Consider the following 54,493-nt stretch of genomic DNA (forward strand, 5'->3'; position numbering starts at 1 on the left):
CCACTCGCCCCGCGCACTGATGCACTACGACTCATAACAAGAACGTCTGAGAATCCATAACGAGAAGTTATTGCTGCAAAGACCAGCCATCTCTGCAATCTGCGCTGCATCTCGACATCAGAACCCGCCCGAGTCCTTCGCCAGGTTCGAGAACCGCGCGTAGTGCCCCTGGAAGCCGAGCACGATGTCGGCGGTGGGGCCGTTGCGGTGCTTGGCGACGATGACGTCGGCCTCCCCTTCGCGCTCCGAGCCTGGGTCTCGGTCGCGGTGGAGCAGGATCACGATGTCGGCATCCTGCTCGATGGAGCCTGACTCACGAAGGTCGCTCATGGCCGGACGCTTGTCGGTGCGCTGCTCAGGACCACGGTTCAGCTGGCTGATCGCGATGACCGGAACCTGCAACTCCTTGGCCAGCAGCTTCAGCGCACGGGAGAACTCCGAGACCTCCTGCTGGCGGGACTCCACCTTTTTGCCTGAGCTCATCAGCTGCAGGTAGTCGATGACGATGAGCTTGAGGTTGTGCTGCTGCTTCAGCCGCCGTGCCTTGGCGCGGATCTCCATGAGCGACAGGTTGGGCGAGTCGTCGATGTAGAGCGGGCTGTCGCTGATCCGGCCGACGACGCGGGAGAGCTTGCGCCAGTCCGGGTCGCTCATCTTGCCGCGTCGCAGGTGCTGCAGCTGGATGCTCGCCTCCGCCGCGAGGACACGCATGGTGATCTCGCTGCGGCTCATCTCGAGGGAGAAGATCGCGCTCGGCATCTGGTGGTGGATCGCCGCCGCACGGGCGATGTCGACTCCCAGCGTACTTTTTCCCACGGCCGGCCTCGCCGCGATCACGACCATCTGCCCCGGGTGCAAACCGTGCGTCAGCTCATCGAGATCGGTGAAGCCGGTGGGCACACCCGTCATCTCGTCGGTGCGCCCGGCCGCGACCTCGATCTCGGTCATCGTCTCGTTGAGCGTGTCCCACAGGGGCGCGTAGTCCTCGCCGCCGCGCTTCTCCGCGACGCCGTAGACCTCGGCCTGCGCGGAGTTGACGATCTCCTCGACGTCGCCGCCGCCCTGGGCGTAGCCCATCTGGACGATCTTGGTCCCGGCCTCGACGAGCCGGCGCAGCACGGCACGCTCGGCGACGATCTGCGCGTAGTAGCCGGCGTTTGCCGCGGTCGGCACCGACTGGATGAGGTCGTGCAGGTAGGCCTGCCCACCGGCGCGCTGCAGGTTGCCGCGCTTGCTCAGCTCATCCGCGATCGTGATCGCGTCGGCCGGCTCGCCCCGGCTGTAGAGGTCGATGATCGCGTCGAAGATGACCTCGTGCGACGGGCGGTAGAAGTCATGCCCCCGGACCGTCTCGCCGACATCGGCGATCGCGTCCTTGCTCAGGAGCATGCCGCCGAGGACCGACTGCTCGGCGTTGAGGTCCTGGGGCGGGAGGCGATCGGACGGCGGCCCGGACGAGTACGAGCCCGAGCCCCCGTAGCCCGTGTCCATCTCGGTCGTCGTCACGCGTGCCCTCCAGAGTCCTCTGCGACCCCGGCGAAGGGGGGTCCGCACGCCCCCCGCGAAGGAGACGTCTGAGCAGAGTCGCACCCTCCACCGACAACGCCAAACGGGCCTGTGGATAACGGTGTGGACAGCCTGTGGACGACGCGCCATAGCACTGTGCACAGCCAGTGGACAACCCTGTGGATCTCTTGGTCACCTGAGTCGCAGCACCCCCTCTGACCTGCTCAAACGCGCAGTGCCCGATGTGGACGCCAAAAAGCTTTTCCGCAATTCATCCACAGGCCCGACACGCCGCAAATCCTTCGGTGACACGCCCGGAGGACATATTTGCCCCCTTCGCGCAAGTCCCTCAGCCAGTTTTTCCGTAACGGATCCGGGCCCGCTCCTTCGCCTTCTCGGCCTCGACCTCGCGGTCCTTCGGCGGCGCGTTGGTGACGAGGTGCGAGAGCAGGTGCTGGGTCACCTGGGCGATCTCCTCCACCGCCTCGTCGAAGGCCGCCTGGTTGGCCTGGCTCGGCTTGGTCGACCCGCTCACCTTGCGCACGTACTGCAGCGCGGCGGCGCGGACCTCGTCGCTCGTGGCCGGGGGCTCGAAGTTGTGCAGCTGTCGGATGTTTCGGCACATGCGGCCAGTCTCCTCCCGACCACCGACGGGCGGCACCCCCTTCGCCCGTCAAAAAGCCATTTGGTCACTGTCGGCGCTCTGACGGACCATGGAGCACATGCCCTCCCCCGCGGCCGTGCCGCACCCCGTGACCACGCCTGCCCAGACGACCCTGGTCCTGCGCGTGCTCACCGTCGCCACCTTCGTCGTGATCCTCAACGAGACGATCATGAACAACGCGATCCCGCGCCTCATGGACGAGTTCCACGTCCCCGAGACCACGGCCCAGTGGCTGACCACCGCCTTCATGCTCACGATGGCCGTCGTCATCCCGATGACCGGGTGGATCATGCGGCGGCTGGCCACGCGGCGCACCTTTGCCCTCGCGATGGGCCTGTTCACCGTGGGCACGACGATCGCCGCCGCGGCGCCCACCTTCGAGGTCCTCGTGGCCGCCCGGGTGGTCCAAGCCGCCGGTACCGCCATCATGATCCCGCTGCTCATGACCACGCTCATGGACCTCGTCCCCGTCGCGGACCGCGGTCGCACGATGGGCAATGTCTCCCTCGTCATCGCCGTCGCCCCCGCCATGGGGCCCGCCGTCTCCGGGATCCTGCTCGAGCTCGGGACCTGGCGGCTGATCTTCATCGCGGTCCTGCCCATCGCAGCCATCGCTCTCTGGCTCGGTCTGCGTCACCTCCCCGACGTCGGTGAGCGCGGGGACAGCCGCCTCGACATCCTCAGCGTCGCGCTGGCCACCGTCGGCTTCGGCGGTCTCGTCTACGGACTCTCCGGCCTCGGCGGTGGCCACGGAGGCACCGGTGAGCCCGCTCCCGAGCCCGTCGTCGACCCGGCCCTGGCCGCGGGCGTCGCCGCCATCGCACTCATCGCCTTCGTCCTGCGACAGCTCGCGCTCGCCCGCCACGGCGACCCGCTGATGGACCTGCGCGCCTTCACCCACCGCAGCTTCACCGGCGCCTTCGTCACCATGTGCCTCGGGTTCGCCGCGCTCATCAGCTCGGTCATCCTGCTGCCGATCCACCTGCAGCGCGGGCTGGGGCTGACCACCCTCGAGACCGGTCTGCTCCTCATCCCCGGCGGCCTGGCGATGGGACTGCTCGGGCCGACCATCGGACGCCTCTACGACCGGATCGGCGCCCGCCCCCTCGTGGTCCCCGGCGCGGTCGGCATGACCCTCACGCTCGGGCTCTTCACGGTCCTCGTGCCGCACGTCGGCCAGTGGACGATCCTGGTCCTGCACGTCCTGCTCAGCCTGTCGCTGGCACTGCTCTTCACCCCGCTCTTCACGGCCGGACTCGGGTCGCTGCCGAGCTCCCTCTACGCCCACGGGTCGGCGCTGCTGGGCTCCTCCCAGCAGGTCTTCGGCGCCGCCGGCACCGCCACGAGCATCGCCGTCATGTCCCTCGTCGCCGGCTCGGACCCCACCGTCGCCGAGCGTGCCTCCGGCGTGCAGGTCGCCTTCGGCATGCTCACCGTCCTCGCCGCGATCGCCGTCGTCACCTGCCTGATGGTCACGACGCCGAGGGATGACCCGACGGCCGAGGGCGTGGCAGCCGACGACCGGCCGCTCGACGACGTACCCGCGTCGTAGTCACCACTGGCCGGGCACGAGCGAGGGGGTCCGCCGCAGGATGCTGGTCAGGCCTGCCGTGGCCGCGAGCAGCACCAGCGACAGCGCCACGACCCCCGGCCAGTGCCCGTGCGTCCACGCCAGGCCCGCGATCGTGCCGAAGACCGCGGAGCCCAGGTAGTACGTGAAGAGGTAGAGCGACGCCGCCTGGCTCGCGCTCGCGCCGCCGGCGTGCGCCCGCACCGGCACCCAGCCGCTCGCGATGCCGTGCACGGCGAAGAACCCGATGACGACGAGCGCCAGCCCGATGACGAGGGTGACGAGGTGGTCGGGGATCGTGACGAGCACCCCGACGGCTGCGATCCCCGCCCCCACCGGAGCGACCGTCCGGCGACCGTGCCGGTCGGCGAGCCGGCCGAACCATGCCGAGCTGATCGTCCCCAGCGGGTAGACGAGGAAGACCAGGCTCGCCAGCCCGAGCCCGAGGTGGAAGGGCGCCTCGGTGAGGCGAAACCCGACCATGTTGAAGGGGGCCTGCATCGCCCCGAGGACGCAGCCGCCGATGGCGTAGAGCGCCAGCAGCCCCCGGTCGGTGAGCGCCTTCCTCGTCGTGGCCAGCAGCGCCCGCGGGTTGCCGGGGACCGCGACGAAGCCCCGCGACGGCGGCAGCCACACCCGTACGACCCCCGCACACACGAGGCCGAGTGCGACCGTCGCCCCGATCCCCCACCGCCAGCCGCCGACCTCCGCGCCCGCACCGGCGAGCAGCCGGCTGAACATCGCCCCGAAGGCGGTGCCACCGACATAGAGCCCGGACGCACTGGCCTGGCTGGAGCGGTGCAGCTCCTCGCGCAGGTAGGCCGTGGCGACGGCGGGCAGACCGGCGAGGACGAAGCCGGAAGCGAAGCGCAGCACAAGGAGCGAGGTCCAGGTCGGGGCGAGCGCGGACGCCAGTCCGACGAGCACTGACGCCAGGAGTGACAGGTGGATCAGCCGGGTGCGTCCGACGACGTCCGACAGCGGGCCTGCGATGAGCAGCCCGCAGCCCAGCCCGAGGGTGGTCAGCGAGATCGTCAGCGTCGCGCTCTCGCTCGAGACGCCGAAGTGCCGGGTGAAGTCCGGCAGCAGCGCCTGCGTCGAGTAGAGGAGGACAAAGGTGGCCGTCCCCGCGGCGAAGAGCGACCAGACGACCCGGCGGTACTCCGGCGTCCCCGGCAGGTACCCCTCGTGCACCGCGTCCGCCGCCGTCACGGTGTGGACCGGGGTCGCAGCCGGGCCGGGATGTTGTGCCGGGTGACGAGCTGCACCCCGGAGGGCGTGGAGGTCGCTGCGCCGGGGAGGAGCCCGTGGTGCTGGAGGACCGCGCGGACCGCCGAGCCGGCGTCCTCCCGCAGGTCGTGGTCGAGCACGACGTCGAGCGCCCCGGTGCGCAGCAGCTCGAGGTTGTCCGCGTCGAGGTCGTGACCGACGTGGACGAAGGGGGTGACCCCCTTCGCCCGCAGCGCAGCGATGATCGCCCGGTTGGCTCCACCGACGGAGTAGACGCCGACCGGTCCGGTGAGGCCCTCCAACGCGGCCCCGACCACGGCCCGGGTCGAGGCGTCGAGCCCGTCGGCGTCGGTGACCCGGCGCACCGTCAGGCCCGGTGCGTCGCAGGCCAGCTGCTCGACGAAGGACTCCACGCGGGTGCGTTCCCCGACGAAGCTGGACCGGCTGAGCGTCACCAGCACCGTGCCGTGATCCGTTGCGCCCCACCGGTGCACGACGTCTGCAGCCGTGCGGCCGGCGGACCGGTGGTCGGGCCCGGCGTAGGCGATGCGTCGCGAGCCGGTGACGTCCGTGACGATCGTGACCGACGGGATCCCGCGCTCGGCGAGGTCGTCGATCGCGGCGACCACGCGGGGATCGTCGGGGACCTTCAGCAGCGCACCGTGGCTGGTCCGCCCCCTTCGCCCGATGCCGTCGAGGACGGTGACGACGTCATCGACGGTGCCCGACTCCCGCAGGTGGTAACGGGCGCGCACGGCCGCGGGCCGCAGCCCGGTGAGCTGCGACTCGAGCGCCTCGCGGACCGCACCGGAAAATCTGTCGGGCGCCTGCATGACCACGTCGAGCACGAGCGAGCGGGCGCCCAGGCGCAGGGCGCTCGTCTGGCGGTCCAGCTCGGCGACCGCCTGCTCGACGGCCCGCACCGCCCGTGGGCTGGCCCCGGCACGTCCGTGGAGGACACGGTCGACGGTCGCCGCGGACAGGCCGGCCTGCTCGGCGACGTCGCTGATCCGGTGGCTGCGCACTCAGGGCCGCCGCAGCCGGTCCACCCGGTCGCGGTGGGCGATCGCGGCGACGAGCAGGGTCTGGCCGATGACGTACGTGAGCATCACCCACACCCCGTGCAGCGGCAGCTCGAGGTCGGCGAAGGCGCGGACCGCGATGAGCGCATCGGAGATGACGAAGACGATCGCTCCGAGCGTGGCGACCCGGTCCAGTCCGGTCGCCAGGACCGCCATCGTCATGATCGCGATCCCGTAGAGCGCGACCTGCCACATGAACCCGCTGCCCAGGGTCACGACGACGAGCAAGGCCGCCAGCGCGATGGCGTACGGCGCGATGAGGACGGGCCGGGTGCGCGCGATGCTGCTCTCGACGAAGGGGTACAGCGCCGCCACGTAGGCGAGCTGCGCCAGCAGGAAGGCCCCGAGCATGAGCATGAAGCCGAGCTCGCTGCCGTCCTCCACGAAGCGCGGGACCGTGTCGCCGAGCCAGGACAGGACGAGGGCCACCACCGTCAGGCGCACGAGGAGCGAGTGGGGTCGCGGCGTCGTGGTGACGAGGAACCACCCGAGGAGCGGCATGAGCAGCACCTGGGTGACATCGGCGAGGACCCCGCCCGGCGCCGTGGCCTGGGCGCCGAGGTGGATCAGGGTGACCACGGCGAGGGCGGCGAGGGCGGGCATGGCTCGAGAGTAGTCAGAGGCGCCCACTAGGGTCGGTGGATGACACTCCTCGACACCCCCCTCGCCCGACTCGACGGCACCCCCGGCACCCTGCGCGACCTCACCGGCGGCAAGCCCGCCCTGCTGGTCAACGTCGCGAGCAAGTGCGGCCTGACCCCGCAGTACACCGCGCTGGAGGCGCTGCACGAGCAGCACCCGGACCTCGCGGTCGTCGGCCTGCCGTGCAACCAGTTCGGCGGGCAGGAGCCGGGGACCTCCGAGGAGATCGCCGAGTTCTGCTCCGCGACCTACGGCGTCGCCTTCCCGATGAGCGAAAAGATCGAGGTCAACGGCCCCGGTCGCCACGCGCTCTACGAGGGCCTCGTCGACACCCAGGACGAGGGCGGCGAGAGCGGCGACATCCGGTGGAACTTCGAGAAGTTCGTCATCGACGCCGACGGCAAGCCGGTCGCCCGGTTCAGCCCGCAGGTGGCTCCGGACGACGACCGCGTGGTCGCCGCCCTTCGCTCCGTCCTTGCCTGATCGGGTGAGCGTGACCGACGAGCCCGTCGAGCGGATCGACGGGGGTGACCGCTCGTGCGCGCGGCTGCTCATCCTGCTGCGCGCCCGCGTCGCGGAGCTCGCCGAGGGATCGGTCGTGCACCTGAGCACGACCGACCCGGTCGCCCCGATCGACCTGCCGGCCTGGTGCCGGATCACCGGCCACACCTATCTCGGGGTCGCCGAGCCGGGACCGCCACCGGTCTACGGGGTGCGGGTGACCGCGACCCCCGTGGCGACGCGCCCGGACCGGCCGTGGCACCCGGTGACCTGACGTCACGTCCTGGTTTCGGCGATCGCGCAGCCGCGCGAACCCTCCGTGAGGGCTGACGAGTCGGTCAGATCCTTTGACGTGCTGCTTGGACATAGGAAGGTCGGCGCAGCAGCGCCACCGTCCGGTACTGAGTCAGCCCCCGGGGCGGCCCATCCACAGGGTTGTACGGGCCCACGCGTGTCGCGTCACCATCGATGGTCAGGCCGCCGAAGGTGCGCCACTGTCCTCCGGGCCTCGACCACGACAGTGCCCATGTCGCGGAGCCCGCATCGGATGGCCGCAGGCGCAGCATCACTGGACCGGTGCTCGTGGCCATCGGAACCAAGGTCGAACATGTGCCGACGGACACGCGCGGCAGCAGCAGGTGGCGACTGATGCGCCCGCTGCCGGTGGCGGCGAACAGGAGGTCCCCTCCGGATGGTCCTTCGATGCGTACCGCGACACCCTCGATGTCAGGCATCCCATCCGACAGGCCGATGGCGCGACTGTGCCGCACCACACACGTCCACGTGCCCTGCTGATCACACACGGGGACACCAACCGGCTCAGCCGCATCCTCGGCCACCGACCACGTGGCCCGGAGCACCTCCCCCTTGGGATGCAACGGTCTGGCTCCGCCCCGTCCGTAAATCCTGTTGATCACCACCGACAGCAGACGGCCGCCCAGCTCGGCGCCGCCGTCGCGGATCTCAACCAGGTTCGTCATTCGTCCAGATTAGAGCCATGTGTTGCCGTCCGACAGTCCAGACGGGACCGCCCGCCAACGGCTCCCTGGTGCGCCAACAGCAGTGGTTCGTCAGGCCAGCAGCGCTGGTACGGACTGCACGGCGGTGAAGGCGGCGATGGCGAGCACGAGGACCGCGGCATCGGTGAGGGGCATGGCGATCTCCTGGACCAGGTGGTGTGCGTGTCGGCTGGGTTGTCGTTGGCCAGCAGGGCATCGATGCCTGCGACCCGTCCGCGCCAGACGTCCTCGAGCTCGGTGAGCATCGCGCCGACCGCTCGCACGGCCTCGACGTCTCCGCTCGCCAGGGACTCGCGTCCACTGCGGCGCTTGGTGATCAGCCCTGCCCGCTCGAGCGCCGCCACGTGCTTCTGCACGGCGGCGAAGCTCATCGGGTGGTGCGCGGCCAGGGCAGACACCGAGTGCTCGCCCGCCAGGACCCGGCGCAGGATGTCGCGTCTGGTGCTGTCGGCGAGCGCGTGGAAGAAGGCGTCTGCTCGGTCCTCGTCACTCGATGTCATGAGACCACCTGCAACCAACTGGTTGTAGGTGGTCCATGGTTCGGGGCAACGGGATTCTCGGGTCACCCGAGAATCCATGGGTGAGCAAGAGTTTCAAACCCTTGCTCAGGCGAGGTCTATCGGGTCACCCGAGAATCCTGGGAACCAGCGGCCCGCCAGTTGAGGTATCGCTGCTCGGGGATGCTCTGGGTCCGGCTCGCCGCGAGCAGGTAGGCCTCGGCGGCCTCTTCCCGGCGCCCCGCCCGCTCCAGCAGGTGCGCCCGGACGGCATGGACACGGTGGCCCCGCGCGAGGACCGGGTCGTCGAGGAGCGGCTCCAGGGCCGCCAGACCGGCAGGAGCACCCTGCGCCATCCCCACGGCCGCAGCGAGATTGAGCTCGACCATCGGCGACGGGGCGATGCGCGCAAGCATCCGGTACAGCACCTCGATCTGCGGCCAGTCGGTCTCGCGGGCGGTGGCGGCCTCCCCGTGGACGGCAGCAATGGCGGCCTGCAGCTGGAAGGGACCGACCGCTCCTCGCGGAAGCGACTCCTCCACCAACCGGACCCCGCGGGCGATCGCGCCGTGGTCCCAGCGCGTCCGGTCCTGCTCGTCGAGGGGGATGAGGTCGCCGGCGGCGTCCTGCCGAGCGGCGGTCCGGGCGTGGTCGATGAGCAGCAGGGCGAGCAGGCCCGCGGTCTCCGGGTCGCGGGGCAGCGCCCGGTGCAGCCGCTCGGCCAGGCGCAGTGCCTCGCGCTGCAGGTCGGTGTCGACGAGCCGGTCGCCGGCCGCGGTCGTGTGACCGGCGGTGAAGACGAGATAGACGACGTGCCGGACCGCGTGCAGCCGCGCCACCGCGTCCTCCTGCGTCGGCGGGGCGAAGGGAGCGCCGCTGCCCCTGATCGTCGCCTTGGCCCGACTGATCCGCTGCGCCATCGTCGCCTCGGGCACGAGGAAGCAGGCCGCGACCTGCGCGGTCGTCAGGCCGGCGACGGCGCGCAGGGTGAGCGCCACGCGGGAGGCATCACTCAGGTCCGGGTGGGCGCAGAGCATGCACATGCGCAGCGTGTCGTCGTCTGCCGGCACTCCCGACGCTCCCAGCACTGCCGGTCCATCGAGCAAAGCTGCGGCAGAGCGGGACTCGTCCTCCTCCCTTCGCTCCCGGGAGATGGTGGTGCGGTGGCTGTCGATGAGCCGGCGGGAGGCGACGCGGACCAGCCACGCCCTGGGGTCGTCCGGTGTCCCGTCGACGGGCCACTGCTGAGAGGCGGCGAGCAGCGCCTCCTGGACCGCGTCCTCGCAGGCCCCGAAGTCGCCGCTGCGCCGCACGAGCGCGGCGAGGACGTCGGCGGTGTGCTCCCGCCAGACGTCCTCACCGGGCGTCACTGCTCGTCGCCACCCGGCCACATCGTCGGACGCAGCTCGATCGTCTCGCCGGGGCCGGCGAAGTGGAAGGCGATCTCCTCGGCCCGTTCGCGGCTGGCGACGTCGATGAGGAAGAACCCGGCGAACTGCTCCTTGGTCTCCGCGTAGGGGCCGTCGGAGGCGATCGGGTCGCCGTCGGCCCAGCGGAAGAGCGTGGAGCTGCGCGGGTCGCCGAGGGCCTCACCACCGACGAGCTCGCCGTTCTCCTGCAGCTGCGTGAGCACCTGGTCGAAGTGCGCGTTCATGTCGTCGCGCTGCTCCTGCGGCAGGGCCTGGTGCTCGGCGACGAAGTCACCGGTGGGGTGGCCCCAGGGCTGGGGGGTGGAGTGGATGAGGATGACGAACTTCACGAGGTGCCTCCTGCCGCCGGCGGCGGTGTCGGTGATCGGCCATGACACCCCCGAGGTCGGAGCCGATGAGGCGTCCTCGACATCCTGCCTGCTCAGCCCTCCACGAGCTCGGCGAAGACGACGACATTGTCGAGGTGCCGCCGCGCGGTGCCGTCGTAGGTCCCGCCGCAGGTGATGATCCGCAGCTCAGGGCCCACGGTCGCGCCGTAGACGTCGACGCGGGGGAAGTCCGCCTTCGGGTACTTGCGCACGTCCGTGACCTCGAAGGTCGCCGTGCTCCCGTCCGCGCGGTCCACCTCGACCAGATCCTCCGTCTTCGTCGCCCCCAGCTCGAAGAAGACGGAGGGATCGTGGCCGGATCCGGTCACGTGGCCCTCGAGGACCGCCGGTCCGACCTCACCCGGCGTGGGTGAGCCGTCGTACCAAGCGACCTCGTCGTACCGCTCGCCCGACGGGACCATGAGCTGTCCCTGACCGTCCAGACCGAGTCCGTGGACGGGCGAGTCCACGTCGATCCCGGGCAGGCGCACCGCGGTCGGCCTCGACCTCGCGAGCGGCTCCGCCGTGGTGGACGAAGGGGGCGCTGCCGGCGTTGTCGTGGGGGCGCTCGTGGTCGTGGCGCCGCTCGAGCCGGAGCTGCTGCTCGAGCTCGAGCTGGCCACGGGTGTGGGTGGAGCCGGGACCTGGTGGGTGGCTGCCCACCCGACGGTCCCGGCTCCGGCCAGGAGCAGGCCGGCAGACGCCACCACGACTGCTGTGCGGCGGCGGCGTCCGCCGGCCTGCTCGGTCGTCATCTCGATCAGCGGTTGGTCTTGATGCGACGGGTGGCGGCGAAGCCGACACCACCCAGGCCCAGCGCGAGAGCGCCGAGGGCGAAGCCGCCCGCGTACTCCGTGCCGGCCGTGTCAGAGCCACCGGTCTCGACGCCGCCGTGCGGCATGTTCATCTGGGCGACGTTGAGCTCACCGCAGGCGGCCGGGTTGGTGGCCTCGGCGGGCAGCTTCGGGTCCAGGTCCGACTTGGCGGCTCCGTCGTACTTGCCGGAGCCGTCGTGGTCGACGCCGTGGACGACGACGACGCCGTCACCCGCGGCGATCTGCTTGGCGACCGCTGCATCGACGGTGACCGTGCGGGAGTAGTTGTAGGACCCCTCGCTCGGGAAGTTCGCGACGTCCAGGGCGTGGTCCATCCCGGTCATCCCGCCCGTCTTGGTCAGGGAGACCGCGACGGCGCCGTACTGGGCCGCTCCGTCGGTGGTCGTCAGGGCCCCGTCGGCGCCGGTGCCCTTCTGGCCGTTCGCCGGGCAGGTGTTGGTCCCGCCGATGTGGATGTGCTGCGCGTGCGGGGCGCCGGCGAGCAGGCCCTTCATGTCGAGCTTGATCTCGACCTGATTGCCCGTGACCTTGGCCCACGCGGTGCCCGAGGCGCCGGAGTCGTTGAGCTGGGACAGGCTGGCCGTCAGCTCGCCGCCCTCGTGCCCGTGGGCACTGGCGGGGCTCGCGAGCAGGGGCAGACCGACCAGGGCGGCGGTCGCGGCGATGGTGGCGAGTCGTGAGGTGCGCATTGGAAGTCCTCCTGTTGCCCGGCGACCAGGTGCCGCCTCGGTGGGGCATGAGGGAGTTCGGACCCGCTGCCGATCCGGATTGGACCGTGGGGAAGAAAGTTTTGCGCCTCCTCGTTTCACCGACGATGACCGCCGACGCCACCACCCAGACCGCTCGCCTGATCGACCTCGGGGTCCCGGCCCTGGCCGGGCTCACCGATGCCGCCTTTGCCGAGCTCGTCCCCGACGCCCCGGAGGGGAACGGCGTGCTGGTCGTCCACCCTTCGCTCGTGGCGGCAGCGGACCTGGCCCCGCTGCTCGCGCTGGGTGACACGGCCGGCTTCGTCGTCGAGGACCTGACGGATCTGGCCGACTTCGTGCCGATCGACGGCGAGGTCCTCCCCGACGCTCCGCTCTACTGGGTCACCGACCTCCAGCGCGGCGACGAGATGGCCAACTGGTCTCCCGACGAGGCACTGCCCGCGATCCGCGAGCGCGACCGCCACCCGCTCACCGTGAGCGAAGGGATCAGCTGGCTGCTCCAGGAGCCGGAGCGGCTCGAGCGCAACCGGTGCTTCATGACGATCGCCTCCCGCAAGCCCAAGGCGAAGGGGGCGGGGCTCGACTCGCGCACCCCTGCCCTGTGGATCAGCAACGGCACCGGTCGCGACGGGGCTGCGCGCAAGGGGGCGCCCAAGGTCGGCTGGTGCTGGGCAGGCAACCGGCACACCTGGCTGGGCTTCGCCTCGGCGGCCACTCGCGACGCTGGCTGAGGCGCGCAGGCCGTCCACGGCCGAAGCCTCGAAGCCGCCGTGGCTTCGAGGCTCCTCGATGGCGCTCGTCGCACCTCAGCCAGCGTTGGCGCAGTTCCCCGCGACGCAGCTCAGCCAGCGACCCGGGCCGCGTTGGCCACGATCGCGTCGTGCAGCCACTGCGCGGCGCCGGGCTCGATGTCCTCGTAGTGCGCGGTGAAGCGCGGGTCCGACAGGTACATCTGCGCCAGGCACACCTGGAACTCGTGGTCGCAGTCGTAGAACCGCGCGATGCTCGCCCGGTGCCGCTCGGCAAGGACAGCCGCGGCCTCGCCGTCGACCGGCTCCCCGGCACGCACCGCCGCCCCGAGGTCCGACTCGAAGCCCTCGGTCTCGGCCTTGACCTGCGCCCACTGCGCCGGGGTCATGTCCTTGGTGCGCTGCTGGGACTGCGCCCACTTGTCGGTGTCGCCCCAGCGCTCCTGCGCCTCGGCCTGGTACTCCTCGTTGTAGCCGTCGCCGAAGAGCTCCTTGAGGTCTTCCGCTGTCGCGGGCTGGTTGTCCATCTCTGCCTCCAGTCGTCGATCGATCGCTGCCACGAGGTCAGACATCTCCGCCAACCTCGTCGTGACCAGATCGCGCTGCCGCCGCAGGTGCTCGACGACGTCGGCGCCGTCGAGCAGCTCACCGATCTCCTCGAGGGAGAAGCCCAACCGTCGGTAGACGACGATCGTGCTCAGCCGCTCCAGGTCACCACCGGTGTAGAGCCGGTAGCCCGCACGGGTGCGCTCGCTCGGGTGCAGCAGCCCGACCTCGTCGTAGTGGTGCAGCGTCCGCACCGTCACGCCGAAGGTCTCGGCCGCCTGTCCCACCGTGAGTGCCTCCATGAGGCCAGTCTGCGACAGCTGCGCGATCTCGGTCATGGCACGAGCGTGCTGCCTCACGTCGCGTGAGGGTCAAGCCGCGCGGGCGAGGCGAGCGTGGTGGCGTCGCAACCTCGAGTGACGGCCAGACGTCCGCGGATACCTCCCAGGGCGAGCTGACCAGCAAGATCGCCACTGATGCACCGCCGGAGGACGTGGTCTGGGCTGCGCCCGGACGCGCCGGCCGGCTGGAAGGCCTTGGAGGCCGAGGTGGGCCTGAGGTCTTTTTGAGGTGATCTCGACCTCGACTCGACCCCACGGACAGTGGAGGCTGGGGGCATGACACCGACGTCCACCCCCTTCGCCCGGCTGCGGCAGGCTGACTGCCACGTGGAGGACCTGCGCGATCTCCTCGCGACCCAGGACGACCCGGAGCTCGCCTTCGCCGACCGCGTCGAGCAGCGGGTCCCGATCTACGACGCGGCGCGTCTGCGCGAGGCGATCGCGACCGACGAGGGTTGTGCCGCCGTCGAGTCCGAGCTGGCCCGCGTGCTCGCCGACGGGCCGGGGATCTTCGTCATGACCGGCGCCCTCCCCCACCGGGTGATCGACCGCGTGACCGCGGCCTTCGAGGAGATCATCACGACCGAGCGGGCGCAGGGGGGCGAGGTCGGCGACCACTTCGCCGCCGGTGGCGTCAACGACCGCATCTGGAATGCGCTGGAGAAGCTCGCGGTCGCGCACCCCGAGGACTTCGTCGACTACTACGCCGACGACCTCGTCGCCCTCGCCGCGCGCGCCTGGCTCGGCCCCGGCTACCAGGTGACGAGTCAGGTCAACGTCGTCAACCCCGGCGGCGTCGGGCAGACCGTGCACCGCGACTACCACCTCGGCTTCACCTCGCCCGAGGTCACCGAGCGCTACCCGCGGCACGTGCACGCGCTGTCGCCCGTGCTCACCCTCCAGGGCGCGATCGCCCACTGCGACATGCCGATCGAGACCGGCCCGACCCTCTACCTGCCCCACTCGCAGAAGTACTCGCACGGCTACCTCGCCTACTGGCTCCCGGAGTTCCAGGACTACTTCACCGAGCACCACGTGCAGCTGCCGCTGGCGAAGGGGGATGCCGTCTTCTTCAACCCCGCCCTCTTCCACGCGGCCGGGTCCAACACCACGAGCGATGTGCGCCGGATGGCCAACCTCCTGCAGATCAGCTCCGCCTTCGGCCGGGCCATGGAGTCGGTCGACCGGGAGCGGATCGTCACCGCGATCTACCCGGCGCTCCTGTCCCGCAAGGCTGCCGGCGTCGATGTCGACCACGCGGTGGCGGCGAGCGCGGAGGGCTACGCCTTCCCGACCAACCTCGACCTGGACCAGCCGGTCGACGGGATGTCACCCCCTTCGCAGGCCGACATCGTCCGCGAGGCCCTCGCCGAGGGCGCCGCGCCGGCGGACCTCGCCACCCGCCTGGCCGCCCACTCCACCCGCCGCACCACCCAGGAGATCTGATGCAGGAGCTGCTCACCGACAAGGTCGTCGTCATCGTCGGCGGCACCTCCGGACTGGGCGCCGGCATCGCCGCCGCTGCCGTCCGCGAAGGAGCCACCGTCGTCGTCACGGGCCGCCGCCCCGGGCCCGGGGAGACCCTCGTCGACGAGCTCGGCGAGTCCGTCAGCGCCGTCACGGGGGATGTGTCCGACCCCGAGCAGGCGAAGGGGGTCGTGGCGGCGGCCATCGAGCGGCACGGCCGCATCGACTGCCTCGTCAACTGCGCCGGCCTCACCGACCGCGGGTCGATCCTCGACACGACGCCCGAGCTCTTCGACCGGCAGGTCGCGACCAACCTGCGCGGTCCCTTCTTCACCATGCAGGCCGCGATCGCGGACATGACCTCCCGCGGCGAGCCCGGCACGATCGTCAACATCTCGAGCATCAGCGCGCGGGGCGGGCAGCCCTTCCTGGCGCCCTATGTCGCCGCCAAGGCCGGCCTGATGGGTCTGACCAAGAACGTCGCCCACGCCCACAAGCACGACCGGATCCGGGTCAACGCCCTCAACATCGGGTGGACCGAGACCTCTGGCGAGGACGCGACCCAGCGACGCTGGCACGGCGCTGGCGACGACTGGGTGGAGCAGGCCAACGCGCGCCTGCCCATGGGCAAGCTCGGGCAGGTCGACGAGATCGCGGACGCGGTCGTCTTCCTGCTCTCGGACCGCAGCGGCGTCGTCACCGGCTCCGTCATCGACTGGGACCAGCAGGTCATCGGAGGGCAGGACTGAGATGCGCATCGGACTCATCGGACTCGGGCGCATCGGCGCCTTCCACGCCACGACCCTCGCCGGCCTCGAGCATGTCGAGGAGCTCGTCGTCACCGACCCCGTGGCGGCGGCCGTCGAGGGCGTGACCGGACGCATCGGCAAGGCCCGCGCCGTCGCCGACCCGCCCGCCCTGCTCGCCGACGGACTCGACGGCGTCGTCATCGCCGCGGCCACCAACGCGCACGCCGACCTGATCCGCGCTGCCGTGGCGGCGGGGATCCCCACCCTCTGCGAGAAGCCCGTCGCCGGGACCCTCGCCGAGGCCCTGGCGATCGAGTCGACCGTCGCCGGCAGCGATGTCCCGGTGCAGATCGGCTACCCGCGGCGCTTTGACCCCGCCTTCGTCGCCGCACGCGACGCCGTGCGCTCGGGCTCGCTCGGGCGGATCACCACGGTGCGCTCGACGACCCTCGACCCGGCTCCCCCGCCGGCCGCCTACCTCGCCGTGAGCGGCGGGGTCTTCCGCGACTGCTCCGTCCACGACTTCGACGCCGTGCGCTGGGTGACCGGCCAGGAGGTGGTCGAGGTCTACGCCACCGGCGCGGTCGACCCGGACGCCCCGCACGACATGTACGCCGCGCACGGCGACCACTCCACTGTCTCGGCGCTGCTCACCCTCTCCGACGGGACGATCGGCGTCGTGTCCAACACCCGCACCAACGGTCGCGGCTACGACGTGCGGCTCGAGGTGCACGGGGTCAACGACGCGGTGGCCGCGGGCCTGGACGAGGGGCTCCCCCTGCGATCCACGCAGCCGGGCATCTCCTGGCCGAGCGGGCCAGCCCACAAGTTCTTCATGGACCGTCTCGCCGAGGCCTTCCGGATCGAGCTGGGCGTCTTCACCCAGGTCGCCGCCGGCGAGGTCGACAACCCGTGCACCGTCGCCGACGCGATGGGCACGGCCTGGACCGCAGAGGCCGCGACCCTCTCGGCCGCGGAGCACCGGCCGGTGACGCTCGAGGAGGTCAGGGCCGGGAGGGCCCTGACCTCCTAGAGCGTCTCGCAGCGGACGTGGTGGAGCGAACGGATGAGGTCCTCGTCCCTGATGTGGATGGTGAGGTCCTCGGTCTCCGGGTAGGCGCACACGTACTCCACGGCCGCGTCAAAGGTGGCATCCTCCGTGTCGGGAGTCTGGATGTTGACCTCCAACGGGATGGTCTCACCGTCGTACCCGAGACCCTGTGACACGTCGCGGGCGCCCAGCTCCGCCCCCGCCGGGTTCTCCCCTGCCCACGCGAGCCACTGCTCGAGCTCCGTCCGGTCGGCACCACACTCGTGCTCGGCCACGCGGTCGTATCCGAAGTCCTCGTTGGACTCGTACGACACGGCCGCAAGGGACACCTCGGCTCCTGGCGGGGACGCAGCACACTGGAGATCGAGCAGATCGAGCACCTCGGACGCAGGCAGTTCAGCGTCGGTGCCACGCAGTCGGATCGAGGAGCGCAGGTCCACCTCGGAGGCCTGCTCGGCATGAGCCGACACCGAGAGCAGCTCGACGGGCCGGTCGTCGATCCCCTCGTCCACGTGGGGGAACCGCGTGGTCGTCAGCTCGGGTTCGACGGATGTCACGAACTCCTGCTGAGCCGTCTCCTCGGCGTTGGTCAGCCGGGCCTCCTGCCACGTGAACACCGCCCACCACACGAGAAACCCCACGATCATGATCATGACGACGCCCCCTGTCATGGCGAAGATGTGCTTGATCCACCCAGGGGTGAGCCGTTCCTCCTCCTCGCGGTCCTTGACCGTGCGGATGCGCACGTCGAGCGCGTCGGCCAGCTCCTCGAGGGCACTTTTGTGCCACTGGAGGGTCGGCAGCCCGACGAAGCGCTCACCCTCGGTGGTGACGATGAAGGTCATGGTGGCGCTGTCAGCACCGAGTCCGTTGCCCCGGTCGACGGTGCCACGGACAATCTCGGCCACTTGGTCGCGCGGGAGGCGCTGCCGGAACCCGGCTCGACTGACGACCAGCTCGTCGCGCGTCAGCGTGATCGACGAGAGCCCGTAGATGACGTAGTAGGCGATGCTGACGGCGAACGCGGCCACGAGCACCACTCCGGTCCTCACCAGCGTGGATGACGTGTCACCGTCGCCGTTCCGGAGTCCGTACGCGGTCGAGGTGCCGACGAGGACCAGCATGAGTGGCCAGTTCTGGGCAATGGTGCGAACACCCAGTCGCAGGCCACCCTGACCCGCTGTGACGGTGAGGGTGGCGGGCTGGGTCCGGGCGTGCTGGTCCATCGTCTCCCTGAAGTGAGTGACGGACCTCCGCCGGGACCGCCCCGGACACGATATCCGCGCCGGCGATTGGTCGCCCTCGACGGCACGCATCCGCTTGGGCCCCGGCCACCTGGTGCAACCCCTCTACGAGTTCGCGGACCCAGGGGCCAGGACGGAGGCGGAGGACGTGCGGAGGGCCAAGCGGGGGGCCACGAGGTGCTCGCGCGCCGGACGATCGGGATCGGCGATCCGCTCGACCAGGAGGTCCGCGGTGAGCTCGCCGACGGCACGCGGCTGGATGTCGACGCTCGTCAGCCCCACCCACCGCATCCGGGCGATGCTGCTGTCGTCGAAGCCGACGAAGGACACGTCGCCCGGCACCGCCAGGCCTGCGTCGGTCGCCGCGGCCATCGCACCCACACAGACCAGGTCGTTGACGGTGAAGACTGCGGTCGGCGGGTCGGACGCGAAGAGCGCTGCACCGCAGGCGATCCCGTCCTCCTGCGTGATGTCCGCCGAGACGACCTGGATGTGCTCGGCCAGCCCCGCGGCCCGCATCGCCTCCTCGTAGCCCGCCCGCCGCTGGCGGAAGACCTCGGCGTCCGGCCCCGCGATGTGGGCGATGCGCTCGTGGCCGAGGCCGACGAGGTGCTCGACGGCCAGACGCGCCCCCTCGGCATCGTCCTCGGCGACGACGTCGACCGTGGGCAGGGTGAGGTCGCGCATGCCGGCGATGACCGTGGGCAGACGCTGCGCCGCGTCGCGGATCGAGTCGGTCACCGGCATCGTCCCCGCGAGCACGAGCCCGTCGACCCGCATGTCGACGAAGGCGTGGAGCAGCCGGTCGTCGAGCTCCCGGTCGAGCCGTCCGTCCGCGACGAAGGCATGCAGGTCGTGCTCGGCCAGCCGCTCACCCAGGCCCTCGAGGAAGTCGACGAACCACGGCTGACGCAGGTCGTTGACGAGCACCCCGATGGTCCGGGTCCGGCGCGCGCCGAGGCTCTGCGCGGCGGCGTTGGGCCGGTAGCCGAGCTCGGCGATGGCCGCCTCGACGGCCGCCCGGGCCTCGGGTGAGACGCGCGAGGAGCCTTGCAGCACACGGGAGACGGACGACTTGGAGACCCCGGCGCGCTCGGCGACGGTGCGCAGGGTGACCGGGTAGTCGCTCCCGCCCGGACTCACGTGATGGCTGCCTTGAGGATCGAGCGAAGGGGGACGCCCGGGTCCGTCAGCTGCGCCGGGTCGAGCGGCACGGCGGCGGCGATGAGCTTCTCCGCGACGCGGATGTCCTTGGCGACGCTCGCGCCCGGGCCGACGGCGGCCGCGTGGACGAGCCGGTCCTGTGCGTCGAGGCCCAGGTGCAGGAGGACTCCGTCGTCGCGGTGGCGCAGCACCGAGCGCTGCCCAGTGCCGGGCAGCCCTGCGACAGAAAGCATCTGGTCGTACTGATCGGACCAGAACCACGGGACGGCAGCGTGCGGCTCCCCCTGACCGAGCATCGACGCAGCGGCCGTCACCGCCTGGTCGTGGGCATTGCGCCACGACTCCAGACGCACCCGGCCGCCGGAGCGGGCGTCGGGGAAGGAGGCGCAGTCCCCCGCAGCGAAGACCCTCGGGTCGGAGGTGCGCAGCGCGGCGTCGACGACGATCCCGTCGTCGACGACCAGACCTGCTGCTTCGGCGAGCAGGGTCGTCGGCGTCGCCCCGACCCCGGCGACGACCGCGTCGACGACGAGCTCCTCCCCGTCGGAGAGGGTCGCGTACAGCCTGCCGCCGTCGCGCCGCAGACCCGTCACCGTCGTCGCCACCCGGAGGGAGACACCGTGCGCGTCGTGCAGGGCGCTCACCTGCGCCGCCACCTCCTCGGGCACGATCCGCCCGAGCACCCTCGGGCCTGCCTCGACGACCGTGACGTCCATGCCCCGCTCACGCGCGCCCGCGGCGATCTCCAGGCCGATGAACCCGGCACCGACGACGAGCAGGTGCCCCTCGGGGCGCAGCAGCGCACGCAGTGCCTCGGCATCCTCGTGGGTGCGCAGGTACGTGACCTCGTCGAGCTCGAGCCGCCGCGGGTCGGAGCCGAGGGCGAGGAGGAGGCGGTCCCACGGGACGACCTCCCCGGCGTCCTGCGGACCGGCGCTCGTCGTGACGGTGCCGGCAGCCAGGTCGATGTGTGTGACCTCCACGCCCAGCCGCAGGTCGATGTCGGCCTCGGCGAGCTGCTCGGGTGTCCACGGGTGGACGAGAGCCATCTCGTCGACGGCCAATGCCCCTTTCGACAGCGGTGGTCGCTCGTAGGCGTGCACGGACTCCCGCCCGATGAGGGTGATCTCACCGCCGAATCCCTTGTCGCGCAGCGCCATCGCAGCGTGGGTGCCGCACTCGCCCGCTCCGACGACGACGATCCGTCGCACGTCTGGCGGGAGGTCAGCCGAGGTCGACATGGACCTGCCCGTCCTCGACCTTGACCGGGTAGGTGCGCAGGTCGACGGTCGCCGGGGCGCCCACCGCCTTGCCGTCGGTGATGCGGAAGCGCCCGTTGTGCTTCGGGCACTCGATGATGCCGTCCATGACGAGACCATCGCACAGCAGCATCCGCTCGTGCGTGCAGTGCCCGTCGCTGGCGTGGAAGCCTCCGTCCTCGTCCCGGTAGACGGCGATGTCCCGGCCGTCGACGCTCACGCCGATGACGTCCTCCTCCTCGACGTCGTCGATCTCGCAGACCCTGGTCCAGCTCATGGGTGCCCCTCTCAGGCCGCGGTCGCGGCGGTCGTCGTGGTCGTCGTCGTCGGTGGCAGCAGGCCGTCGACCGGGCCGTGGAAGGGAGCGGCCGTCGCGGGCAGCTCCCTGCGCACGAAGTAGGAGGGGTCGCGCAGCTGCCGCAGCACCGCCGGGACGATCTCGCGGTAGGCGGCGACCAGGCCCGGGTAGGGCTCCGGGAGGTCGTGCCTCATCTCCTCGTGCAGCTCGGGCAGCCGGTGGTACGGGACCATCGGAAACATGTGGTGCTCGATGTGGAAGTTCATGTTCCAGTAGAGGAATCGGTTGACCGGGCCCATGAGGACCGTGCGGGTGTTGAGCCGGTGGTCGATGACATTTTCGCCCATGCCCGCGTGCTGCGTCAGTCCGTAGACGACGTGCATGAAGCACCCGTAGACGCGCGGTCCCCCGATGAGCACGAGCGGCAGCCACGAGGTCGTGACCACAGCGAGCGCGATGACCGCGCCGTAGACGGCCAGCCAGATCCGCGCGGTGCGCACTGCCGATGCGTGCTCCTGCGCGGGGACGTACTCGCGCTCGTCCCGGGAGAAGCGCCCCACGGACAGCCGCAGCGTCGTGACCACGGCCTGCGGGACGTCGACGAGTCCAACGAGGTTGAGCAGGATCCGCCCCAGCCGCGCCGGGCGCATGGCGACGATCTCGGGGTCACGTCCGACGACGAGGGTGTCGCTGTGGTGGCGGGCGTGCGAGTAGCGCCAGGTGACGGGGTTGCGCATCATGAAGAAGCACGCGATCTGGTAGACCGCGTGGTCCATCCAGCGCGTCCTGAAGGCGGTGCCGTGGCCGGCCTCGTGCCACCGCGAGTCACTGGCGGACCCGTAGAGCACGCCGTAGACGAGGGCGAAGGGGACGACCCACCACGATCCCCATGTCACGACGATCCCGGCGCCGCTCAGCAGGATCAGACCCAGCCAGATGATGGTGTCGCGGATCGCGGGCCCGTCGGAGCGGCGCATCAGCTCCTTCATCCGCTTGCGCGGGATGTCGGTGCGGTACCAGTCGGCGGCGCTCAGACCGTTGGCCACGGCGAAGTCAGTCGCCTCGCCCTCGAGCGCGTACCAGGAGAGTCGATCGCGGGTCGTCATGTCGGCTCCTTTGCCGTGAACATCCGGTGTGGGACCGGTCCCAAAAGTGTGGCGCGAGGACGGTGATGGCGTCAATCCCCCTTCGCTCGCCGCTCCCTGCCCCCTCCCCTGATCGCCGGTGGAGGTATACGCGCGGACGAAAGCTCCGCGAGCCCCCTTCCACCGCGAAGGGGGGTCCCCCGGGTGGAAGCCGGCGCGCCGAAGAAACCTCTGCGCGTATACCTCCACCCGCGGGACGGGGCAGGGAGCAGGACGGGACAGGGATCAGGTCGCGGGGAGGACCTCGATCCGGCCCAGCTCCTGGGTGCAGCGGGTCAGGGCGACGTAGAGCCCATTGAGCCCGCGCGGCTCCGCGGCGACACCGTCCGGGTCGACGAGCAGGGTGGCGTCCCACTCCAGCCCCTTGGCCTGGGTCGCGGTCATGACGGTGGCCCGTGAGCCCAGCGCGGCCGCCAGTGACTCGACCCGGGCCACGGGCGCGATGACGCCCACGGAGCCGCCCGCCCAGCGATCGACGAGTGCCGCGTGCTCACGCCGCGCGATGTCAACCAGCTCGTCCTGGTCCACGCTCAGGAGCCACGGGTCGATGCCGCTGCTGCGGACCGCCCTCGGTGGCTGGTTGGTGCTTCCAGCAGCCTCGAGGACCGGTCCCGTGAGCTCCATGACCTCACGCGGGGTGCGGTAGCAGATCGTCAGGTCCGCCTGCCGCCACCGGTCGGTGAGGACCTCTCCGACCGCGCCCTCCCACGTGCTGTGGTCGTGCGGCGCCTCGGTCTGGTCGATGTCGCCCACGGCCGTGATCGAGTATGCGGGGCAGCGTCGAGCGACCATCTGCCACTCCATCGCCGACAGCTCCTGCGCCTCGTCGACGACGACATGGCCGTAGATCCAGTCGCGTTGTGCCGCAGCCCGGTCCGCGAGGAACTCCCCCTGCTGACGGCGGCTCCCCTCCTCCCCGAGGAGGTCGGTCATCGCGTCGAGCAGGGCGATGTCGCTGGGGGCCAGCCCGGCTGGCTCGGCGGCCACGAGGTCGCGCTCGGCGTCCGTCAGGTCGGGTGCCAGCTCGGCGAGCGCAGCGGGGTCCGACAGCAGTCCCCGCAGCTCCGTGGCCGGGTCCCGGTCCGGCCACCACTGACGCACCCGGTCCGCGAGCCCGGGGTCGGCCTCGATCCGGGCGCGCAGCTCCTCGACCTCGGCGTCACTCAGCTCACCGTCGACGGCGCCGCCCGACGCCTGGGTGCGCACGCCGCGGTCGTCCCTCCTGGCCAAGCCGGCGTCGACCGTGGCGAGGATGTCCTCCAGCCCCTCCTCGGTCGCCTCCAGCAGCTCGACGACCCGATCGGCGACGAGATCGGTGAGGACGTCGACGAGGTGCTCGACGAAGAACCGCCGTGCAGGGTGGTACCCGCGGCCCGACAGCGCATTGCGCTGCAGGCGCTCGATGGTCGCCCGCGGCACGGTGTAGTCCTCGCCGTCCCACCGCACGGTCAGGTCCGAAGGGGGCGGCACCAGCCCCGCGGCCCGTCGCCCCAGTGCCCCCTGCCAGAGGGCCCGTCCCTTGATCTCGGCGAGGCGACGCTCCTCGCTGCGCCCCGGCCGGACTCCCGGGACGAGGGTCTCGCAGGTCGCCGAGACCACCGCGGTCTCGCCGAGAGCCGGCAGGACCTGGCCGATGTAGTCGAGGAACCTCTCCGACGGGCCCAGGACGAGCACGCCGGCTCGGGCCAGCTGGGGGTGGGCGAAGAGCAGGTAGGCCACCCGGTGCAGCGCGACGACGGTCTTGCCGGTGCCCGGACCGCCCTGCACGACGAGGGCACCGCGGGCATCGGCGCGCACGATGTCGTCCTGCTCCCGCTGCAGGGTGGCGACCGCGGTCCCCATGTGGCCGGTGCGGCGCTCGTCGAGAGCGGCCAGTAGTGCGCCCTCACCCACGAGCTCGCCGTGGGCCGACCCGTCGAGGGCTTCGTCATCCACCCCGACGACCAACGGGCCCTCCGTGCGGATGTGTCGGCGACGCGACATCCCTTGCGGCGCAACGGCGGTGGCGGTGTAAAAGGGACGGGAGGCATTGGCCCGCCAGTCGACGACGAGCGGGTCCGCGTCGTCGTCCTGGGCAGGCACACCGACCCGGCCGATGCGCAGGACGCTGCCGTCCTGCCCGTCGAGCCGCCCGAAGACCAGCCCCTGCTCCGCCTGCTCGAGCTCGGCCCGACGGGCGCGTGCCGCACGCAGGGCGGTCGCGGCGACCGAGTCCTGCGTGGCGCTGCGCTCCAGCCGCCGCGTCAGCTCGCTCATCAGGGTCGTGCGGCGCTCGTGCGCCGCGTCGAGGGCTTCCTGCTCCTCGCGGAGCGCGTCATGAGCGGTCGTCTGCTCGGTCTCGCGTGCGGCCACGTCTCTCCCGGTGCTCTGGTGCGGCTTCGTCCAACGCACCGTCGGGCCGCTTCTGTTCCCACGGGTCGGGACGGGCCCTCCCTTCGCCCCTCCGTGGCTGCGAGACTGGAGGCAGACACCGACGTCACCCAGGAGGACCCCGTGAGCAGCATCCCGCCCGAGGACATCGAGACCCAGGGCCACGCCGGCCTGCTCATCGGATCGCTGTGGAGCCCGCCGAGCGACCCGACATGGGTGGCGGTCATCGCCCACGGCTACGGCGAGCACATCGGGCGCTACCAGTGGGTGGCCGACCGGCTCACCTCCGACGGCGCCGTCGTCTACGCGCACGACCACATCGGGCACGGACGCAGCGAGGGTGAGCGGGTGTTCATCGAGGACTTCGAGCCGGTGGTCGACGACCTGCACCTGCTCGTGCAGCGCGCGCACGACGAGAACCCCGGACTGCCCGTCGTGCTGATCGGCCACTCGATGGGCGGGATGATCGCGGCGCGCTACACCCAGCGCCATCCCGAGCTCCTCACCGCGACCGTGCTCTCGGGCCCGGTCCTGGGCACCTGGGAGCCGACGGCCCTCGCGGAGCTCGACGAGATCCCGCCGACCCCGATCGACGTGACGACGCTCAGCCGGGACCCGGATGTGGGGGCGGCCTACGAGCAGGACGAGCTCGTCTGGCACGGCGACTTCGCGCGCCCGACCCTGCGCGCCCTGAAGGCCGAGCTCGAGACCATCACCCTCGGCGGGCACCTGACCGTCCCGACCATCTGGCTGCACGGCGAGGACGACCAGCTCGTCCCCATCAGCCCCAGCTCGGAGGGCTGGGCCCACATCGCCCCCGTCGATGCCCTCTCGAAGCGCTATCCCGGCGCCCGCCATGAGATCTTCAACGAGACCAACCGCGAAGAGGTCCTCGACGACGTGCTTGCCTTCGTGCACCAGCACATCTAGGCGAAGGGGTCCCCCTTCGTCCCGGACGCAGGGGGACCAGCCGTCAGTCGTTCTCCGGGAACCCCAGGTTGAGCCCGCCGTGGCTCGGGTCGAGCCAGCGTTGGGTGACCGCCTTGGTCCGGGTGAAGAAGTGCACGCCCTCGATGCCGTGGGCGTGGGTGTCACCGAAGAGCGAGTTCTTCCACCCGCCGAAGGAGTAGTAGGCCATCGGCGTGGGGATCGGCACGTTGATGCCGACCATGCCGACCTCGACCTCGTGCTGGAAGCGCCGTGCGGCACCGCCGTCGTTGGTGAAGATCGTCGTGCCGTTGCCGTACGGGTTGTCGTTGATCAGCTGCAGACCCTCGTCGTAGGAGTCGATCCGCACGACGCACAGGACGGGTCCGAAGATCTCGTCGGTGTAGATCGACATGTCGGGCGTGACCTTGTCGAAAAGCGTGGGCTGGAGGAAGAACCCCGCGCCCAGGTCCGCGGCGCCATCGCGCCCGTCGATGACGAGCTCGGCGCCGGAGGCAACCCCCTGCTCGACATAGCCGGTCACCTTGTCCAGGTGCACCCTGGTGACGAGCGGGCCCATGTCGGACTCGCCCATCCCGTCCCCGGTGCGCAGGGTCTTGGTCCGCTCGACGATCTTGGCGACGAGGTCGTCAGCGATCGACTCGGTCGCGAGCACGACGGAGATCGCCATGCACCGCTCCCCCGCGGCCCCGTATCCGGCCGAGACCGCCGCGTCGGCAGCCAGGTCGAGATCGGCGTCGGGCAGGACGAGCATGTGGTTCTTGGCACCTCCGAGGGCCTGGACGCGCTTGCCGCCCGCGACACCGCGCTCGTAGACGTACCGGGCGATCGGGGTCGAGCCGACGAAGGAGATCGCCTTGACGTCCGGGTGGTCCAGCAGCGCGTCGACGGCCTCCTTGTCGCCGTGCACGACATTCATCACGCCGTCGGGCAGGCCAGCCTCGCGCCACAGGTCGGCGATGAGGTTGACCGCGGTCGGGTCCTTCTCGCTCGGCTTGATGACGACGGCGTTGCCGGTGGCGACGGCCATCGGGACGAACCACAGCGGCACCATCGCCGGGAAGTTGAAGGGAGAGATGACGCCGACGACGCCCAGCGGCTGGAGGATCGAGTAGGCGTCGATGCTGGTCGACACATTCTCGGAGAAGCCGCCCTTGAGCAGGTGCGGGATCCCGCAGGCGAACTCGACGACCTCCTGACCGCGGGAGATCTCGGCCTTGGCGTCGTCATAGGTCTTGCCGTGCTCCGCGGTGATCGCGAGCGCGATCTCGTCCTTGCGCTCCTCGAGGAGCTGGCGGAAGGCGAAGAGGATGCGCACCCGGCGTGCCAGGGAGACATTGCCCCAGTCCGCGGCGGCCGTCTTGGCCAGGGCGACGACCTCGCCGACGGTCGCGCTGCTCGCCAGGTCGAGGACGCCGGTGACCTCGCCCGTGGCGGGGTTGAAGACCTCGGAGGTGCGCTCGCTCTCCCCCTCCCACGGCGAGTGGCCGACCAGGTGGGTGATGCGGGTGGGGGTGCTCATGCGTGCCTCCTCAGGCTCATTTGTAAGGACATACTAACAACTACGCGAAGGGGGCGGAACCCCCTTCGTCCCGGCCCCGGCGCATCTGCCGAGGCAGATGCGGTCAGGGGGACTCTGCGAGGACGACGTCGACGGGCTGGCCGCTGGCCAGCGACTCCATCCCGGAGGTGCACACGACGGTCGAGGCATAGCCGTCCCAGCTCGTGGGCCCGGTGACCTCACCGCGCCGGGTCGCGTCGATCCAGGCCTGCACCTCGATGTCGTAGGCCCGCTCGAAGCGCACGCGGTAGTCGGGCACGATCGGCCCGCCCCACGCCCCGTCGCCGCCTGCCGGGTCGGCGACCGTCGTGTAGACCTCGCCCCACGGGCGACCGATGATCGCGCTGCCGGACTCCCCGACCGCCTCGCAGCGCACCTCGTACCCGGTGCGGCTGTTGACGAAGACCTCGTTGGTGACGACCGCGCCCGAGGCCATCCGGAAGATCGTCACCTGCGGGTCGACGACGCCCTCGAGCGCGTGCGACGTCGGGGCCGGGCTGATCACCTGGATCGAGACGATCTCCTCGCCGAGCAGCCACCGCGCACAGTCGACCTCGTGGACGAGGCTGTCGCGCACGATCATCTCGGAGCGGAAGTCGGGGTTGGGCACGCTCTTGTTGCGGTGGGTCTGGTGGAGGAGGAGCGTGCGCCCCATCCGACCGGAGTCGATGAGGTCGTGCAGCCGCATGTACTCCGGGTCGAAGCGCCGCATGAAGCCCACCTGGACCAGTGGCCGACCCGCCGCCCGCTCGGCCTCGATGACCCGCAGCGAGGACTCGCTGTCCATCGTCAGCGGCTTCTCGCAGAGCACGTGCTTGCCCCGCTCGATGCACGTGAGCAGCTGTTCCTCGTGGACCGAGCCGGGCGAGGCGAGCAGGACCGCGTCGACGTCGTCGGCAGCGATGAGGTCGAGCGGGTCGTCGTGGACCGTGACCCCACCGAGCTCGTCGGCGAGCGCGCGCGCCCGCTCACCGTCCGGGTCGGCGATCGCGGTGAGGGTGGCGCCCGCGGTGCGAGCCGCGAGACGCCGGGCGTGGTCGGCCCCCATGAGACCGACACCGACGACACCGACCCGCAGCGGAGGGGACGTCACACCTCTCCCTTCGTCGTCGCGTCATCGTCGGTGCCATGGCTCTGGACTCGCGGCTTGCCCGGGCCGGCCAGCTCGATCTCGGGGTTGTCCGGATCGACGGTCTTGCCGGGATCCACGCCGCCCAGCTCGTGCTGGAGGTCGGCGAGCTCCTGGCCGCCGGCCATCTCCGCGGTCAGCTCGTCGAGCGTCAGCTCGTGACGGTCCGCATCGAGGGTGAGTCGCCCGAGCTTGAGGATGACGAAGTGGTTGCCGACGAGGTAGGCGTGGTGCGGGTTGTGGGTGATGAACACGACCCCGAGCCCGGCGTCGCGGGCCTTGGCGATGTACTTCAGCACCACGCCCGACTGCTTGACGCCCAAGGCGGCCGTCGGTTCGTCGAGGATGATGACCTTGGCGCCGAAGTAGATGGCGCGGGCGATCGCGATGCACTGCTTCTGCCCACCGGACAGGCCACCGACCGGGCGGTCGAGGTCGCCGATCTGGATGCCCATCTTCTGCAGCTCCTCGTCCGCGATGGTCTTCATCCGCTTCGCGTCGAGGAAGAGACCCGAGCGGATCTCGTTGCCCATGAAGAAGTTGCGCCACACCGACATCAGCGGTGCCAGCGCCAGATCCTGGTAGACGGTCGCGATCCCCAGTGCCTGCGCGGCGCGCGGCGAGGCGAGGTTGCGCTTGACGCCGTTGACCTCGAAGGTCCCCGAGGTGTGCTCGTGCAGGCCGGCCATGATCTTGATGAGCGTCGACTTGCCGGCGCCGTTGTCGCCGAGCACGCACGTGACCTCGCCGGGATAGACCTCGAGGTTGACCCCGCGCAGCGCGTGGACATTGCCGTAGGACTTGCCGACGTCCTGCATGACGACGAGCGGCTTGACGCCCGCCGGCCTCCCCTGGAGGGTCTGGGTGCTCATCGCGCGTCCGCCTTCTTCTTCACGTAGAGGTTGACCAAGGTGGCGAGCAGGAGCATCACGCCGAGGAAGGTGTAGAACCAGTCGACGTTCCAGCCCGCGTAGTTGATGCCCATGCGGGTCATCCCGAAGATCAGTGCACCGAGCGCGCCACCGACGACCGAGCCGTAGCCACCGGTCAGCAGACAGCCACCGACGACCGCGGCGATGATGTAGATGAACTCGTTGCCGACGCCCTCACCGGACTGCATGACGGAGTACGAGAAGAGCAGGTGCATGCCGAGCATCCACGCGCAGAAGCCCACGGTGACGAAGAGTCCGATCTTGACCGCCTTGACGGGGACACCCACGGCGCGCGCCGCGTCGGCGTCGCCCCCCACGGCGAAGATCCAGTTGCCGACCCGGGTGCGGGTGAGCACCAGCGCCGCGATGACGACGAGCACGATCCAGTAGACGACGAGCGCCTTGATCGTCACGGAGCCGATCGAGGCCTCCCATGCGAAGACCTTCTGCGCCGACGCGAAGCCGTCCATGTCCGTGATGGTCGGGGTGGACACCGTCCCACCGACCAGGCGCGTCACCGCGAGGTTGGCCCCCTGCAGGACGAAGAAGGTGCCCAGGGTGACGAGGAAGCTCGGCAGTCCGGTGCGCATCAGCAACCAGCCGTTGAAGGCACCGATGCCCAGCGAGATGATCAGCGCCACGAGGACGCCGATCCAGACGTTGACGCCGAAGTTCCACGCGGTGAGCGCGGCGACGATGCCCGAGCTCGTGGCGGCGACACCGGTCGACAGGTCGAACTCGCCGCCCACCATGAGGAGGGAGACCCCGACCGCCATGATCCCGATCGACGCTGCCGCGTAGAGGATCGTGCCGGTGTTGCCGAGACTGCGGAAGGAGGGTGCGACGGCCAGGAAGAGTGCAGCCACGGCGAGGGCGCCGATGAGCGCCCCGATCTCGGGGCGGGCGAAGAGCACGCCCACCTTTCCCTTGACGACCACGCGGTCGTCGGTCTCTCCGGCCGGTGGGGCCGTGGCGGTCGGGGTACTCATCACTTGCTCTGCTCGATCAGGATGTCGACGTTCTTGTCGTCGATGAAGGCCGGGCCGGTGTAGACGGGCTGTCCGCCGCCGGTCGAGGCGCCCTTGTTGACGCGCAGCCAGAGGGCGTCGACGGCCTGGTAGCCCTGGACATAGGGCTGCTGGTCAACGGCCCACTCGATCTTGCCGTCCTTGATCGCCTTGAGCGCGTCGTCGTTGAGGTCGAAGGTCGCGAGCTTGGCCTTGCTGCTGGCCTCACCGATGGACTTGGTCGCGACCATCGCCAGCGGAGCACCGAGGGTGACGACATTGGTGATGTCCTTGTCCTCCTGCAGCTTCGCGGTCAGTGTCGACTGGACGTTGGCGCTGTCGGTGCCCTTGACGTAGACCTTCTCGGTGTTCTTGAACGTGTTGGCCACACCCTTGCAGCGGGCCTCGAGACCGACGTGGCCCTGCTCGTGGATGACGCAGAGGACCTTGCCGGCCTTCTCCTCGGTGAGGCGCTCACCCGCGGCCTCGCCGGCGAGGGTCTCGTCCTGGCCGAAGTAGGACAGGATGCCCATCTCCTTCCAGTCATCCATGCCGGCGTTGAGGGCGACGACGGGGATGTCGGCGCCGACGGCCTTCTCCACATTGCCCTTCATCGCGTCCGGCTTGGCGAGGGTCACCGCGATGCCGTCGACCTTCTTGTCGACGGCCTGCTGCACGAGTGTCGACTGCCGCGCACCATCCGGGTCAGCCGTGTACTCGAGCTTGATGTTGTCCTTCTTGGCGGCGTCCTCGGCTCCCGCACGCACCTGGTCCCAGAAGGTGTCACCGGGCGCAGCGTGGGTGATGAGGGCGACCGTCATCTCGGGGGTGTCGGCCTTGCCGCCGGCGGCGTCTCCACCGGTGTCCTCCTGCTTGCCCCCGGAGGAGGAGCAGGCGGCCAGGGCGAGCGCGGCCACGGCCGAGGTGGCGACGACGCCGACGCGTGAAATACGGGACATGGTTTTGCCTTTCTCATATCCACCGCTCCGTTGCGGGGGAAGGGGGTCGAGGCCCGGGTGGGCACCGGATTCAGTTGTGAGTCTGCTCGTTCGTGCCGTCGCTCCGCGGGAGATCCGCCGGGTCGAGATGCGAACGTTGTCCGGCCTTGTGGCGCTCGTACTCCACGCGCGCCTCTCGGGTGCTGTCGAGATCGCTGACCTCGCTGACCGGCACGTCCCACCAGCTGGCGGAGTCCGGGCCGTGCACCAGCGGGTCCGTCTCGACGTGGATGACGACCGGCCCGCCATCGGCGGGGGCAGCCTTGGCCTGCGCGATCGCCTCCTCCAGCCCGGCCCGGTCGTGCACCTCGAGGACATGGCAGCCGAGCGAGCGGGCGTTGGCGGCCAGGTCGACCGGGAGGACCTCGCCGTCCAGTCGCCCCGTCGCGTCGCTGCGACCGCGATAGGCGGTGCCGAAGCGCTGGCTGCCGAGGGACTGCGAGAGCGAGCCGATGGAGTGGAAGCCGTGGTTCTGCACGAGCACGACGATGACCTTGGTCCGCTCCTGCACCGCGGTGACCAGCTCGGTCGGCATCATCAGGTAGCCACCGTCACCGACCATCGCGAAGACCTCACGGGTCGGGTCGGCCCAGCGGACCCCGATCGACGCCGGGACCTCGTAGCCCATGCAGGAGTAGCCGTACTCGACGTGGTACCCGCGCCGGTCACGCACCCGCCAGGTCTTGTGCAGGTCGCCGGGCATCGAGCCGGCGGCGCAGAGCACGACATCGCGCGGGTCGCTGAGCTCGTTGACGAGCCCAAGGACGGCGCCCTGGGTGAGCAGCCCGTCGGCGAGTGCGTCGGTGACCTGCGGCGAGGGGTGGTGGGCCGCCTCGACCTGCGCGTCCCAGTCCGCCCACAGTCGGGCCTGCTCCTCGCGATAGCCGTCGTCGACCGACCAGCCGGCGAGCGCACCGGTCAGGGCCGTGATCGCCTCACGCGCGTCGCCGGCGACGGTCAGACCGGAGTGCTTGACCGCGTCGAAGGAGGCGATGTTGAGGTTGACGAAGCGCACCCCCGCGGCAGCGAAGGCCGTCCGGGAGGCAGTCGTGAAGTCCTGGTAGCGCGTGCCGATGCCGATGACGACATCGGCCTGCGCCGCAACGGCGTTGGCGGCAGTGGTCCCGGTCGAGCCGACCGCACCGAGGAGCTGGGGGTGGCCGTGCAGGAGCGAGCCCTTGCCTGCTTGGGTCTCACCGACAGGGATGCCGGTCGCGGCGCTCAGGGCAGCGAGGGCGTCCTCGGCCTGCGAGTAGTGCACGCCGCCACCGGCAATGATCATCGGCCGCCGGGACGAGCGGATGATCTGCGCGGCCTGCTCGATCCGCGACGGCTCGGCCGGGGGCCGGGCCACGTGGTGGGTGCGCTCGGCGAAGAGCTCGAGCGGCCAGTCGTACGACTCGGCCTGGACATCCTGCGGGAGCGAGATCGTCACCGCGCCGGTCTCGGCGGGGTCGGTGAGCACGCGCATCGCCGACAGCAGGATGCTCGGCAGCTGCTCGGGTCGACGCACCTCGTCGTAGAAGCGCGACAGCGGACGGAAGGCATCGTTGACCGTGAGGTCACCGCCGTGCGGTTGCTCCAGCTCCTGCAGCAGCGGGCCGGCCGAGCGGGTGGCGAAGATCGAGCTCGGCAGGAGCAGCACCGGGATCCGGTTGATCGTCGCGAGCGCGGCTCCGGTGAGCATGTTGGTGCTGCCGGGGCCGACCGACGCGGTGCACGCCCAGGTCTGCAGCCGGTCCTTCTGCTTCGCGTAGGCGACGGCGGTGTGCACCATCGCCTGCTCGTTGCGGGCCAGGACATAGGGCAGCTCGGTGCCGGCGAGCTCGGCCTGCAGCAGCGCCTGCCCGACGCCGGCGACATTGCCGTGGCCGAAGATGCCGAGCACCCCGGCGAAGAGCCGCTGCCGCTCGCCGTCGCGCTCGCTCCACTGGGCACCCAGGAAGCGCACGAGCGCCTGGGCGACGGTGAGTCGGACGGTGGTCATGAGATGCTCCCGGTTCCTGAGGTGCGAGCGCCAGCGAGCCTCGAAGGGCCGATCGGTAGTCGCGGATCCACGGCCTGGCCGGTCCAGCTCGCCCGGACCTGCCCGTGCGCGGGGTCGTCGCAGATGAGCCAGGCCCGCTCGGGTCCCGGGCCGGCCATGACGTTGAGGTAGTAGAGGTCGGCGTCGGGTGCGGCCATCGCCGGGCCGTGCCAGCCGTGCGGGACGAGGACGGTGTCGCCCGTGGCGACCTCGACGAGCACGTCGATGTCACGGCCCTCGGCGCCGTAGACCTGCTGGTAGCCGACCGGCTGACGGCCGTCCTCGCGGTCGGTGCCGCGGGTGAGCGGTGCCCGTCCGGCAGCAGCATCGCCGACGGACTGGGTCTCGAAGTAGTAGATCTCCTCGAGCTCGCTCTCCTCTCCGGGCCGGTCGGTGTCGTGCTTGTGCGGCGGGTAGGAGGACCAGCCCCCGGCGGGGGTGATGACCTCGCAGGCGAGGATCTGCTCGGCGGCGGTCAGGGTGTCGGGCATGCCGAAGCCGCGCACCTCACGGCTGCACGTGCCGGCCCCCCGCAGCTCGACGGGCACCCGGGCGGCGGGCACGACGACGACCTCACGACCGCCACCGGTTGCATCCTCGACCCGAGCGCCGCACAGGGCGATGCGGGCGGTCGACTCCCCGTGGTTGACGAGCTCGAGGTCGCTCCCGGCGGGGGCGTAGAGCGTGTCGCTCGGCCCGGCGAAGACGCTGGCCCGGCCGGCGAGCCGGTGCCCGGCGCCGTCCACGATCACCGTCGTGCCGCCCGTGAGCGGCACGACGATGCCCTCCTCCCCGGAGAGTGTGTGCGCCAGCCGGGCTCCCGGCTCGAGCACCGCGATGCGCAGCGAGGTGTGCTGCCACCCGTCGATGGCGTCGGTGATCTCGACGGCCCAGGAACCCCCCTTCGGCGCGAAGGGGTGGAACCAGCGCTCGTTGTCCGCTCCGGTGCGGGGGGTGTGGTTCACGCCCCACCTCCGTGGACCAGGTCGGCCGCGATGTCCACGGCCGCGGCGACATCGCCGTCCGGCGGGTAGAGCAGCGCCCGACCGACGACGAGACCGCGCACCTGCGGGATCGACAGCGAGCGTCCCCACGCGGCGTAGGTGTCGCGCGGGTCGCCCTTGGGGTCACCGCCGAGCAGGAGCGAAGGGAGGGTCGTCGCGTCCATGACCCGCTCCAGCTCGTCGACGACGGGCAGCTTGAGCCAGGTGTGCGCACTCGTCGCGCCCAGACCGGAGGAAACGGTGATCGAGCGGATCGTCGACTCGGGATCGAGCAGGTTGACCACCTTGCCGTCGCGTCGGGTGGACCAGAAGGGCTCGATCATCGCCATCGTCTGGTGCGCGGCCAGCTCGGTGACCGCCCGGGCGCTCGCCTCGAGGGTCGCGACGCTCGCTGGGTCCTGCAGGTCGATGCGGGTGAGCATCTTGCCGCCGTCGATGCCGCGGGCGACGATCTCGGCTGCCGTGTGGCCGGTGAAGCGGTCGTCGAGCTCGAAGGAGGCCCCCTGCAGCCCACCTCGGTTCATCGACCCGATCGCCACCTTGCCCTCGAGCGCACCCATGAGCAGCAGGTCGTCGAGGACATCGGGGGTCCCGAGCACACCGTCGACGCCGGGGCGGGAGAGCGCGGTCGCCAGACGCCGTAGCAGGTCCGGGCGCGAGGCCATCGCCGTGGCGTCGCCGCGCACCCCGAGCGCCCCGCGGGCCGGGTGGTCGGCGGCCACGAGCAGCATCCGCCCGTCGTCTGCCAGGAGAGGTCGGCGCGAGCGCGCGGCCCAGCCGCGGACGATGGCACCGGGGTCGCTCGCGCGGACCATGGTCAGGCCCGCGATGTCGACGGCGATCCCGTCGCTCGCAGCCACCTGGTGGGTCGTGCTCATGCGCTGGCTCCCTTCGCTGTCCACTGCGCCAGGCCGTCATCGACCTCGGCGACCGTGGGCATGGCGGTGCTGCACTCCAGTCGGGAGGCCACGATGGCGCCGGCGACATTGGCGAACTCGAGGATCCGGCGCAGGTCCCAGCCCTCGAGCAGCCCGTGGACCAGGGCGCCGCCGAAGGCGTCACCGGCACCCAGGCCGTTGACGACCTCGACGAGGTACGGCGGGACCTCGACACGCTCGTCCGCGGTGGCGGCGAGCACCCCCTTGGGTCCCTGCTTGACGATCGCGAGCTCCAGACCGCGCTCGAGGAGGGCGTCGGCCGCGCGGTGCGGGTCGCTCTCCCCGACGGCGACCTCGCACTCCTCCTTGTTGCCGACCGCGATGGTGACGTGCTCCAGGGCCCGCCCGACCTCGGCGCTCGCCTCGCTCGGGTCGCTCGGGTCGCTCCAGAACATCGGCCGGTAGTCCAGGTCCAGCACGGTGTGCTCGGCCCGGGCACGTGTGGCGAAGGCGGTGTGGTGCGCGGCGCGGGAGGGCTCGGCGCTCAGGCCGGTCACCGTGGTCCAGAAGACCCGCGCGGTGCGGATCTCCTCCAGCGGCAGGTCGGCGTCGGTGAGCATCAGGTCCGGCGCGGTGGGCCAGCGGTAGAAGTACAGCGGGAAGTCGTCGGGCGGGTGCACCTCGCAGAAGGTCACCGGCGTCGGGGGACCGTCGCCCTCGATTGCGGTGATGAAATCGCCTGCGACACCGAGGCGCTCGGCCTCGGCCCGGACATATCGGCCGAAGGCGTCGGCACCCGTCTTGGTGATCAACGCTGCGTGCCGGCCGTACCGGGCAGCGGCCACGGCGACATTGGTGGCCGACCCCCCGAGGAACTTCTCGAAGGTGCGCACCTCCTCCAGCGGCACACCGTGGTCCAGGGGGTAGATGTCCACCCCGGTCCGGCCCATCGTGATCAGGTCGTACATCACGCGCTCAGCCCCTCGGCGATCCCGACGAGGTGCGCCACGGAGGAGCGGACGTCGGCGACGGGGTCACCGGCCCCCTTCGCCGTGGTCGGGTCCGCCGGGTCGCCCGCGAGGACGGTGTCCTGCTCGAGGACGTACCACCCCTCGTAGCCGGACTGCTCGAGGGAGCGGACGATGGCGGTGATGTCGACATCGCCCTGGCCGAGCGCGACGTACATGCCCGCCGCCACCGCGTCGGTGTAGCTCGCCGAGCCCTCCTGGACCTTGCGCGCCCAGGCCAGGTCCACGTCCTTGAGGTGCATGTGGGCGATCCGCTCCGGGCGCTCCTGCGCGACCCGCACCGGGTCACCGCCGCCGATGAGCAGGTGGCCGGTGTCGAGGCAGAGCCCGATGCGCGAGCCGGCGAGCACCCGATCGGTCTCCTCACCGGACTCGATCATCGTGCCGACGTGCGGGTGAAGGGTGGCCGTGAGGCCTTGTGCTGCAGCGGCGTCCGCGATCCGGTCGAGGTTGCCGAGCAGGGTCGACCAGCCGGCCGCGTCGAGCTCGGGGCGGGCGTCGTAGCCCTGCGCACCGGTGGCCGCCGCCAGGACGACGGTGCTCGCGTGGGCGGCGACGAGCCCGGCCATCGCGGCCTCGACGACGGGAAGGGGGTCGACCCCCGGGTCGTGCAGCACGACGGGGACGAACTGCCCGACGGCGGCCAGTCCGTACTCGGCGAGCGTGTCCGCCTTGGCCTGCGGGTCGTCCGGGAGGAAGCCATCGGGACCGAACTCGGTGGCTGCGATCCCCAGGTCGCGCATCTGCGCCAGGACCGTCGGCGGCTGGTGCTGCCAGCCCCATCCGGGCACCTCGCAGACCCCCCACGAGATGGGGGCGGCGGCGATCCGCTCGGCGAGGGGGGTGCGGTCGGTCATGGTCACAGTCCTTCGATCTCGGTCATGGCGACGGGGCGGCGCTCGGCGCGGGAGAGCTCGCAGGCCTCCGCGACGCGGAAGGCCTCGAGGGCGTCGGCGATCGTGCAGGGGCTCGGGGCCCGACCGGCGGCCACCTCGAAGAAGGCGGTGAGCTCGGCCTGGTAGGCGGGCAGGAAGCGCTCCATGAAGGACCACTTCTGCGGGCCGTGGGGGAAGTCGACGTCGGGCTCGGCGCTCGTCATCGCGAGGGAGTGGTCGAGCCCGGCTGTGATCGTGCCGCGCTCCCCCATGACCTCCATGCGCACGTCATGACCGCCGCCGTTGTAGCGGGTCGTCGACATGAGCACGAGGGTGTCGTCGTCGAGGGTCAGCACCGCGGCGCCCGTGTCGACATCGCCGGCCTCGCTGAAGAAGTCAGCGCCCTTGTTGGCCCCCACGGCGTAGACCGAGGCGACCTCGCGGCCGGTGACATAGCGGATCGCATCGAAGTCGTGCACTCCGCAGTCGCGGAAGATCCCGCCGGAGGTCGGGATGAACTCGGCCGGCGGCGGGGCCTGGTCGTGGGTGTTGGCGCGGATGGTGTGGACGAAGCCGAGCTCGCCGGACGCCACCGCCTCGCGGGCCCGACGGAAGCCGGCGTCGAAGCGACGCTGGTGCCCGATGTGCACGGGGACATCACTCGCCGCCTCGGTGCGCGCCAGCTCGATCGTCTCTGCCAGGCCGCCGGCGACCGGCTTCTCGCAGAAGGTGGGGACGCCACCTGCGATCCCGCGGCGGATCCACTCGGCGTGCCCGTTGGTCGCCGTGGCGATGACGAGCCCGTCGATCCCCGCGGTGAGCAGGCCCTGCGGGGAAACGACCTCGACCCGGGTGTCCGGTGCCATCTCGCGCAGGCGGACGGCGACCTCGTCACCGACCCCCTCACGTGCGTCGGTGATGACGAGGGTCTCCACCGCGGGGAGGGCGACGAGGGTCTCGGCGTGGAAGGCGCCGATCCGGCCGAGGCCGACGAGTCCGATCCGCATCAGCGGGGTGCTCCTTTGCAAGGGGGTGGACCAACGTGATGCGGGACACTCTTGTCGAGCCCCCTGCCCATGTCAAGGATTTGTCCTGACATGAAGACGTATGGCTGTCCGCCTGTGTTGCGCGTAGGCTCCCCGGCATGTCAGCGCTGCAGCTCGAGGTGGTCATCGACCGGGCCTCTCCCGTGCCGCTGTACCACCAGCTGGCCGAGCAGCTGACTGCCGCGATCGACGACGGGCGCCTGCAGCCCGGAGACCCCTTCGAGAACGAGCTCGCCCTCGCCGCGCGCCTCACGCTCTCGCGCCCGACCATCCGCCGCGCCATCCAGGAGATGGTCGACCAGGGCCTGCTCGTGCGCCGGCGCGGCCTCGGCACGACCGTCGCCAACCGCAAGGTGCACCGCAAGGCACGCCTGACATCGCTCTTCGACGACCTCGAGGCAGAGGGGCGCGAGCCGCGCACCGAGGTCATCGAGATCGAGATGGGCACCGACGAGCGCGCTGCTGCCGCACTGGATCTCGAGCCCGGCACCGAGATGCTCTCGATCGTGCGGGTGCGCTCGGCCGGTGACCAGCCGCTGGCGATCATGCACAACTGGCTGCCGCCGGTGCACTCCGAGATCACTCGCGAGGCACTGCAGGAGCAAGGGCTCTATGCCCTGCTGCGCAAGCGTGGGGTCAAGCCGGTCGTCGCCCGGCAGTCGATCGGCGCCCGGATGCCCACCGCCGCGGAGCGACGGGCCCTCGAGCTGCCCTCCGGCCAACCGGTCCTGACGATGACGCGCATGGCCTTCGACGCCGCGGGCTCCGCGATCGAGTTCGGCGACCACGCCTACCGGGCGCAGGACTACACGATCGACCTCATGCTCGACGAGCGCTGACGCCACCCGTCACCACGGCTTGTCGACGCCGCCGCCGCCCTTGTCCTTGCCCTCTTCTTCACGGCGGTTGGACTCGGACTCCTTCTGCCCCGTCTGGTTGCGCTCCTCGAGCTCCTTCTGCTTGGGGTCCTTCTCCTCCTCGCCCTGGTCGCCGTCCTTCTTCTTGTCGTCCTCGTCCTGGTCCGGGTCCTTGGGCTCCTCGGAGCCACCCTTGCCGGTCTGCTCCTCGAGCTTGTCCTTCTGCTCCTGCTGCTTGCGGCCGGCCTCGCCGCCGTTGCCGTCGTCCGAGCCGTCGAGGCAGCCCTCGGGGCCCTCCTCGATGAGCTTCAGCGCTTCCTCGGCCAGCGCCTTCTCGCGGGTCTCGTCGCCGTCCGCCTTGGCCTTGTCCGACTGCTGGGAGATCGTGATGACGAGGTTGGTGCGCACCGTGCAGTCGTCCTGTGGGTTGCTCGTGCCCGAGAGCGCCGTCTCGAGGTCGGTCCGGCCGCCGTCGAGGTCCCCGGAGATCGACTTGCCAGTGCCTTCGACGAAGGGAGCACGCCACCGCTCGACGATGTTGAGGATGTGCAGCTTGTCGGCCGCGCTCACCATGCCCTGACCATCGTCGCTCCCGTGGGCCTCTTGGGCGGAGCCCATGTTGACCGGCAGCGTCAGGAAGCGCGCTGCCAGCACCAGCAGGATGATCGCCGGCAGCACGGTGGCCCAGATGAGTCGGCGGCGACGCCGCAGGCGGGGCTCCAGGGGAGGCTTGACGGGGTTCACGGCTCCACCCTTCGCAGTCGGCCGATCTCACGGGTGACGACGAAGAGGTCGACGAGCAGCAGCGCCGACATCAGCACGGCCAGGACCCACACGAGCGAGGTGTAGGTCTCGATCGACGCCCCTGCACCCTCGATGGTGGTACCCGGGTCGGCGTCCTCCAGCGCGGGCGCGATGTCACCGCCGGTGCGGTGCGTGTACGGCACGTCGAGCTGGCCGGCGATCTCCTCCAGGCGCTTTTCGTCGATCGTGCTCACGCCGGGATTGCCGGAGGCATCCGTCACATCGTCACCGGTGGTGCCGTCGGCGTTGGTCGTCGCCATCTGCCCGCCCTGCTCGGTGCCGTAGCCGAGGACCGCGCCACCGTCGATGAGGTCACCCAGGTCGAAGGGGGCGGGCTCGTCGGCGGAGGTCTGCTCACCGTCGCCGAGGTAGAAGACGATGTTGGAGCGCTCGGGATGGCGCTCCTTGGTGCCCTCGAGGGTCTGCTTGAGACGGTCCTGCGCCACGGTCACCGATGAGCCGCCGGAGTACTGGCTGTCCTCGGCCTGCAGGTTCTCCGTCGCGGTCTTCAGCGCCTGGGCGTCCGTCGTGAGTGGCATGACCACCCGCGCGCTGAAGTCGAAGGTGATGATCGACAAGCGCGCCCCGGGCATCTCCGCCTGGATCTTGGCGATGTCCTCGCGGTAGCCGTCCAGGCGGGTGCGCTCCTGGCCGTAGTCGCGCGCCATCGCCGAGGTCGTCGTGTCGACGACGAAGAAGACGTTGACATCGGAGGCCGCCTGCTTGGCGATCGCGCCGTTGACGGCCGGACCGAAGAGCGCGGCGACCATGACCAGACAGGTCGCGAGGCGCAGGCCCCAGCGCACCCGATGGTGGGAGTCGGCGATCAGTCGCCAGCCGGTGAAGCCGACGAGCAGGAGGCCGGCGACGATGACCAGCGGCCAGGGGATGACGGGGTGCCAGCTCATCGGCGCCACCACCACAGGAGGGGGTAGAGCCCGAGGAGGCCCAGCAGCCCCAGGCTCAGCCACACCGCCGGGAGGTCGGTGCGCACGTGGACCGGTGCCACATCAGGCAGTCGGGCGGCTTCGAGCTTGTCGATGTTGCTGGTCACCTCGTCGGTCGCGCCGGGCTGATCGAGCCCCCACGTGCGCCCACCGGTCTCCTCGGTGGCCGCGGACAGCTCGGTGTGGTTGGAGCCGAAGGGCATGGGGTTGAGTCCGTAGACGCGCACCTTGCGCTCCTTGGCGAGTGCGGCCGCCTCGTCGATGGTGTAGACGCCCTGGCCATGGACCTCGTTGTCGGTACCCAGGATGATCGCCCGTGGACGCTCCTGGTCGAGGTGGTCGAAGTTGTAGACACAGCTGGCCAGCCCGTCACCGGACAACGAGCTCGCGTAGATGCGCTCGTTGAAGGTGCCGTCCGTCGGGTTGTACTGGCTCCCGCCGAAGATCGAGAAGCCGTCGGCGTAGCCCGTCAGCTGCTCCTCGACCAGGTCGTAGTCGTCGGTGAGCGGGAAGGCCGTGACGGCTTGGTTGTTCCACAGGACCAGACCGATCCGCTCCCCACGGAAGTTCTTGACGATCTCGGCGAAGTCCTCGAGCACGGCCTTGTCGGTCCGGATCATCGACCCGGACACGTCGAGGCAGAGCATGATGTCGCGGTTGTTCTTCTCCGGGTCGATCGTCTCGGTCGTGCCGGGTCGGCCCGCAGCGACGGCCAGCGGAAGCACGACGATCGCGATGAGCAGACCGAGGCCGAGCAGTCGTGCGCGCTGGCGGGCGACGGCCGCCTGGTAGGCGGGCAGCCGGGTGAGACGACGGGTGTGGGCGACGAGCACGGCGTCCGTGTCCACCTTGTCGCGACCGGCGAACCACCAGCCGAGGCCAGCGACGACAGCCACCGCGAGGAGCACGATCAGGGTGAGCCACCACCAGGTCAGACCCATCACGACCACCCTCCGATGACCTCGCGCGCTGCCGTGGCAGAGCGGGAAAAGCTGGTGGCGTCGGCCTCGAGCGCGCCGAACTGTCGCGGGTAGAACTCCTCGATGAGCGCGGCCAGATGAGCGGGGCCCCGCTCACGCAGGTCGGAGGCCGTCATCGTGTCGGCCTCGAGCCCGCTGGCCTTGCTGACAAAACCACGCACGACCTTGGACAGCTCGTGGTGCCCGCGGCGAGGCGTCATCGTGTCGGTGCGCACCGCCTTGTCGACGTGGTCGATGCGGCGCAGGGCGTCCCGGCGCAGCTTGGCCAGCGCGGCCGGCGGCAGCGACCCGTGACCGTCCTGCGCCTCGGGGCGGCGGGTGAGCATCCAGATCGCGACGGCCCAGATGACCAGACCGAAGATGATGAAGGCCCCCAGCACCGGCCAGGTGATGGAGTAGTCCTGAGGAGCGAGGTAGATCGGGTCAGCGTCCACGACGCCTCTTCTCCAGCATGCGCACGATCATCGGCACGACCTCGTCGGTGTGGCCCGCCCGGGCGGAGGAGACATCGGTGCGACGCAGCATGGTCTCGACATCGGCCCGCCGGGTCCCCTCGGAGCGGCCGAACTCCTCGGCCAGGCGCCGGTCGGTGGCCAGCAGGTCGGGCAGCGTGTGGTCGGCCGCCACATCACGCACCCGCGCGTCGGCGCCGACACCGAGCGGGTTGAGGTCCGCGACATCGACCCACAGGACCTCGTGGCGCAGCCGCAGCGTGCGCAGGGTGTCCTCGACGAGCGCCGGCTCGACGCCGTCGTCGGCGATGATCAGCAGGACCTTGCGTCCTGTGACATTGCGGCTGATGTGCCGCAGCAGTCCCGGCAGGTCCGAAGGGGGGGAGTCGGGCTGGGAGAGGGTCAGCACCTCCTGCAGGAGGTGCTCGAGGTGCCCCTCGGAGCTGCGGGCCCGGGTGGCGTGGATCCGACCGGGGCCTCCGCTGATCATCGACACGTCGTCACCGTGGCGCACGGCCAGCCAGCCCAGGACACCGGCCGCGAGCACGGCGATGTCCCGCTTGGGCTCGCCACCTGCGGCGGTCGCAGCCATCTCCCGACCGGCGGGCATGACGACGACGAGCGAGAAGTGCCGCTCGGCGACATACCGCTTGATGAGCATCGAGCCGTGACGGGCGGAGGCACGCCAGTCGATGTCACGGATGTCGTCACCGACGGCGTACTCGCGCAGGTCGTCGAAGTCCATCGAACGGCCCTTGTGGACAGAGGCGTAGCCACCGTCGAGCAGCGCGACCGAGCGACGTCGGACGTGGATCGACAGCTTGCCCTTGACCTTGTGCACGAGGCGGGTCATGACGTCCTCTACGGAGTACGCACGGCGCGCACGATGGCGTCGATGATCGTCTCGACACGCACATCGTCCGCGGTGGCCTCGTAGGTGAGCAGCACGCGGTGGCGCAGCACGCGGTGGGCCAGGTGGCGCACGTCCTCAGGGATCACGTGGTCGCGTCCCTGGAGCAGAGCGGCAGCCCGGGAGGCCTTGGCGAAAGCGATGGACGCACGGGGGCTCGCACCGATCTCGACATAGCGAGCCAGCTCCGGGGGCATGACCTTGCCCGGTGTCCGGGTCGCGGCCACGATGAAGGTGATGTAGTCGAGGATCGCCTTGTCCAGGTAGACCGAGGCGGCCAGTCGCTGCAGCTCGCGAGCGTCGGCCACGTCGATCATGGCGCGGTCGGGCTGGTCGAAGACGCCGGCGTCGATGCGGCGCACGACCTCGGCCTCCTCTGCGGGGCTCGGGTAGTCGAGCAGGTCCTTGAGCATGAAGCGGTCGAGCTGCGCTTCGGGCAGGACATAGGTGCCCTCCTGCTCGATGGGGTTCTGCGTCGCCAGCACGAGGAAGGGCTCGGGGACCTTGAAGACCTGGCCGCCGATGGAGGTCTGCCGCTCCTGCATCGCCTCGAGCATCGCCGACTGCGTCTTGGCCGAGCTGCGGTTGATCTCGTCCAGCAGCACGAAGTTGGCGTGCACCGGCCCCAGCTGGGTGACGAACTTGCCCTGGCTGGCGTCGTAGACCTGGGTGCCGACGATGTCGCTGGGCAACAGGTCGGGCGTGCACTGGATCCGCTTGAAGGAACCACCGATCGCGGTCGCGAGCGCGTGCGCCGCCGTCGTCTTGGCCAGACCGGGCACGGACTCCAGCAGGACGTGCCCGCTGGTCATCAGACCGATCAGGAGGGTCTCGCGCAGCCTCTTCTGGCCGACGACCTTCGCCTCGAAGCCCTTGTCGACCGAGGCGACGAGGCTACGGGCCCGCTCCAGCTGGTCCTTGCTGATCCTGCTCGTGGGCGGCACGTCGCTCCCCTTCGCTGCTGTGGTCGATGACGCGGCCACTCTACGTAGTCGAGCGGAGGGTGGCACTGGGGAGGACTCCCCGGCGCCACCCTCCGCTGCCGTCGCGACTCAGCTGGTGATCCGCACCTCGTGCAGCGAGACGCCGTACCGGGTCGCCCGCTGGTCCGTCACGACCCGCACGTACCTCGTGGAGGTGGCCGGGAGCGTGATGGAGTCCAGTCCGCCGTCGCTGCCGGTCACCGTCTTGGCGGTCGTCCAGCGTGACCCGTCGAGGCTGGTCTGCAGCCGGTAGTCCCGGGCGTGGGCCGCCTCCCAGTCGAGGGTGACGCGACGCACGAGTCGCGGGGTGCCGAGGTCGACCCGCCACCAGGCGTTGTCACCCCAGGCGCTCGCCCATCGGGTCGAGGACCGGTCGTCGATCGCATTGCCGGCCCGGAGCGAGCCCAGGAGGGTGAACTCCGTCGAGCTCGCGGTGGCGACGCCTCCCTTCGTCAGGTCGGCGCCCTCCTGCCAGCCGGTCGTGGAGGCCCAGGTGCGCAGGTAGGACTCCGGCCCACGCAGCAGGTCCGAGACGACCTGCTCACCCTGCGTGCCGCCGACCGTGCGCATGTCCTGCACCCAGTCCGGGATCATCCCGTAGTGGGCGACGCCGTCGCTGTTGTAGTCCCAGACGCGCTTGCCGGTGACCTGGCGGTCGACGCTGCCCTTGCCCGTGACCGGGGCGAAGGGGTAGCGCAGCGGCGAGGTTGCGGCGTCCTCACGCGGCGGAGGGGTCCCACCGAAGCCGTTCATGTCCATGCCGAAGCCGTAGCCGACGTCGTACTTCTGCCGGATCGGCCGCTCGGCCGCGCCCTCCTTGACGAAGCTGCGCGAGTCGTGGCCGTACTGGGTGATGAAGCCCCCGAGTCGGTAGACCCGCTCGGTGAAGTGCTTGTCCATCCACGAGTGGCTGGAGATCACGCCCGGGTAGCCCTCGGACTCGAGGATCTCCATCGTGCGCTTGGCCGCCTTGACGCCCTGGTGGTCGATCTCGACCATCAGGTCTCGATCCATCATCCCGCGCAGGGCGTACTCGCCGAGCGAGGTCAGTCCGCGCTTGTTGCAGTGCGGCCCCTCCGGATAGATCGGCAGCACCTGCCCGGGCACGAGGTCGGCGACCTTGGGCGGGATGACCCCGCCGAGGACCGTGTTGTCGTGCAGCTCGGTCTTGCACTGCTCCACCTGCCAGAACTGCCCGGTGGACAGGAAGTTGCCGACGTTGACGATGATCCCCTGCGTCTCGGCGTCGAAGCGGACCCCGCAGAGCGCGTTGTCGAACTTGTGGCACAGGTACATCGAGCGAATGCCCAGCTCCTTGACCTCGTCGAGGCCCGCGTCGATCTGCTGCTTGGTGCAGTGCGCGATCCCGAGGGTCATGCCACAGCCGAAGGGAGCGGATACCTCCATGCCGAGGATGACGGCCATCTTGCCCTGCTCGATGTAGCGGCGGGCCTCCTGCGGCGAGTAGGCGATGCGGAACCAGCCCTTGCCCGGGCCGCCGTGCCGGGCGTCGATGAAGGCCTCCAGCTCCTTGGTCTTCTGCACCTGCCGCCGCACGACGTCCATGTCATTGCACGAGCTGGTGTTGATCTGCGTCGGCAGGGAGCACAGGACGCTGTTGTTGACCGTGTCCGCGACCATGATCCGCTGGCCACCGCGCCAGGCCCGCTCGATCCAGCGGTAGTACATCTGCTGGTGGGTCATCGAGGACCACTTCGGCCCGTCGGCGAAGGAGGGGTAGAGCTCCGTGGAGTGCGGGTCGAGCGGCCCCTTGCCCTCGCTGTGCGTGAGGTTCTCGATGAGCGCGGTGCGTCCGTCGGTGCCGTGGCTGTGGCAGTCGGTGAGGGCGTCCTCGATGCCCAGCTCGCTGAAGGTCTTGCCGCAGACGATGTCACCGCCGAAGCCCTCGTTGGACATCAGGTGCGTGTGCGCGTCGATGAGCCCGCGGACCTCCCCCTGCGGCGTCGTCCCGGTGAGCGGTGCCCCGGTGATGTTGAGCTCGGAGTCCTTGGGCTGCGGGTCACTCTGCTCGTACCAGGGCGTGGAGCCGGCGCTGGCGCCCGTCGCGGTCATCCCGAGGATGACGGCCAGCACGAGCAGGACGAAGGGGAGGGACCGACGGCGCTGTCGGCGGCGGGCAGGGAACACGGCGGGGCTCCTGGGTCAGTGGCGGGAGGAGACGTGACCTGAGGCTACCGACGAGTAACTCATTTGTATACCGTTGGGTAACTTGTCGGCTCCGTAGGGTTCAGGGCATGCCCGCGCCCGACCCGTCACCCGTGACGATCCAGGCCGGCCCGCGCGAGATCCTCGGGCTGGCCGTCCCCGCCTTCCTCGCCCTCGTCGCCGAGCCGCTCTTCCTCATGGTCGACGCGGCCGTCGTCGGTCGTCTCGGAGTCGTGCCGCTCGCCGGGCTCGGCGCAGCGAGCTCCGTCCTCCTCACTGCGGCAGGGGTCTTCGTCTTCCTCGCCTACGGCACGACGAGCGTCGTCGCGCGCCAGTACGGCGCCGGATCACGACGCGGGGCCCTCGAGCTCGGGATCGGCGGGGTGTGGCTGGCCGGCGGCCTCGGGCTGCTCGCCGCACTCGCCGTCGGGGTCGGTGCCCGTCCGCTCGCCGCAGGCTTCAGCTCCTCCCCCGCCGCGCTCGACCAGGCCGTCATCTACCTGCGGGTCAGCGCCCTGGGGCTGCCGGCGATGCTCCTCGTGCTCTCGGCGACCGGCATCCTGCGCGGTCTGCAGGACACCCGGACACCGCTGGTCGTCGCCACCGTCGGCTTCGGCGCCAATGCCGTGCTGTCCGTCCTCCTCGTCCTCGGGCTCGACCAGGGCATCGCCGGTGCCGCGTGGGGCACGGTCATCGCGCAGTGGGGCATGGCGCTCGCGCTGCTGGCCGTCGTCCTGCGCGGAGGACGCGCGGTGGGCGCCTCCCTGCGCCCGCACGTGGGCCGCGTCGTCGGGGCCGCCCTCGACGGGCTGCCGCTGCTCGTGCGCACCCTGGCGCTGCGCGCGGTCATCCTGCTCACCGTGGCGGCGGCAGCATCCTTCGGGGACATCCCGCTCGCCTCCTACCAGGTGACAACGACCGTCTGGTCGCTCCTCGTCTTCGCGCTGGATGCGCTCGCCATCGCCGGGCAGGCGCTCACCGGCGCACAGCTGGGCAGCGGCGACGCGCGAGGGGCCCGCGCCGCCACGGCGCTCATGGTGCGGTGGGGGGTGTGGGGCGGGGTCGTCCTCGGCGTCGTGATCCTCGCGCTGCACAGGGTGCTGCCGGCCTTCTTCACCGACGATCCTGCCGTGCGCAGCGCCATCGCCGCGGGTCTGATCGTCGTGGCCCTCGGCCAGCCGCTCGCCGGGTACGTCTTCGTCATCGACGGTGTGCTCATCGGTGCCGGCGATGGCCGGTGGCTGGCCGGGTCGATGGCCCTGGTCCTGCTCGCCTACCTGCCCGTCGTGCTCCTGGCCCGCGCCATCGGCGACGGCCACGGTCCCGAGGTGGCCGTCGTCACGCTGTGGATCGCCTTCACTGTCTTCATGGCGGTGCGCGGTTTCTTCATGGCCTGGCGCATCCGTGGAGACGCGTGGGCTGTGACCGGCGCCCAACGCCCCCGGCGGAGCTGAACCAGACCAGCCCGGAGCGGCGTGCCGCGGCCGAGCTGGAGGAGAGAGATCAGGCGACGGCGGGGCGGGTGCTGTCGGCGTAGGAGTACCAGCCCTGCCCGGCGAGCGCCTCGGCGATCCGCTGGCGACCCGCGGCTCCCTCGGAGCGCACGACCGCCAGCTCCGACGGACGAAGGGGGACCAGGGTCAGCACGCGCACCCGGCCACCGTCGATGTCGATCTCACCCGCACGTCCGGGGAGCTCGACGCCGACGAGTGCGCCGAGGCAGCCATCAGCCAGCCAGTCGGCGGGCGCGTGCTCACCGGAGAGCTCGAGCGAGAGGACACCGTGGTCGGTGAGAGCCTGCCCGAGGCTGTCGCCCGCGCCGGCGAGCGCACCAGCAGCCTCCTCCAGTGCGGCGGTGAGCCACCGCCCTTCGCCCGTCGGCCCTGCACCCAGCTCACGGCCCTCGATGTACAGCTCGATCCCGGGGCCGGACGCGTCGCTCAGCCCATCGGTGGCGACCACGCCGGAGTGCGGGGTGGTCACCATGACGTAGGTGGAGGTGCCGGCAGGCCACAAGGCTGCCTCGTCGGCGTCCCCGAGGGCCCCGTGCAGGCCTGCGACCGTACCGACGCCGCGCCAGAACTCTGCTCGCCGGCCACGGGTGGGGTCGGTCTGATCCATGGAAGTCACCCCTGCATACTGCCCGCTGCCCGGGGCAGACGGAAGTCGGAGACCACGACGCAGGGGGCCCGCCGTCGTGGCGAACCCCCTGCGATGGAGCGTGTCGAGCGCTGTCAGCAGCTCACTTGGTCGTCAGGCGGAGCCGGTAGTCGGCGTGGTCGCCCTCGCCGCTCATCGAGAACCCGACCGCGGACAGCGGCGCCAGGTTGGCCTTGGTCTCGTCGTCCATCTCGGAGCCGAAGGTCTCGACGATCTTGCTGACGTCGACGTAGGCGACCGAGCCCGCCTTGTCGGCGTCCGGCACCGCGTCCTTGAAGGCATCAGTGTCGCCGAGGCCGGAGCCATTGCTGATCTCGTCGGCATAGCCGGCGTTGGTCGCGACGACGGTGCGGTTGTCGCCCGCATCCTTGACGCTCAGCTGCGGACCGCTGGAGGAGTAGGACGAACCGGAGTCCACCGTGCTGACGAGCGTGTCGATCACTCCGCGGTCGCCGTTGGTGACCAGGGCGACCTTGGGCTCATTGGCGTCGGGGCCCAGGGCGATGGTGGTCTCACTGCCGACGGCCTTGGCCACGTCCTCCGGGACCGACAGGCCGGTCTCGCTGGTGAAGGAGTCCAGACCCTCCTGCCAGTCGTCGCCGAGGGCCTCGCGGGCGCTCTTGTCGATGTCGGGCCAGGCCTTGCGCAGCGACTCGTCCAGGCCGGTCATGGAGAAGGCCGCCAGGGTGGAGGTCGGCAGGTCGCCGATGGCGGTGCCGTCCCCACCGGGGACGGCGTCCTGCGGCAGGGCATTGGCCACGCCCGCGAGCTCCAGCGTGGGTCCGTCGAAGCGCAGCGCCATCGCGAAGCGTCCCTGGCCCTGGGTCTTGCCCGTCATGCCCGAGCCCAGCATGCTGTCGAAGGCGCCCAGCTGGGTGCCGTCGAGCCACGCCGACGCGATGCCGTCCTCGCCGAGGTCGCCCATGTCCTGGGAGAAGTTGTCGTTGTCCTCGAGGGACCCGCTCTTGGTGTCGTTGACCGCCTTGTCGACGACCGACTGCTCGTCACCGCAGATCGCGAAGTCCGGCTGGACGGAGCAGTACCCACCGTCGCCCGTCATCTTGGCCAGACCCTGCGTGGCGGCGTCCTCGTCGGTGCTGGCCAGGGCCATGACCACCCCCGGGTCGCCACCATCCCCGCTGGGCACGACAGCCATGCCGATGCGCTGGCCCAGCCACGGCTCGACATCCTGGGCATAGTCGACGCCCTGGAACTCGCCATCGTCCTGGAGCGACTCGAAGATCTCCTTGCGCAGGTCACCGTTTTCGTCGATGCCGTTGACGGCGTCCTGCGCCCCGGGGAACTTGCGGATGAACCTGAAGCCATCGAGCTTCTGGTCCGCGGAGGGGTCGAGATCGATCTTGGCGAAGGCGATCGAGTTGCCGGGCAGCGCCGCTTCGGGCTGCGCGCCGCCGCCGTTGATCTTGCTGTAGGCAAACACGGCGCCGCCGCCGAGGAGACCCAGCGAGAGCACGCCGGCCGCTCCGAAGGCGCCCCACTTGAGCGCCTTGTTGGATCGCGGGGCCTGCGGCGTGGGCTGGTGGCCCCACTGCGCGGGCTGCTGCTGCCCCTGGAAGGGTGCCTGACCGTAGCCCTGCGGCGGCTGTGGCTGACCGTAACCCTGCGGGGGCTGCGGCTGGCCGTAGCCGGGGGTGGGCGGTTGCTGGCCGTAGGGCGGCATGGTCATGGTGGTCTCCCCGATGGTCGTGGTGGTGGCTTACCAAAATCTTACGATTCGGCCACCGACCACGACCATGGGGAGGACTACCCATCTCGGTGCTCAACCCTTGTAGCGGATCTCCACGCGCCGGTTCTTCTCCCGGCCCTCGGGGTTGTCCTTGCCACCCTTGTCGTTGGGCTCGACCGGGTCGCTCTCGCCCTTGCCGCTGACGCTCAGCGAGAGGTCGTCCCGCTCGTCCTCGATGACGTCCGCCACGGCTCGCGCGCGCTGCTTCGAGAGCGTGCGGTTGGCCGCGTCGGAACCGACGGAGTCGGTGTGCCCGACGACCGAGACCTTCGCGTCGTCCGGTACGTCCGTGATCGCCTTGACGATCGCGTCGCTCGCCGAGTCCCCGAGATCGGCCTGGCCGAAGTCGAAGAGCACGTCGGTGTCGAGGCTGACGATGGTCGTGCTGCCCGAGGTCGTGACGTCGGGGACGAAGGGGGTGATGTCCGGAACCTCGATCGGCTCGATCTCGGGAACCTCGATCGCGGACCGGTAGCCGTCGACCTCGTTGTCGGTGAGGGTCGGCAGGGTGTCCACCGTGAGCGGCTCGTCGTCGGCGATGGTGGCCGAGGCACCGACCGCTCCGATGATGACGAGGGGAGCGGCGAGCGCCGTGGCGACGAGCGCGCGCCGCCGGGACCCATTGCTCATTGCGGCATCGGGATGTCTTCGATGGCCGGGGCGTCCGAGGTCACCCGCAGATCCATCTCGGTGACGCCGTCCCGTGGGAGCGGGAAGGCGGTGAACATGAAGACCGGCTGCCCGAGGGGCGCCTCGGCCTTCACGGTGTTGCTCGTGAGGTCGTCGACGTGCTTGTACTTCTCGAGGTTCTTCATGTCGATGAAGGTGGGCTCGAAGCTGCTCGTGCCGAGCAGCCGGAAGGCGGACTTCGACTCCGTCCCACGGCCTTCGCCGGTCAGGCGGAAGGTCGCGAGCATGACGTTGTCGGCGCGGCGCAGCTCGAGCAGCTCGATCGTGGTCTCGTCGACCGAGTCCTTGTTGACCGTGATGGTCTGCTCGGCGATCGGCTTGGGCGGGTTCTTCAGGTCGATGCCGGCGGACTTGGCGCCGTTGGCGTTGGCGTCGCCGTTGACGACACCCGAGCTCTGCGAGGCGGAGGACGACGAGCCATCGGAGCCTGCGTCGTCACCTCCGAGCATCGAACAACCGGTGAGCGCGAGAGCGGTGGCCGCCCCGAGCGCGATGACACGTGCACGCATCGTTTCTCCCCTTGTCAGTGAACCTGCGTCACCCACGATAAGCGGGTCGCACGCCCACTGGGCATGGGGAGCGCTCCCCGTTGGCCGTCACCCCATCGCCCCCGGGGACGACGAAGGGGGGCACCCACCTCGTCGGTGGGCGCCCCCCTGCGTCAGGGAGTCGTCTCGGCTCAGCCGGCGACGACGTCGAGCTTGACCGTGGCCTGGACCTCGGGGTGCAGGCGCACGAGCGCCTCCGCCGGGCCGACAGCCTTGATCGGGGTCGGGATCTCGATCGTTCGACGGTCGATCTCCGGGCCACCGTTGGCCTTGACGGCCTCGGCGACCTCACGGCTCGTCACGGCGCCGAAGAGGCGACCGGATGCACCCGCGTGGGCGCTGACGGTGACGCTGTTGGCCTCAAGGTTGCCCTTGATGGAGGTGGCCTCCTCCAGCGACTTGCCGGCGCGCGCGGCACGGCCGGCGGCGAGCGCCTCGACCTGCTTCTGCGCACCCTTGGTCCACTGCTCCGCCAGACCGCGGCGGAAGAGGAAGTTGCGGGCATAGCCCGGCTTGACGTCGACGATGTCGCCGGCGGTCCCGAGGCCGGTGACCTCGTGGGTGAGGATGACCTTCATGTCTGCTCCTGTTTCTTCGCGGCCGCTGATCAGCGGTTGGACGAGGAGTAGGGCAGCAGGGCCATCTCCCGGGCGTTCTTGACGGCGGTCGCGATGCGGCGCTGCTCCTGGACGGAGACACCGGTGACGCGACGCGCACGGATCTTCCCCCGGTCGGAGATGAACTTGCGCAGCAGGTTCGCGTCCTTGTAGTCGATGTTCTCGACCTTCGCCGCCTTGAGCGGGTTGGCCTTCTTCTTGGGCTTACGCACTACGGGCTTGGCCATCGTGGTGCTCTCCTTCGTGTTCACGAGAGCCCGAGGTTGATCCTCGGGATGGGGATGTTGTCAGTGCCCGGGACGAGCCGGGCGAGAGAGATCGATCAGAAGGGGGGCTCGTCGTAGCTGGGAGCGTTGCCCCAGCCACCGCCGCCCTGGCCACCCTGCGGGGCGCCACCCGGAGCGGGAGCCGCCGGAGCGCCGCCGAAGCCGCCACCCTGCGGAGCAGGCTGGCCACCCTTGGCGCCGCCGGTCGCCCACGGGTCGTCCTGCTGGCCGCCGAAGCCGCCACCCGAACCACCCTGCTGGCCACCGCCGCCACCCCAGGAGCCGCCGCCGGCACCCTGGCCGCCGGCACCGCCGCGCTGCGTCTTGGTCACCTTGGCGGTGGCGTAACGCAACGACGGGCCGACCTCGTCGACCTGCATCTCCATGACGGAGCGCTTCTGACCGGTCTCCTTGTCCTCCCACGAGCGGGAGATGAGGCGGCCGGTCACGACGACGCGGGTACCACGGGTGAGGGACTCCGCCACGTTTTCGGCCGCCTCGCGCCACACGGAGCAGCGCATGAAGAGCGTCTCCGCGTCCTTCCACTCGTTCGTCTGACGATCGAACGTGCGGGGGGTGGAGGCCACGGTGAAGTTGGCCACTGCGGCGCCACTCGGGGTGAACCGGAGCTCCGGGTCAGCCGTGAGGTTGCCGATAACGGTGATGGGGGTCTCGCCAGCCATGGGTTTCCTTCTCGATCGGGGATCGTCTCAGGTGAGTCTGCCGGTGGGCACCGACAGACCGGAGTCGAGGATTGAGTCTCAGGCCTCGATGCGCATGAGCTTGGTCCGCAGGACCTGCTCGGAGAGACCCATCTGACGGTCGAGCTCCTTGCTCGTGTCCGGCGTACAGGTCAGGTTGGCGACGGCGTAGAGGCCCTCAGCCTTCTTGTTGATCTCGTACGCGAGACGACGACGACCCCAGTGGTCGATCTTGTCCACGGTGCCACCGTCAGTGGTGACGACGGTGAGGAACTTGTCGAGCAGCGGCTGGACGGCCCGCTCGTCGGTCTCGGGGTCGAAGATGACCATGAGTTCGTACTGACGCATGCTGATAACCCGCCTCCTTCGGTCTAGACGGTCACGGTCTCTCCGTGACAGGAGGGTTTGTGCATCTGTCCTCGGGCACATCATCGGACGACGACGCGCTACCGGGAACGCCCAAGGCTATCGGCTGCACTCCCTTCGCACCAAAGCGTGCACCGGGGCGGCCCGACGATCAGAGGGCGACCGGCTCCTGTGGACGAGGATCGGGGGTCGGGAGGGGTTGTGGATCCGGCACCGGGTTGTCCACCGGCGTGTACCAGACGCTCCACAGCAGGAAGCACCACGCGATGGCCCGTCCGAGCACGACGACCGCGTACCAGGCCGGCGGCAGCCCCTTGTCCGGGTCGGATGCGGCGCCGATGTGCAGCCACAGGGCACTCGCGTGCACCGCCTCGACCGCGACGAAACCCAGGTGTGTCCGCCAGGAGACGCCGGCGAGGATCGCCAGCGGCAGGACCCACAGCGCCGCCTGCACGGGGACCGAGGCGCCGGTGAGCGCCAGGATCGGCACGCAGAAGGCGGCGACCTGGGCCCACGTCGCCGGTCGCCACGCCCTCCGGGTCATGAGGACCGCAGCCCAGACCGCTCCCGCCCAACCCACCAGGGCGAAGACCGGGGCGACCCGACCCGGGAGAGGGTGTCCCGCCAGCTCGGGAATGAGCAGGACCGAGCCGTAGCCCGGCTGCTGCGACCACCACGCCGTGAGCGGCGCCGTCACGATCTGCGGCGAGGCCAGGGCCAGGAGCGCGGCGATGCCCACGGCCGTGACCAGGGCGACCACGACCGTCCGCGTCGCCTCGGGCACCCGATCGAGTCGCCGCGCAGCGATGAGGAGAGCGATGGTGACCAGGCCCACCCAGGCGTGCCCGAGGAGGGCGAGACCGAGGAGCACCCCTGCCAGGGTCGGCCGACGCCGCGTCTGCGCGAGCATCGCCGCCAGGACGAGCGTCACGACCAGCAGGTCGGGCGAGAGGAGGGCAGCCACGACATGGATCGGCGACAACGCGAGCTGGGTGGCCAGGTCGATCCGCTGCGGACGGCTCATCCCGACGCACCAGACGGCCACCGCGAGGCAGGCGGCGATCAGCACGGTCCAGATGATGACGAACCAGCGGGAGGAGTCCAACCAGTCCGAGTCCGGCACGAGCCCGCCGAGCGCCGTCATGACCCCGGAGAGCAGGGGCATCTGGTCCAGGCGGATGTCACCGGCCAGCCACGCGGGCAGGCCGCGCTCGAGACCGGCGAGCTGGTACTGCGCCGGCAGGTCGGAGAAGCAGCCACGCCAGAACTGGTCGTCGCCGTTCCAGCCGTTGCCCATGCAATGGCCCTGCCGCAGCACCGCCGCGCCCATGGGTGCCAGCACCATCAGGACGACGAAGGGCAGCAGCCGGGCGAGCGACCGCTCCCGGGGAGCCGCCCGACGACCGAGCGGCCCGCCGATCACCGCGTT

Annotated in this window: 55 protein-coding genes; 10 read left to right on the plus strand and 45 right to left on the minus strand. The window is 70.6% G+C overall.

The annotated features are described in order from the left end of the window. Nucleotides 1-117 precede the first annotated feature (117 nt). Both dnaB and JLI01S_RS09865 read right to left on the minus strand, forming a co-directional pair. On the minus strand, nt 118-1,491 hold the full coding sequence (dnaB, locus tag JLI01S_RS09860) for a replicative DNA helicase (protein WP_068264072.1): 1,374 nt from the start codon (nt 1,489-1,491) through the stop codon (nt 118-120). A gap of 364 nt (nt 1,492-1,855) precedes the next feature. Continuing rightward, on the minus strand, nt 1,856-2,131 hold the full coding sequence (locus tag JLI01S_RS09865; RefSeq protein WP_068263966.1) for a DUF2277 domain-containing protein: 276 nt from the start codon (nt 2,129-2,131) through the stop codon (nt 1,856-1,858). A 97-nt stretch (nt 2,132-2,228) separates the two neighbouring features. On the opposite strand from JLI01S_RS09865, the gene JLI01S_RS09870 reads away from it, so the two are divergent. Continuing rightward, nucleotides 2,229-3,722: a DHA2 family efflux MFS transporter permease subunit gene (locus JLI01S_RS09870; protein WP_068263973.1), complete on the plus strand. Its 1,494-nt coding sequence runs from the start codon at nt 2,229-2,231 to the stop codon at nt 3,720-3,722. On the opposite strand, the gene JLI01S_RS09875 is transcribed toward JLI01S_RS09870, so the two are convergent. From JLI01S_RS09875 to JLI01S_RS09885, 3 genes are read right to left on the minus strand one after another with little or no spacing between them, the layout of a single operon-like run. Next, nucleotides 3,723-4,952, minus strand: a complete 1,230-nt coding sequence (locus JLI01S_RS09875; RefSeq protein WP_084349344.1) for an MFS transporter — start codon at nt 4,950-4,952, stop codon at nt 3,723-3,725. Further along, nucleotides 4,949-5,995 (minus strand): LacI family DNA-binding transcriptional regulator, encoded by a 1,047-nt coding sequence (locus JLI01S_RS09880; RefSeq protein ID WP_068263976.1) that lies wholly within the window; start codon nt 5,993-5,995, stop codon nt 4,949-4,951. The genes JLI01S_RS09875 and JLI01S_RS09880 overlap by 4 nt, the downstream gene beginning before the upstream one ends. Beyond that, nucleotides 5,996-6,655, minus strand: coding sequence for a lysoplasmalogenase family protein (locus tag JLI01S_RS09885; protein ID WP_068264076.1), 660 nt, complete (start codon nt 6,653-6,655; stop codon nt 5,996-5,998). A 39-nt stretch (nt 6,656-6,694) separates the two neighbouring features. Here JLI01S_RS09885 and JLI01S_RS09890 point away from each other — a divergent pair, with 39 nt between their 5' ends. Together JLI01S_RS09890 and JLI01S_RS09895 are read left to right on the plus strand one after the other, a co-directional pair. Beyond that, complete coding sequence (locus JLI01S_RS09890) at nt 6,695-7,177, plus strand: glutathione peroxidase (RefSeq protein WP_068263979.1); 483 nt, start codon at nt 6,695-6,697, stop codon at nt 7,175-7,177. Between the two features lie 4 nt (nt 7,178-7,181). Next, on the plus strand, nt 7,182-7,469 hold the full coding sequence (locus tag JLI01S_RS09895) for a sulfurtransferase TusA family protein (RefSeq protein ID WP_157074903.1): 288 nt from the start codon (nt 7,182-7,184) through the stop codon (nt 7,467-7,469). Between the two features lie 64 nt (nt 7,470-7,533). Here the strand turns inward: JLI01S_RS09895 and JLI01S_RS09900 are convergent, their stop codons facing one another. The 6 genes from JLI01S_RS09900 to JLI01S_RS09925 all read right to left on the minus strand — a co-directional run bounded on the left by JLI01S_RS09900 (nt 7,534) and on the right by JLI01S_RS09925 (nt 12,034). After that, a complete protein-coding gene (locus JLI01S_RS09900; RefSeq protein WP_068263984.1) occupies nt 7,534-8,175 on the minus strand; it encodes a hypothetical protein in 642 nt (213 codons plus the stop codon). Continuing rightward, the gene (locus JLI01S_RS17800) at nt 8,172-8,714 is read right to left on the minus strand and encodes an ArsR/SmtB family transcription factor (protein ID WP_084349346.1); all 543 of its coding nucleotides are present in this window, start codon (nt 8,712-8,714) and stop codon (nt 8,172-8,174) included. Before JLI01S_RS17800 ends, JLI01S_RS09900 begins: the two co-directional genes overlap by 4 nt. A 116-nt stretch (nt 8,715-8,830) precedes the next feature. Continuing rightward, nucleotides 8,831-10,081 (minus strand): RNA polymerase sigma factor, encoded by a 1,251-nt coding sequence (locus JLI01S_RS09905; protein WP_068263987.1) that lies wholly within the window; start codon nt 10,079-10,081, stop codon nt 8,831-8,833. Next, nucleotides 10,078-10,470 carry a YciI family protein gene (locus JLI01S_RS09910; protein WP_068264079.1) on the minus strand — a complete coding sequence of 131 codons (393 nt, stop codon included), beginning with the start codon at nt 10,468-10,470 and terminating at the stop codon, nt 10,078-10,080. Before JLI01S_RS09910 ends, JLI01S_RS09905 begins: the two co-directional genes overlap by 4 nt. Before the next feature lie 92 nt (nt 10,471-10,562). Next, complete coding sequence (locus JLI01S_RS16680) at nt 10,563-11,264, minus strand: class F sortase (protein WP_084349347.1); 702 nt, start codon at nt 11,262-11,264, stop codon at nt 10,563-10,565. Between the two features lie 5 nt (nt 11,265-11,269). Further along, nucleotides 11,270-12,034, minus strand: a complete 765-nt coding sequence (locus JLI01S_RS09925; protein ID WP_068263993.1) for a CHRD domain-containing protein — start codon at nt 12,032-12,034, stop codon at nt 11,270-11,272. Nucleotides 12,035-12,159: 125 nt separating this feature from the next. On the opposite strand from JLI01S_RS09925, the gene JLI01S_RS09930 reads away from it, so the two are divergent. Beyond that, nucleotides 12,160-12,786, plus strand: a complete 627-nt coding sequence (locus JLI01S_RS09930; RefSeq protein ID WP_068263995.1) for a DUF5701 family protein — start codon at nt 12,160-12,162, stop codon at nt 12,784-12,786. A gap of 110 nt (nt 12,787-12,896) precedes the next feature. Here the strand turns inward: JLI01S_RS09930 and JLI01S_RS09935 are convergent, their stop codons facing one another. After that, on the minus strand, nt 12,897-13,688 hold the full coding sequence (locus JLI01S_RS09935) for a MerR family transcriptional regulator (protein ID WP_068263997.1): 792 nt from the start codon (nt 13,686-13,688) through the stop codon (nt 12,897-12,899). A 279-nt stretch (nt 13,689-13,967) separates the two neighbouring features. On the opposite strand from JLI01S_RS09935, the gene JLI01S_RS09940 reads away from it, so the two are divergent. From JLI01S_RS09940 to JLI01S_RS09950, 3 genes are read left to right on the plus strand one after another with little or no spacing between them, the layout of a single operon-like run. Then, nucleotides 13,968-15,137, plus strand: a complete 1,170-nt coding sequence (locus JLI01S_RS09940; RefSeq protein ID WP_068263999.1) for a phytanoyl-CoA dioxygenase family protein — start codon at nt 13,968-13,970, stop codon at nt 15,135-15,137. Then, the gene (locus JLI01S_RS09945; protein WP_068264001.1) at nt 15,137-15,907 is read left to right on the plus strand and encodes an SDR family oxidoreductase; all 771 of its coding nucleotides are present in this window, start codon (nt 15,137-15,139) and stop codon (nt 15,905-15,907) included. The genes JLI01S_RS09940 and JLI01S_RS09945 overlap by 1 nt, the downstream gene beginning before the upstream one ends. Nucleotide 15,908: 1 nt before the next feature. After that, nucleotides 15,909-16,940, plus strand: coding sequence for a Gfo/Idh/MocA family protein (locus JLI01S_RS09950; RefSeq protein WP_068264003.1), 1,032 nt, complete (start codon nt 15,909-15,911; stop codon nt 16,938-16,940). Here JLI01S_RS09950 and JLI01S_RS09955 read toward each other — a convergent pair. The 6 genes from JLI01S_RS09955 to JLI01S_RS09980 form a co-directional block, all read right to left on the minus strand. Further along, entirely contained in the window at nt 16,937-18,184 is a 1,248-nt protein-coding gene (locus JLI01S_RS09955) for a hypothetical protein (protein ID WP_068264005.1), read from the minus strand. The two genes, JLI01S_RS09950 and JLI01S_RS09955, sit on opposite strands and share 4 nt — an antisense overlap. Nucleotides 18,185-18,307: 123 nt before the next feature. Beyond that, nucleotides 18,308-19,345, minus strand: coding sequence for a LacI family DNA-binding transcriptional regulator (locus JLI01S_RS09960; RefSeq protein ID WP_068264007.1), 1,038 nt, complete (start codon nt 19,343-19,345; stop codon nt 18,308-18,310). Further along, on the minus strand, nt 19,342-20,607 hold the full coding sequence (locus JLI01S_RS09965; protein WP_068264009.1) for an NAD(P)/FAD-dependent oxidoreductase: 1,266 nt from the start codon (nt 20,605-20,607) through the stop codon (nt 19,342-19,344). Before JLI01S_RS09965 ends, JLI01S_RS09960 begins: the two co-directional genes overlap by 4 nt. Continuing rightward, on the minus strand, nt 20,591-20,902 hold the full coding sequence (locus JLI01S_RS09970; protein WP_068264016.1) for a non-heme iron oxygenase ferredoxin subunit: 312 nt from the start codon (nt 20,900-20,902) through the stop codon (nt 20,591-20,593). Before JLI01S_RS09970 ends, JLI01S_RS09965 begins: the two co-directional genes overlap by 17 nt. 11 nt (nt 20,903-20,913) lie before the next feature. After that, nucleotides 20,914-22,029 (minus strand): fatty acid desaturase family protein, encoded by a 1,116-nt coding sequence (locus JLI01S_RS09975; RefSeq protein ID WP_068264017.1) that lies wholly within the window; start codon nt 22,027-22,029, stop codon nt 20,914-20,916. Nucleotides 22,030-22,293: 264 nt separating this feature from the next. Beyond that, nucleotides 22,294-24,420 carry a HelD family protein gene (locus tag JLI01S_RS09980; protein ID WP_068264019.1) on the minus strand — a complete coding sequence of 709 codons (2,127 nt, stop codon included), beginning with the start codon at nt 24,418-24,420 and terminating at the stop codon, nt 22,294-22,296. A gap of 141 nt (nt 24,421-24,561) precedes the next feature. Between JLI01S_RS09980 and JLI01S_RS09985 the strand changes: the two genes are divergently transcribed. After that, nucleotides 24,562-25,368 (plus strand): alpha/beta hydrolase, encoded by an 807-nt coding sequence (locus JLI01S_RS09985; protein ID WP_084349351.1) that lies wholly within the window; start codon nt 24,562-24,564, stop codon nt 25,366-25,368. Between the two features lie 43 nt (nt 25,369-25,411). Here JLI01S_RS09985 and JLI01S_RS09990 read toward each other — a convergent pair whose 3' ends face one another. The 11 genes from JLI01S_RS09990 to JLI01S_RS10040 form a co-directional block, all read right to left on the minus strand. After that, a complete protein-coding gene (locus JLI01S_RS09990) occupies nt 25,412-26,908 on the minus strand; it encodes a CoA-acylating methylmalonate-semialdehyde dehydrogenase (RefSeq protein ID WP_068264020.1) in 1,497 nt (498 codons plus the stop codon). Nucleotides 26,909-27,011: 103 nt separating this feature from the next. Continuing rightward, nucleotides 27,012-28,040 carry a Gfo/Idh/MocA family oxidoreductase gene (locus JLI01S_RS09995; RefSeq protein ID WP_068264022.1) on the minus strand — a complete coding sequence of 343 codons (1,029 nt, stop codon included), beginning with the start codon at nt 28,038-28,040 and terminating at the stop codon, nt 27,012-27,014. Further along, nucleotides 28,037-28,948 (minus strand): ATP-binding cassette domain-containing protein, encoded by a 912-nt coding sequence (locus JLI01S_RS10000; protein ID WP_068264023.1) that lies wholly within the window; start codon nt 28,946-28,948, stop codon nt 28,037-28,039. The genes JLI01S_RS09995 and JLI01S_RS10000 overlap by 4 nt, the downstream gene beginning before the upstream one ends. Then, a complete protein-coding gene (locus JLI01S_RS10005) occupies nt 28,945-29,997 on the minus strand; it encodes an ABC transporter permease (protein WP_068264083.1) in 1,053 nt (350 codons plus the stop codon). Before JLI01S_RS10005 ends, JLI01S_RS10000 begins: the two co-directional genes overlap by 4 nt. After that, complete coding sequence (locus tag JLI01S_RS10010; RefSeq protein ID WP_068264025.1) at nt 29,997-30,974, minus strand: sugar ABC transporter substrate-binding protein; 978 nt, start codon at nt 30,972-30,974, stop codon at nt 29,997-29,999. The genes JLI01S_RS10005 and JLI01S_RS10010 overlap by 1 nt, the downstream gene beginning before the upstream one ends. 70 nt (nt 30,975-31,044) lie before the next feature. Next, a complete protein-coding gene (iolD, locus tag JLI01S_RS10015; protein WP_068264027.1) occupies nt 31,045-33,000 on the minus strand; it encodes a 3D-(3,5/4)-trihydroxycyclohexane-1,2-dione acylhydrolase (decyclizing) in 1,956 nt (651 codons plus the stop codon). Beyond that, nucleotides 32,997-34,004: a 5-deoxy-glucuronate isomerase gene (iolB, locus tag JLI01S_RS10020; RefSeq protein WP_068264029.1), complete on the minus strand. Its 1,008-nt coding sequence runs from the start codon at nt 34,002-34,004 to the stop codon at nt 32,997-32,999. Before iolB ends, iolD begins: the two co-directional genes overlap by 4 nt. Then, nucleotides 34,001-34,921 carry a Cgl0159 family (beta/alpha)8-fold protein gene (locus JLI01S_RS10025; protein WP_068264030.1) on the minus strand — a complete coding sequence of 307 codons (921 nt, stop codon included), beginning with the start codon at nt 34,919-34,921 and terminating at the stop codon, nt 34,001-34,003. Before JLI01S_RS10025 ends, iolB begins: the two co-directional genes overlap by 4 nt. After that, nucleotides 34,918-35,889 (minus strand): 5-dehydro-2-deoxygluconokinase, encoded by a 972-nt coding sequence (gene iolC / locus JLI01S_RS10030; RefSeq protein ID WP_068264033.1) that lies wholly within the window; start codon nt 35,887-35,889, stop codon nt 34,918-34,920. The genes JLI01S_RS10025 and iolC overlap by 4 nt, the downstream gene beginning before the upstream one ends. Further along, on the minus strand, nt 35,889-36,806 hold the full coding sequence (locus JLI01S_RS10035) for a TIM barrel protein (protein ID WP_068264035.1): 918 nt from the start codon (nt 36,804-36,806) through the stop codon (nt 35,889-35,891). The genes iolC and JLI01S_RS10035 overlap by 1 nt, the downstream gene beginning before the upstream one ends. A 2-nt stretch (nt 36,807-36,808) precedes the next feature. Further along, nucleotides 36,809-37,831, minus strand: a complete 1,023-nt coding sequence (locus JLI01S_RS10040) for a Gfo/Idh/MocA family protein (protein ID WP_068264037.1) — start codon at nt 37,829-37,831, stop codon at nt 36,809-36,811. A gap of 137 nt (nt 37,832-37,968) precedes the next feature. Between JLI01S_RS10040 and JLI01S_RS10045 the strand changes: the two genes are divergently transcribed. Continuing rightward, nucleotides 37,969-38,709: a GntR family transcriptional regulator gene (locus tag JLI01S_RS10045; RefSeq protein ID WP_068264039.1), complete on the plus strand. Its 741-nt coding sequence runs from the start codon at nt 37,969-37,971 to the stop codon at nt 38,707-38,709. A 9-nt stretch (nt 38,710-38,718) separates the two neighbouring features. Here JLI01S_RS10045 and JLI01S_RS10050 read toward each other — a convergent pair whose 3' ends face one another. From JLI01S_RS10050 to JLI01S_RS10080, 7 genes are all read right to left on the minus strand, one after another. Further along, on the minus strand, nt 38,719-39,471 hold the full coding sequence (locus JLI01S_RS10050) for a hypothetical protein (protein WP_068264041.1): 753 nt from the start codon (nt 39,469-39,471) through the stop codon (nt 38,719-38,721). After that, nucleotides 39,468-40,439 (minus strand): vWA domain-containing protein, encoded by a 972-nt coding sequence (locus JLI01S_RS10055; protein WP_068264043.1) that lies wholly within the window; start codon nt 40,437-40,439, stop codon nt 39,468-39,470. Before JLI01S_RS10055 ends, JLI01S_RS10050 begins: the two co-directional genes overlap by 4 nt. Next, nucleotides 40,436-41,419: a VWA domain-containing protein gene (locus JLI01S_RS10060; RefSeq protein ID WP_157074904.1), complete on the minus strand. Its 984-nt coding sequence runs from the start codon at nt 41,417-41,419 to the stop codon at nt 40,436-40,438. The genes JLI01S_RS10055 and JLI01S_RS10060 overlap by 4 nt, the downstream gene beginning before the upstream one ends. Continuing rightward, nucleotides 41,419-41,892, minus strand: a complete 474-nt coding sequence (locus tag JLI01S_RS10065; protein ID WP_068264047.1) for a hypothetical protein — start codon at nt 41,890-41,892, stop codon at nt 41,419-41,421. The genes JLI01S_RS10060 and JLI01S_RS10065 overlap by 1 nt, the downstream gene beginning before the upstream one ends. Further along, nucleotides 41,882-42,763 carry a DUF58 domain-containing protein gene (locus tag JLI01S_RS10070; protein ID WP_068264049.1) on the minus strand — a complete coding sequence of 294 codons (882 nt, stop codon included), beginning with the start codon at nt 42,761-42,763 and terminating at the stop codon, nt 41,882-41,884. The genes JLI01S_RS10065 and JLI01S_RS10070 overlap by 11 nt, the downstream gene beginning before the upstream one ends. Nucleotides 42,764-42,771: 8 nt before the next feature. After that, on the minus strand, nt 42,772-43,764 hold the full coding sequence (locus tag JLI01S_RS10075) for an AAA family ATPase (protein WP_068264052.1): 993 nt from the start codon (nt 43,762-43,764) through the stop codon (nt 42,772-42,774). Between the two features lie 108 nt (nt 43,765-43,872). Further along, complete coding sequence (locus JLI01S_RS10080; protein ID WP_245634582.1) at nt 43,873-45,951, minus strand: galactose-binding domain-containing protein; 2,079 nt, start codon at nt 45,949-45,951, stop codon at nt 43,873-43,875. 107 nt (nt 45,952-46,058) lie between these two features. On the opposite strand from JLI01S_RS10080, the gene JLI01S_RS10085 reads away from it, so the two are divergent. Next, nucleotides 46,059-47,423: an MATE family efflux transporter gene (locus JLI01S_RS10085; RefSeq protein ID WP_068264054.1), complete on the plus strand. Its 1,365-nt coding sequence runs from the start codon at nt 46,059-46,061 to the stop codon at nt 47,421-47,423. A 49-nt stretch (nt 47,424-47,472) separates the two neighbouring features. Here JLI01S_RS10085 and JLI01S_RS10090 read toward each other — a convergent pair whose 3' ends face one another. The 9 genes from JLI01S_RS10090 to JLI01S_RS17135 all read right to left on the minus strand — a co-directional run. Continuing rightward, nucleotides 47,473-48,090: a suppressor of fused domain protein gene (locus JLI01S_RS10090; RefSeq protein ID WP_068264056.1), complete on the minus strand. Its 618-nt coding sequence runs from the start codon at nt 48,088-48,090 to the stop codon at nt 47,473-47,475. A gap of 121 nt (nt 48,091-48,211) precedes the next feature. Continuing rightward, nucleotides 48,212-49,816 carry a DUF3352 domain-containing protein gene (locus tag JLI01S_RS10095; protein ID WP_068264058.1) on the minus strand — a complete coding sequence of 535 codons (1,605 nt, stop codon included), beginning with the start codon at nt 49,814-49,816 and terminating at the stop codon, nt 48,212-48,214. Nucleotides 49,817-49,909: 93 nt separating this feature from the next. Then, entirely contained in the window at nt 49,910-50,506 is a 597-nt protein-coding gene (locus JLI01S_RS10100) for an OmpA family protein (protein ID WP_068264059.1), read from the minus strand. Then, complete coding sequence (locus JLI01S_RS10105) at nt 50,503-51,075, minus strand: hypothetical protein (protein WP_068264062.1); 573 nt, start codon at nt 51,073-51,075, stop codon at nt 50,503-50,505. Before JLI01S_RS10105 ends, JLI01S_RS10100 begins: the two co-directional genes overlap by 4 nt. Nucleotides 51,076-51,245: 170 nt before the next feature. Next, nucleotides 51,246-51,692: a 50S ribosomal protein L9 gene (gene rplI / locus JLI01S_RS10110; protein WP_068264064.1), complete on the minus strand. Its 447-nt coding sequence runs from the start codon at nt 51,690-51,692 to the stop codon at nt 51,246-51,248. 29 nt (nt 51,693-51,721) lie between these two features. After that, the gene (rpsR, locus tag JLI01S_RS10115; RefSeq protein WP_007925814.1) at nt 51,722-51,958 is read right to left on the minus strand and encodes a 30S ribosomal protein S18; all 237 of its coding nucleotides are present in this window, start codon (nt 51,956-51,958) and stop codon (nt 51,722-51,724) included. Between the two features lie 95 nt (nt 51,959-52,053). Further along, on the minus strand, nt 52,054-52,680 hold the full coding sequence (locus tag JLI01S_RS10120; protein ID WP_068264066.1) for a single-stranded DNA-binding protein: 627 nt from the start codon (nt 52,678-52,680) through the stop codon (nt 52,054-52,056). Nucleotides 52,681-52,758: 78 nt separating this feature from the next. Next, the gene (gene rpsF, locus JLI01S_RS10125) at nt 52,759-53,046 is read right to left on the minus strand and encodes a 30S ribosomal protein S6 (protein ID WP_068264068.1); all 288 of its coding nucleotides are present in this window, start codon (nt 53,044-53,046) and stop codon (nt 52,759-52,761) included. A 169-nt stretch (nt 53,047-53,215) separates the two neighbouring features. Continuing rightward, nucleotides 53,216-54,493 (minus strand): glycosyltransferase family protein (locus JLI01S_RS17135; RefSeq protein WP_169797314.1); only part of this gene is annotated, 1,278 nt, incomplete at its 5' end.

This window comes from Janibacter limosus NBRC 16128 (assembly GCF_001570985.1).
GTDB classification, from domain to species: domain Bacteria; phylum Actinomycetota; class Actinomycetes; order Actinomycetales; family Dermatophilaceae; genus Janibacter; species Janibacter limosus.

What these genes read in the sequence shown, in the direction of transcription:
- JLI01S_RS17800 (WP_084349346.1), bottom strand. Translation starts at nt 8,714, where the DNA reads ATGACATCGAGTGACGAGGACCGAGCAGACGCCTTCTTCCACGCGCTC.
- JLI01S_RS09975 (WP_068264017.1), bottom strand. Translation starts at nt 22,029, where the DNA reads ATGACGACCCGCGATCGACTCTCCTGGTACGCGCTCGAGGGCGAGGCG.
- iolD (WP_068264027.1), bottom strand. Translation starts at nt 33,000, where the DNA reads ATGACCACCGTCCGACTCACCGTCGCCCAGGCGCTCGTGCGCTTCCTG.
- rpsF (WP_068264068.1), bottom strand. Translation starts at nt 53,046, where the DNA reads ATGCGTCAGTACGAACTCATGGTCATCTTCGACCCCGAGACCGACGAG.
- JLI01S_RS10040 (WP_068264037.1), bottom strand. Translation starts at nt 37,831, where the DNA reads ATGCGGATCGGACTCGTCGGCCTCGGCCGGATCGGCGCCTTCCACGCC.
- JLI01S_RS16680 (WP_084349347.1), bottom strand. Translation starts at nt 11,264, where the DNA reads ATGACGACCGAGCAGGCCGGCGGACGCCGCCGCCGCACAGCAGTCGTG.
- JLI01S_RS09990 (WP_068264020.1), bottom strand. Translation starts at nt 26,908, where the DNA reads ATGAGCACCCCCACCCGCATCACCCACCTGGTCGGCCACTCGCCGTGG.
- JLI01S_RS09965 (WP_068264009.1), bottom strand. Translation starts at nt 20,607, where the DNA reads ATGTCGACCTCGGCTGACCTCCCGCCAGACGTGCGACGGATCGTCGTC.
- JLI01S_RS09900 (WP_068263984.1), bottom strand. Translation starts at nt 8,175, where the DNA reads ATGACGAACCTGGTTGAGATCCGCGACGGCGGCGCCGAGCTGGGCGGC.
- iolC (WP_068264033.1), bottom strand. Translation starts at nt 35,889, where the DNA reads ATGTACGACCTGATCACGATGGGCCGGACCGGGGTGGACATCTACCCC.
- JLI01S_RS09865 (WP_068263966.1), bottom strand. Translation starts at nt 2,131, where the DNA reads ATGTGCCGAAACATCCGACAGCTGCACAACTTCGAGCCCCCGGCCACG.
- dnaB (WP_068264072.1), bottom strand. Translation starts at nt 1,491, where the DNA reads ATGGACACGGGCTACGGGGGCTCGGGCTCGTACTCGTCCGGGCCGCCG.
- JLI01S_RS10105 (WP_068264062.1), bottom strand. Translation starts at nt 51,075, where the DNA reads ATGCGTGCACGTGTCATCGCGCTCGGGGCGGCCACCGCTCTCGCGCTC.
- JLI01S_RS09940 (WP_068263999.1), top strand. Translation starts at nt 13,968, where the DNA reads ATGACACCGACGTCCACCCCCTTCGCCCGGCTGCGGCAGGCTGACTGC.
- JLI01S_RS10000 (WP_068264023.1), bottom strand. Translation starts at nt 28,948, where the DNA reads ATGAGCACCCAGACCCTCCAGGGGAGGCCGGCGGGCGTCAAGCCGCTC.
- JLI01S_RS09945 (WP_068264001.1), top strand. Translation starts at nt 15,137, where the DNA reads ATGCAGGAGCTGCTCACCGACAAGGTCGTCGTCATCGTCGGCGGCACC.
- rpsR (WP_007925814.1), bottom strand. Translation starts at nt 51,958, where the DNA reads ATGGCCAAGCCCGTAGTGCGTAAGCCCAAGAAGAAGGCCAACCCGCTC.
- JLI01S_RS09890 (WP_068263979.1), top strand. Translation starts at nt 6,695, where the DNA reads ATGACACTCCTCGACACCCCCCTCGCCCGACTCGACGGCACCCCCGGC.
- JLI01S_RS10090 (WP_068264056.1), bottom strand. Translation starts at nt 48,090, where the DNA reads ATGGATCAGACCGACCCCACCCGTGGCCGGCGAGCAGAGTTCTGGCGC.
- JLI01S_RS09935 (WP_068263997.1), bottom strand. Translation starts at nt 13,688, where the DNA reads ATGACCGAGATCGCGCAGCTGTCGCAGACTGGCCTCATGGAGGCACTC.
- JLI01S_RS10070 (WP_068264049.1), bottom strand. Translation starts at nt 42,763, where the DNA reads ATGACCCGCCTCGTGCACAAGGTCAAGGGCAAGCTGTCGATCCACGTC.
- JLI01S_RS09885 (WP_068264076.1), bottom strand. Translation starts at nt 6,655, where the DNA reads ATGCCCGCCCTCGCCGCCCTCGCCGTGGTCACCCTGATCCACCTCGGC.
- JLI01S_RS10100 (WP_068264059.1), bottom strand. Translation starts at nt 50,506, where the DNA reads ATGAGCAATGGGTCCCGGCGGCGCGCGCTCGTCGCCACGGCGCTCGCC.
- JLI01S_RS10055 (WP_068264043.1), bottom strand. Translation starts at nt 40,439, where the DNA reads ATGAGCTGGCACCCCGTCATCCCCTGGCCGCTGGTCATCGTCGCCGGC.
- JLI01S_RS10005 (WP_068264083.1), bottom strand. Translation starts at nt 29,997, where the DNA reads ATGAGTACCCCGACCGCCACGGCCCCACCGGCCGGAGAGACCGACGAC.
- JLI01S_RS10120 (WP_068264066.1), bottom strand. Translation starts at nt 52,680, where the DNA reads ATGGCTGGCGAGACCCCCATCACCGTTATCGGCAACCTCACGGCTGAC.
- JLI01S_RS09925 (WP_068263993.1), bottom strand. Translation starts at nt 12,034, where the DNA reads ATGCGCACCTCACGACTCGCCACCATCGCCGCGACCGCCGCCCTGGTC.
- JLI01S_RS09950 (WP_068264003.1), top strand. Translation starts at nt 15,909, where the DNA reads ATGCGCATCGGACTCATCGGACTCGGGCGCATCGGCGCCTTCCACGCC.
- JLI01S_RS09870 (WP_068263973.1), top strand. Translation starts at nt 2,229, where the DNA reads ATGCCCTCCCCCGCGGCCGTGCCGCACCCCGTGACCACGCCTGCCCAG.
- JLI01S_RS10010 (WP_068264025.1), bottom strand. Translation starts at nt 30,974, where the DNA reads ATGTCCCGTATTTCACGCGTCGGCGTCGTCGCCACCTCGGCCGTGGCC.
- JLI01S_RS10085 (WP_068264054.1), top strand. Translation starts at nt 46,059, where the DNA reads ATGCCCGCGCCCGACCCGTCACCCGTGACGATCCAGGCCGGCCCGCGC.
- JLI01S_RS10095 (WP_068264058.1), bottom strand. Translation starts at nt 49,816, where the DNA reads ATGACCATGCCGCCCTACGGCCAGCAACCGCCCACCCCCGGCTACGGC.
- JLI01S_RS10035 (WP_068264035.1), bottom strand. Translation starts at nt 36,806, where the DNA reads ATGACCGACCGCACCCCCCTCGCCGAGCGGATCGCCGCCGCCCCCATC.
- JLI01S_RS10060 (WP_157074904.1), bottom strand. Translation starts at nt 41,419, where the DNA reads ATGGGTCTGACCTGGTGGTGGCTCACCCTGATCGTGCTCCTCGCGGTG.
- JLI01S_RS10025 (WP_068264030.1), bottom strand. Translation starts at nt 34,921, where the DNA reads ATGAGCACGACCCACCAGGTGGCTGCGAGCGACGGGATCGCCGTCGAC.
- rplI (WP_068264064.1), bottom strand. Translation starts at nt 51,692, where the DNA reads ATGAAGGTCATCCTCACCCACGAGGTCACCGGCCTCGGGACCGCCGGC.
- JLI01S_RS09930 (WP_068263995.1), top strand. Translation starts at nt 12,160, where the DNA reads ATGACCGCCGACGCCACCACCCAGACCGCTCGCCTGATCGACCTCGGG.
- JLI01S_RS09955 (WP_068264005.1), bottom strand. Translation starts at nt 18,184, where the DNA reads ATGGACCAGCACGCCCGGACCCAGCCCGCCACCCTCACCGTCACAGCG.
- JLI01S_RS10045 (WP_068264039.1), top strand. Translation starts at nt 37,969, where the DNA reads ATGTCAGCGCTGCAGCTCGAGGTGGTCATCGACCGGGCCTCTCCCGTG.
- JLI01S_RS09970 (WP_068264016.1), bottom strand. Translation starts at nt 20,902, where the DNA reads ATGAGCTGGACCAGGGTCTGCGAGATCGACGACGTCGAGGAGGAGGAC.